Origin of the sequence: Streptomyces sp. NPDC056580 (genome assembly GCF_042793175.1) — a bacterium.
GTDB lineage: Bacteria > Actinomycetota > Actinomycetes > Streptomycetales > Streptomycetaceae > Streptomyces.
On sequence record NZ_JBHTVE010000028.1, the window covers coordinates 1 to 47,231 of the forward strand.

The 47,231-nt window shown below is 68.9% G+C and carries 39 protein-coding genes and 5 pseudogenes; 23 read left to right on the forward strand and 21 right to left on the reverse strand.

The features are described 5' to 3' along the window. Positions 1–103 precede the first annotated feature (103 nt). Genes ACFQ9Z_RS36990 through ACFQ9Z_RS37000 form a run of 3 tightly spaced genes read left to right on the forward strand, consistent with a single transcriptional unit; the run spans position 104 to position 2,292 of the window. Positions 104–235 (forward strand): hypothetical protein, encoded by a 132-nt coding sequence (locus ACFQ9Z_RS36990; protein ID WP_383030566.1) that lies wholly within the window; start codon positions 104–106, stop codon positions 233–235. Next, a complete protein-coding gene (locus tag ACFQ9Z_RS36995; RefSeq protein WP_383030569.1) occupies positions 232–1,251 on the forward strand; it encodes a 3-oxoacyl-ACP synthase III family protein in 1,020 nt (339 codons plus the stop codon). Before ACFQ9Z_RS36990 ends, ACFQ9Z_RS36995 begins: the two co-directional genes overlap by 4 nt. A gap of 3 nt (positions 1,252–1,254) precedes the next feature. Next, positions 1,255–2,292, forward strand: a complete 1,038-nt coding sequence (locus ACFQ9Z_RS37000; protein WP_383030572.1) for a histidinol-phosphate transaminase — start codon at positions 1,255–1,257, stop codon at positions 2,290–2,292. On the opposite strand, the gene ACFQ9Z_RS37005 is transcribed toward ACFQ9Z_RS37000, so the two are convergent. Both ACFQ9Z_RS37005 and ACFQ9Z_RS37010 read right to left on the reverse strand, forming a co-directional pair. Continuing rightward, positions 2,274–2,438, reverse strand: coding sequence for a hypothetical protein (locus ACFQ9Z_RS37005; protein WP_383030574.1), 165 nt, complete (start codon positions 2,436–2,438; stop codon positions 2,274–2,276). The two genes, ACFQ9Z_RS37000 and ACFQ9Z_RS37005, sit on opposite strands and share 19 nt — an antisense overlap. Positions 2,439–2,448: 10 nt before the next feature. Next, a complete protein-coding gene (locus ACFQ9Z_RS37010; RefSeq protein WP_383030577.1) occupies positions 2,449–3,678 on the reverse strand; it encodes an RNA-guided endonuclease InsQ/TnpB family protein in 1,230 nt (409 codons plus the stop codon). Between the two features lie 276 nt (positions 3,679–3,954). Here ACFQ9Z_RS37010 and ACFQ9Z_RS37015 point away from each other — a divergent pair, with 276 nt between their 5' ends. From ACFQ9Z_RS37015 to ACFQ9Z_RS37035, 5 genes and pseudogenes are all read left to right on the forward strand, one after another. After that, on the forward strand, positions 3,955–4,206 hold the full coding sequence (locus ACFQ9Z_RS37015) for a hypothetical protein (protein WP_383030579.1): 252 nt from the start codon (positions 3,955–3,957) through the stop codon (positions 4,204–4,206). Then, on the forward strand, positions 4,203–4,598 hold the full coding sequence (locus ACFQ9Z_RS37020; protein ID WP_383030582.1) for a hypothetical protein: 396 nt from the start codon (positions 4,203–4,205) through the stop codon (positions 4,596–4,598). Before ACFQ9Z_RS37015 ends, ACFQ9Z_RS37020 begins: the two co-directional genes overlap by 4 nt. 177 nt (positions 4,599–4,775) lie before the next feature. Beyond that, positions 4,776–5,252, forward strand: a pseudogene (locus tag ACFQ9Z_RS37025) (hypothetical protein); the annotation flags it as partial. Positions 5,253–5,447: 195 nt separating this feature from the next. Further along, positions 5,448–6,161 carry a VOC family protein gene (locus tag ACFQ9Z_RS37030; protein WP_383030585.1) on the forward strand — a complete coding sequence of 238 codons (714 nt, stop codon included), beginning with the start codon at positions 5,448–5,450 and terminating at the stop codon, positions 6,159–6,161. Between the two features lie 24 nt (positions 6,162–6,185). After that, positions 6,186–6,670: pseudogene (locus ACFQ9Z_RS37035) on the forward strand (TetR/AcrR family transcriptional regulator). A gap of 181 nt (positions 6,671–6,851) precedes the next feature. Here ACFQ9Z_RS37035 and ACFQ9Z_RS37040 read toward each other — a convergent pair. Both ACFQ9Z_RS37040 and ACFQ9Z_RS37045 read right to left on the reverse strand, forming a co-directional pair. Beyond that, the gene (locus tag ACFQ9Z_RS37040) at positions 6,852–7,364 is read right to left on the reverse strand and encodes a hypothetical protein (protein ID WP_383030587.1); all 513 of its coding nucleotides are present in this window, start codon (positions 7,362–7,364) and stop codon (positions 6,852–6,854) included. 63 nt (positions 7,365–7,427) lie between these two features. Next, on the reverse strand, positions 7,428–9,020 hold the full coding sequence (locus ACFQ9Z_RS37045) for an ISL3 family transposase (protein ID WP_383030656.1): 1,593 nt from the start codon (positions 9,018–9,020) through the stop codon (positions 7,428–7,430). Between the two features lie 2,773 nt (positions 9,021–11,793). Between ACFQ9Z_RS37045 and ACFQ9Z_RS37050 the strand changes: the two genes are divergently transcribed. From ACFQ9Z_RS37050 to ACFQ9Z_RS37060, 3 genes are all read left to right on the forward strand, one after another. Next, a complete protein-coding gene (locus ACFQ9Z_RS37050; protein WP_383030589.1) occupies positions 11,794–13,425 on the forward strand; it encodes a hypothetical protein in 1,632 nt (543 codons plus the stop codon). A gap of 59 nt (positions 13,426–13,484) precedes the next feature. Continuing rightward, entirely contained in the window at positions 13,485–13,646 is a 162-nt protein-coding gene (locus ACFQ9Z_RS37055; RefSeq protein WP_383030592.1) for a hypothetical protein, read from the forward strand. Positions 13,647–13,859: 213 nt separating this feature from the next. Further along, positions 13,860–14,711 carry a hypothetical protein gene (locus ACFQ9Z_RS37060; RefSeq protein WP_383030594.1) on the forward strand — a complete coding sequence of 284 codons (852 nt, stop codon included), beginning with the start codon at positions 13,860–13,862 and terminating at the stop codon, positions 14,709–14,711. 681 nt (positions 14,712–15,392) lie between these two features. Here ACFQ9Z_RS37060 and ACFQ9Z_RS37065 read toward each other — a convergent pair. The 9 genes from ACFQ9Z_RS37065 to ACFQ9Z_RS37105 all read right to left on the reverse strand — a co-directional run bounded on the left by ACFQ9Z_RS37065 (position 15,393) and on the right by ACFQ9Z_RS37105 (position 23,915). Next, complete coding sequence (locus tag ACFQ9Z_RS37065) at positions 15,393–15,758, reverse strand: hypothetical protein (RefSeq protein ID WP_383030596.1); 366 nt, start codon at positions 15,756–15,758, stop codon at positions 15,393–15,395. Positions 15,759–16,303: 545 nt separating this feature from the next. Beyond that, entirely contained in the window at positions 16,304–18,136 is a 1,833-nt protein-coding gene (locus ACFQ9Z_RS37070; RefSeq protein ID WP_383030599.1) for a hypothetical protein, read from the reverse strand. Beyond that, positions 18,129–18,590 (reverse strand): ABC-three component system middle component 2, encoded by a 462-nt coding sequence (locus ACFQ9Z_RS37075; RefSeq protein ID WP_383030601.1) that lies wholly within the window; start codon positions 18,588–18,590, stop codon positions 18,129–18,131. Before ACFQ9Z_RS37075 ends, ACFQ9Z_RS37070 begins: the two co-directional genes overlap by 8 nt. Next, positions 18,587–19,684 carry an ABC-three component system protein gene (locus tag ACFQ9Z_RS37080; RefSeq protein WP_383030604.1) on the reverse strand — a complete coding sequence of 366 codons (1,098 nt, stop codon included), beginning with the start codon at positions 19,682–19,684 and terminating at the stop codon, positions 18,587–18,589. Before ACFQ9Z_RS37080 ends, ACFQ9Z_RS37075 begins: the two co-directional genes overlap by 4 nt. 770 nt (positions 19,685–20,454) lie before the next feature. Continuing rightward, a complete protein-coding gene (locus ACFQ9Z_RS37085; protein ID WP_383030606.1) occupies positions 20,455–20,583 on the reverse strand; it encodes a hypothetical protein in 129 nt (42 codons plus the stop codon). Between the two features lie 488 nt (positions 20,584–21,071). Beyond that, on the reverse strand, positions 21,072–21,287 hold the full coding sequence (locus tag ACFQ9Z_RS37090; protein WP_383030608.1) for a hypothetical protein: 216 nt from the start codon (positions 21,285–21,287) through the stop codon (positions 21,072–21,074). Between the two features lie 394 nt (positions 21,288–21,681). After that, on the reverse strand, positions 21,682–21,984 hold the full coding sequence (locus tag ACFQ9Z_RS37095) for a hypothetical protein (RefSeq protein WP_383030610.1): 303 nt from the start codon (positions 21,982–21,984) through the stop codon (positions 21,682–21,684). Positions 21,985–22,250: 266 nt separating this feature from the next. Then, positions 22,251–22,949 carry a GNAT family N-acetyltransferase gene (locus ACFQ9Z_RS37100; RefSeq protein ID WP_383030613.1) on the reverse strand — a complete coding sequence of 233 codons (699 nt, stop codon included), beginning with the start codon at positions 22,947–22,949 and terminating at the stop codon, positions 22,251–22,253. 384 nt (positions 22,950–23,333) lie between these two features. Next, positions 23,334–23,915: a hypothetical protein gene (locus ACFQ9Z_RS37105; RefSeq protein WP_383030617.1), complete on the reverse strand. Its 582-nt coding sequence runs from the start codon at positions 23,913–23,915 to the stop codon at positions 23,334–23,336. A 433-nt stretch (positions 23,916–24,348) separates the two neighbouring features. Between ACFQ9Z_RS37105 and ACFQ9Z_RS37110 the strand changes: the two genes are divergently transcribed. Then, positions 24,349–25,551, forward strand: coding sequence for an IS110 family transposase (locus ACFQ9Z_RS37110; RefSeq protein ID WP_383030619.1), 1,203 nt, complete (start codon positions 24,349–24,351; stop codon positions 25,549–25,551). A gap of 215 nt (positions 25,552–25,766) precedes the next feature. Here ACFQ9Z_RS37110 and ACFQ9Z_RS37115 read toward each other — a convergent pair whose 3' ends face one another. Further along, on the reverse strand, positions 25,767–26,168 hold the full coding sequence (locus ACFQ9Z_RS37115; RefSeq protein WP_383030621.1) for a hypothetical protein: 402 nt from the start codon (positions 26,166–26,168) through the stop codon (positions 25,767–25,769). Between the two features lie 254 nt (positions 26,169–26,422). Beyond that, the gene (locus ACFQ9Z_RS37120) at positions 26,423–27,325 is read right to left on the reverse strand and encodes an N-6 DNA methylase (protein ID WP_383030624.1); all 903 of its coding nucleotides are present in this window, start codon (positions 27,323–27,325) and stop codon (positions 26,423–26,425) included. A 1,135-nt stretch (positions 27,326–28,460) separates the two neighbouring features. Here ACFQ9Z_RS37120 and ACFQ9Z_RS37125 point away from each other — a divergent pair. The 6 genes from ACFQ9Z_RS37125 (at position 28,461) to ACFQ9Z_RS37150 (ending at position 36,973) form a co-directional block, all read left to right on the forward strand. Next, positions 28,461–29,495, forward strand: coding sequence for a LacI family DNA-binding transcriptional regulator (locus tag ACFQ9Z_RS37125; protein WP_383030627.1), 1,035 nt, complete (start codon positions 28,461–28,463; stop codon positions 29,493–29,495). Between the two features lie 125 nt (positions 29,496–29,620). Beyond that, a complete protein-coding gene (locus ACFQ9Z_RS37130) occupies positions 29,621–30,907 on the forward strand; it encodes an extracellular solute-binding protein (protein ID WP_383030629.1) in 1,287 nt (428 codons plus the stop codon). A gap of 185 nt (positions 30,908–31,092) precedes the next feature. After that, complete coding sequence (locus ACFQ9Z_RS37135) at positions 31,093–31,932, forward strand: carbohydrate ABC transporter permease (RefSeq protein ID WP_383030632.1); 840 nt, start codon at positions 31,093–31,095, stop codon at positions 31,930–31,932. Between the two features lies 1 nt (position 31,933). Further along, on the forward strand, positions 31,934–32,845 hold the full coding sequence (locus tag ACFQ9Z_RS37140; RefSeq protein WP_383030635.1) for a carbohydrate ABC transporter permease: 912 nt from the start codon (positions 31,934–31,936) through the stop codon (positions 32,843–32,845). A 79-nt stretch (positions 32,846–32,924) separates the two neighbouring features. Then, a complete protein-coding gene (locus ACFQ9Z_RS37145; protein WP_383030637.1) occupies positions 32,925–34,466 on the forward strand; it encodes a glycoside hydrolase family 32 protein in 1,542 nt (513 codons plus the stop codon). Then, entirely contained in the window at positions 34,421–36,973 is a 2,553-nt protein-coding gene (locus ACFQ9Z_RS37150; protein ID WP_383030639.1) for a GH32 C-terminal domain-containing protein, read from the forward strand. Before ACFQ9Z_RS37145 ends, ACFQ9Z_RS37150 begins: the two co-directional genes overlap by 46 nt. A 90-nt stretch (positions 36,974–37,063) precedes the next feature. Here the strand turns inward: ACFQ9Z_RS37150 and ACFQ9Z_RS37155 are convergent, their stop codons facing one another. Further along, the gene (locus ACFQ9Z_RS37155; RefSeq protein WP_383030642.1) at positions 37,064–37,297 is read right to left on the reverse strand and encodes a hypothetical protein; all 234 of its coding nucleotides are present in this window, start codon (positions 37,295–37,297) and stop codon (positions 37,064–37,066) included. Between the two features lie 46 nt (positions 37,298–37,343). Between ACFQ9Z_RS37155 and ACFQ9Z_RS37160 the strand changes: the two genes are divergently transcribed. Together ACFQ9Z_RS37160 and ACFQ9Z_RS37165 are read left to right on the forward strand one after the other, a co-directional pair. Then, positions 37,344–38,593 (forward strand): IS3 family transposase gene (locus ACFQ9Z_RS37160; protein WP_383030657.1). Its coding sequence is split into 2 segments (ribosomal slippage): positions 37,344–37,674 and positions 37,674–38,593, totalling 1,251 coding nucleotides; the frame shifts between segments, so codons are not numbered across the junction. A gap of 19 nt (positions 38,594–38,612) precedes the next feature. Further along, positions 38,613–39,412 (forward strand): IS5 family transposase gene (locus ACFQ9Z_RS37165; protein WP_383030660.1). Its coding sequence is split into 2 segments (ribosomal slippage): positions 38,613–38,952 and positions 38,952–39,412, totalling 801 coding nucleotides; the frame shifts between segments, so codons are not numbered across the junction. 1,188 nt (positions 39,413–40,600) lie between these two features. Here ACFQ9Z_RS37165 and ACFQ9Z_RS37170 read toward each other — a convergent pair. From ACFQ9Z_RS37170 to ACFQ9Z_RS37180, 3 genes are all read right to left on the reverse strand, one after another. Then, entirely contained in the window at positions 40,601–41,164 is a 564-nt protein-coding gene (locus ACFQ9Z_RS37170) for a T6SS immunity protein Tdi1 domain-containing protein (protein WP_383030644.1), read from the reverse strand. A gap of 504 nt (positions 41,165–41,668) precedes the next feature. After that, positions 41,669–42,337, reverse strand: coding sequence for a Type 1 glutamine amidotransferase-like domain-containing protein (locus ACFQ9Z_RS37175; RefSeq protein WP_383030648.1), 669 nt, complete (start codon positions 42,335–42,337; stop codon positions 41,669–41,671). 102 nt (positions 42,338–42,439) lie between these two features. Continuing rightward, entirely contained in the window at positions 42,440–42,637 is a 198-nt protein-coding gene (locus tag ACFQ9Z_RS37180) for a hypothetical protein (RefSeq protein WP_383030652.1), read from the reverse strand. Positions 42,638–42,906: 269 nt separating this feature from the next. On the opposite strand from ACFQ9Z_RS37180, the pseudogene ACFQ9Z_RS37185 reads away from it, so the two are divergent. Beyond that, positions 42,907–44,211 (forward strand): annotated as a pseudogene (locus tag ACFQ9Z_RS37185) (NF041680 family putative transposase); the annotation flags it as partial. Positions 44,212–44,245: 34 nt separating this feature from the next. Here the strand turns inward: ACFQ9Z_RS37185 and ACFQ9Z_RS37190 are convergent. Beyond that, a complete protein-coding gene (locus tag ACFQ9Z_RS37190) occupies positions 44,246–45,676 on the reverse strand; it encodes a transposase (protein ID WP_383030655.1) in 1,431 nt (476 codons plus the stop codon). Positions 45,677–45,857: 181 nt separating this feature from the next. Between ACFQ9Z_RS37190 and ACFQ9Z_RS37195 the strand changes: the two are divergent. Then, positions 45,858–46,022: pseudogene (locus ACFQ9Z_RS37195) on the forward strand (transposase); the annotation flags it as partial. A gap of 220 nt (positions 46,023–46,242) precedes the next feature. Continuing rightward, the gene (locus ACFQ9Z_RS37200; protein WP_383030662.1) at positions 46,243–46,599 is read left to right on the forward strand and encodes a hypothetical protein; all 357 of its coding nucleotides are present in this window, start codon (positions 46,243–46,245) and stop codon (positions 46,597–46,599) included. Positions 46,600–46,726: 127 nt separating this feature from the next. Here ACFQ9Z_RS37200 and ACFQ9Z_RS37205 read toward each other — a convergent pair. Next, positions 46,727–46,963, reverse strand: a pseudogene (locus ACFQ9Z_RS37205) (YrhB domain-containing protein); the annotation flags it as partial. Between the last annotated feature and the right edge of the window lie 268 nt (positions 46,964–47,231).

Genomic DNA, 47,231 nt, shown 5'->3' on the forward strand with positions numbered 1-47,231 from the left:
GACGCTCGGCTGGGAAACCCCAGCCGAGCGTCTGTCTAAACTGCTCGCCGCCACACGTCAGTGATCACGTGTTGCGACGACCACTGGAATCCGCCGGCCCTGGGTGGGTGACTACTGGGACCTCTTCTACGCCGGGCACACGCTGGAGATGAACAACCTCAAGGCGATCCTGGAGCACCGCCACCGCGGCGGCCTGCCCGTCTGCGTGGCTCCGGCGACGGCGGTGACGCGGTGACCGCGGTCAGTCTCACCGACGTCGCGGCATACCTCCCCGGTGAGCCGGTCCCGGCCGCGTTCTACACCGAGTACCCGGGAGCGGAGGACAAGCTGCGCGGCCACCCCATGTTCAAGGTCCCGCCGTTCCGGCACCACGTGGCGCCGGACGAGACCAACGCGGACATGGTGGAGAGGGCCGTGCAGCCCCTCATCGAACGGCACGGGCGGGCCGCGATACGGGGCGTCGACGTGCTGCTGGTGCACAGTCAGCTGCCGGACCTGCCGTTCGTGGGCGCGGGCACCGAGGTGGCACGCCGGCTGGGCCTGCGGCCGGAGTGGCTCGTCGACGTGGCCAACGCGGGCTGCGCCTCCTTCGTGCACATGCTGAAGCTGGCCCGGCACCTCCTCACCACGACCGACGCGAAGACGGCGCTGATCTGCAACGCGCAGAGCGCGGCGGGCCAGTGGTTCACCCAGTCCGAGGTGCGCAGGCTCGCGCAGGCCGCGATCCCGGGCGACGGCTGCGGCGTGGGGTACGTGACGAGGTCGGCCGGCTCCCCGGTCCTCGACGTGGAGACCCGGCACGTCGGCGACTACGCCGGGGACATGCGGGTGGCGGTCGACGACGGCCGCAAGTACTGGGAGCCCGGGGAGTCCCAGTTGCGGATCGGGTTCACCGACTCGAGCGTCGCCAAGGTCCTGGCACGCGGCAACCGGCTCGTGCCGGAGGTCGTCACGGACCTGTGCGGACGGCTCGGTGTGGCAACGGGCGACATCGACGTCCTCATCACCAACCAGCCGAACCGCACCTTCCTGCGGAACTGGCGGGAGGCGCTGCGGTTGCCGGCCGAACGGCACCTGAACACTTTCGACGAGTACGGCAACCTGTTCGGAGCGGCGATGCCGGTGACCCTGGACCGCGCGATCCGTTCGGGTGAGGTGAAGGACGGTGACCTGGTGGTGCTCGGGGGCTTCGCCCACGCGGGCGACTTCGCCGGTGCCGCCGCCGTCCGCTGGCACGGCGGGCGGGGGTGACCGATGAGCGTGCCCGTGCTGCACCGGCTGGCCCTGAACGAGAGCCCGTACCCACCGCTGCCCGCCGTGCGCGAGGCGATGCGGCGGGCCGTCGCGCGAGCCCACCGGTACCCGCAGTTCTACCCGGACGACCTCACCGAGCGGATCGCCGCATGGTGCGGGGTGCCCTCCGACCACGTCGTGGTGGGCAGCGGATCGGTGGGCGTCGCCCTGCAGTCGCTCCAGGCGGTCGTCCGGGGCGGTGACGCGATGGTCTACGCCTGGCGCAGCTTCGACGCGTACCCCCTGCTGGCCGAGATGACGGGCGCCCGGCCCGTTCCCGTGCCCCTCTCACCGGACGGACGGCAGGACCTGGGCGCACTGCTCGCCGCACTCGGCCGCCGCACCCGCGTCGTGGTGCTGTGCAATCCGCACAACCCCACCGGAAGCGTGATCACCGCCGAGGCCCTGTCGGCGTTCCTGCGGCGGATCCCCCGGCACGTCACCGTGCTCCTCGACGAGGCGTACGTGGAGTTCGCGCGCGGCCCCGGGCTGCCGGACGCGCCCGCGCTCCTGGGCGCGCACCCCAACCTGCTGGTGCTGCGCACGTTCTCCAAGGCCTACGGCCTGGCCGCGCTGCGGGTCGGCTACGGGCTCGGCGCCCCGGAGCTGGTGGAGCGGATCCGCCGGCACCAGCTGCCCTTCGGGATCAACGCGGTGGCGACGGCGGCGGTGAAGGCCTCGCTACGGGCCGACGGCGAGCTGCGGCTGCGCGTGGACGCCGTCGTCGCCGAACGCGAACGGCTGCGCCACGAGCTCGAAGGCCTCGGCTGGCGCGTCCCCGCGGGCCACGCCAATTCCGTCTGGCTCGCCGCGCCCGACCGGGTGGACGAGGGCGCCCGGGCCCTCGCCCTCGCCGGCGTCCAGGTACGCCACTACCCCGGCGAGGGGCTGCGGCTCACCGTCGGCCGCCGCAAGGCCAACGACAGGGTGCTCACCGCGCTGGCGGGACTGGGCGCACCACGCCGCACGGCGGACCGCGCCTACGCGGAGCGGTCCTGAGCGCCAGGGTGCCCGCAGCGGACGGCGACGGCCGCGATGTCGTCCTCGAGCCGTCCGCCACTGTAGTGGAGCAGGTCGCGGTGCAGCCGGTCCAGCAGCTCCCGGGGAGCCGCCGGGCCGAGCTGCAGCATCCAGTCCGTTGACATCCTCGCCCACCTAAAGGAGGGCGATTCCCGTCTGCCGCACCGTTGTCGGGTGCGGCTCCGGGCGGGTTCCCGCTTCGCCGCGCGGTGCGGGGACGGGTCCCCGTCTTACCTGCGCTCCACGGGCTGTCACGGCCAGTCCGGCCGCCTTGGCGACGTTGACCGCCGCGTTGACATCTCTGTCCAGGACGGCCCCGCATGCACCGCAGGTCCACTCTCGGACGTGCAGGGGCTTGGGGCCGTCCTTGACACCGCAGGCCGAGCAGACCTGCGAGGTGGGCTCGAACCGGCCGATGCGCACGAAGGTGCGCCCGTACCGGGCGGCCTTGTACTCCAGCATGGTCACGAACGCCGACCATCCGGCGTCATGCACGGACTTGGCCAGACGCGTACGGGCAAGTCCCTTCACCGCCAGGTCCTCCACCGCGACCGCTTGGTTCTCACGGATCAGCTTCGTGGAGAGCCGGTGGTGGAACTCGCGGCGCGCGTCCGCGACACGCGCGTGCGCCCGCGCAACGCGGATCCTGGCCCTGTCCCTGTTCTGGCTGCCTTTCTCCTTGCGGGACAGGTCCCGCTGCGCCTTCTTCAAGCGCTTCTCGGCCCGGCGCAGGAACCGCGGACTGTCGATCTTCCGGCCGTCGGAGAGGACCGCGAAGTGCCCGAGCCCGAGGTCGACGCCCACCTCGGGCGTCGCCTCCGGCAGAATTTCCTCCGGGCCGGTCTCCACCACGAAGCTGGCGAAGTACCGACCCGCCGAGTCCTTGACCACGCTCACCGTGGACGGCGTCGAGGGCAGCGTCCGCGACCACCTCACCCGCACGTCTCCGATCTTCGGCAGGCGCAGCTTGCCGCCCGCCGTGATCGACCAGCGGGCGTTCGCGGTGAACCGGACGGCCTGCCGGCTGTCCCTGCGGGACTTGTACCGGGGCGCGCCCACGCGCGGGCGCTTGCCCTTCAGAGCGTCGAAGAAGTTCCGGTACGCCGCATCCAGGTCCCTCAGGGACTGCTGCAGAACGACCGCCGACACCTCGCCCAGCCACGCCCGCTCGGGCGTCCGCTTGGCGTCGGTGATGAACTGCTTCGAAAGATCCCCGGTCTTCGGGAACGCCAGCCCCTCGCTGCGGGCGGTCTCCCGAGCCCTGAGGGCGTCGTTGTAGACCACCCGCGCACACCCGAACGCCCTCGCCAACGCCATGCGCTGACCGGCACTCGGGTACAGACGGAAGCTGTACCGAAGCTGCACGCAGATCATGATAGGAGATCGGTTCATGGGGAATGATGAGAACGTTCGCACAGGTCGCCACTGCAGAACCGGCCACTCTGTGACCAGGGCTGAGGTGAACAGTGCACATCCGTGCACACAGCTGAGGTCAGAGCAGGCTAAAGATTCGCTTCACCCCCGGGCTGAAGTCCGGTGCACTGCGAATAGACCCGGTAGCGCGCGGTGCAGCGGCTCCAGCACGCACACCACGTACGCGCCTCTCCTCCCCATCGGTATACCTGATGTATTCTTGCCTCCATGGCACACACGACGATCAAGGTCGAGGACACCGTCCGGGACAGACTCGCCGCCCTCGCCGCCGAGAAGGGCACCAGCATCGCGCAGCTGGTGAGCGACTTCGCGGCGCACACCCCGACGGTGAGCGAGCGCGCCGAACGCACGGCCCGCACCCTGTCGGTGCTGCGGGAGATGTCGGGCTACACCCCGACCCCCGAGCAGGACTCGGCGGCAGACGCCGAACTGGCCCGCCGACTCGGCGACACTGCATGAGCCCTTCCCCCGCCCAGGCGGTGGACGTGGTCCTGGACGAGAGCGCCCTCCTGGCCCTGGGGGCGGGCAATGTTCTGGTCTCGCGGATCTTGCACCAGTCCGCTGCCACGGATTCCTGGCGCGTCCACGTCGCTCTGGCCGCACTCGCGGACGCCGACCGGTCCCGTGCCGGAGTGGCTGGCCACGTCGCCATGCTTGATCAGATCGCCTTCCACCCCCTCGACCTGGCAGCCGTCCTCGCGGCATCCGGAGAGTCCCGCTCCCTGGGCTGGTCCCATACCAGGCATGTGGCACAGCCCGACCTAGAGCGTCCGGAGGGCGCCCGGGTGGTCACCACCACACCCAAGGACTGGGACGGGGTAGGCGTCCGGATCCTCGACGTATCACCCTGAACCATCCCCGCCCTGTCGCCAGCTCACGGCCCGCGCTCGGCGCGGGCCGTTCTGTGACGGGGCTTTTACAGTAATGCTTTCGTTGGCCCATGAGCGTTGCAGCTAGCCGGTGCCTACCCAGCTCGGGCGCACACCGCCCCGGCTCCTGAGGTTCCTGCTGGGCGTTAGCCTCAGCGGATGATTCCTGAGCCGCCACCGAAAGTCATCACTCGTCTCCGCGACGGGCGGATCCACGCCTACATCGTGGGCGCCGGCGTCTACGGGACGTTGGAGCTCGCAGCGGTTTCCCAGCCGCGGGATGGCGAGGAGGGCGTAGCGTCGGTGGTCCGGCAGGATTTGGAGCGGGTCGTGTACACGACGCTGAACTGAGTGGTCTGCCTCACGCGCGCCGGTGACCTCATGTGGGCCTCGGACTTCGAACCGCACTCTGACGCACGCCATGGCCACCGGCCTGGCTGTGCGCTGTCTCTGCACGGCCGGACGGTGTGGGTCTACCGGCCGGACGCGATGGCGGGCCGTGGGGGCGGGGACCAGTGGGTCGTGCACGACGCCGACAGTGGGGTGGTTGTCGCCCGCCGGGAACTGGAGACGGTCGGGCACGGCGCCTTCCACCACGTGCATCCCGTGGACGGCAGCATCTACCTCGACAAGGGTGCGTCCCTCGCCTGCATGCCCGCCAGCGGCATCCGCTACCTGTGCCGTCGCCCCGATCTTCATCGGCGGCGGGTTCTGCGGCCACGGAATACTCGGCTGCAACTAAGGCTGGGCCGCCCATAGGATCCTCGTTCGAGGCGCTGGCGTGGCGCCCTGCCGACCTTGGCATTCAACGGACCGAGGATGCGTGACGCAATGAGCAGCCGACTCTTTGCAATCTCCTTCGCCGCGCACCACCGCGAACGCCTAGCGCACTTCTGGTCGGGCGTCCTGGGCTTGGAGAGAGCCGACGATTCTTACGGTGGCGTCGCCCTGCTGTCCGGGAATGATGCCGGCTACCGCCTCGGCTTCCGCCTCTCCTCGACGCAGAAGGCCGCCCAGAACCGGCTGCACTTCGACCTGACCAGCTCCTCACTGGAGGAACAGCAGGAGACCGTGGCCAGGGCGCTCGCCTTCGGTGCTCAGCACGCCGACGTCGGCCAGGGACCGGACGCATCCCATGTGGTACTCGCCGACCCTGAGGGCAACGAGTTCTGTGTCATCGAACCGGGCAACAAATTCCTCGCCGGCTGCGGCCTCATCGGTGCGCTCGCCTGCGATGGTTCGCAGACCGTGGGCTACTTCTGGAGCGAGGCTCTGGGCTGGCCGCTGGTCTGGGACCAGGACGAGGAGACCGCCATCCAGTCACCGAACGGCGGCACGAAGATCACGTGGGGTGGTCCGCCGCTCATGCCGGACCCCGGCAAGGACCTGCACTTCGACCTCGCACCGGACGACGATCAGCAAACAGAGGTCGAGCGCCTGCTCTCCCTGGGCGCGAAGCGTGTCGACTCCGCCCACGTCGGGGACGGAGCCGTGCTGCTGGCCGACCCCGACGGCAACGAGTTCCGCGTGCTCACGCGCCGGTGAGCCACGGCAGATGGTCGCTGCCGCCTGGCCGATCTGTCGCTGCGCCCGCTCGCAGAGGCGATCGGCTCCAGCACGCGCGTGCTGATGTTCCTGTTCGGGAACAAGGATGGGCTCGTGCGGGCGTTGCTGGAGCGAGCCCGCGCGGAAGAGTTGGCGCTCATGGCCGGACTCCGTCGGCCCGAGCGGCCCGTCGGTCTCGCCACCGTGACGAACACCGTCCGCTGCTGCGCCTGTGGGCCGAGGCATACGCCCGCTCCCTCGTCGATCCCGACGGCCCATGGGCCGGGTTCGCCAGGAGCACCGTGGAGGACTGGATCGACGTACTCGCCGACTGCCAGCCGCGGACCGAGCGGGACGCCGAGGAGGGCGTCGTACGCCGCACGCTGACGCTGGCCGTACTGCGCGGCGCGCTGCTCGACCTGCTGGCCACCGGCGACGAGAGCAGGGTGACCGGCGCCGTCCACCAGCAACTGGCTCTTCTGCGCGGCACTGGACGCACCGGTGATTGACCGCCGACTCCGGAAGTCGCCTGGGAAATCGCTCTTTCTGGCTCCGCCTACTGCTGCTCGATGTGGGGGGAATCGAACAAGACATGGGGCCGTTCCTCCAGAAGTCGTGAACAGCTGCTGTCGCATCTCGGGTTCTGGCTCGCTTTCCGTGAACCGGTCACGGTGGGTCATGCGACGTAGCTCAAAGGCTGTGGTTCTGGTGCGCTTCTGTGGCGAGAAAGTCTCGCGCCGCGGAGGTGACCCGGTCGCAAACGTGCTGCTGGTCCGGAGGTTGATCGTTCGGCAGGTCGAGTGCTCTCGCCAGATCAACGATGGGTTGCAGCGCGTCGGGGTAGTCGAGTTCGGCTGCGGCTTCCTCATAGATCAGCTTCGCTCCGTGCACGGGATCGAGTTGGCACGCCACGATCTGGCCGGCCCACCACTGGGCCGCGGTCCATCGCGCCTTGGCAAGATCTTCCGAGACCAGCGGCAGCAGGCCCAACTCTTCCAGCACAAGGTCGAACAGCTCGCGGGCCTGGGGATACTCACCACGCGCGAGGCCAGCCAGCAGGGGAAGCGAGGGAGCCCCGACGTCGGCCATCAGGGCGTCCAGGCCCAACTGGACCAGGTAAGCGTCCGAAGGACGCTGCCAGGGTTCCATGGCCAGGTCTGCAGCGGCCATGCGGATCAGGCTGATCGCTACTACTGCGTCCACGCTGTCGCCTTCTCATCATCTTTCGGTAGAGGGAAGTCCTATCACCGAGAGCCGGGTGGTTGATCAGGTGGCCAGCAATACGCGCTTCCGTAGCAGGCTGAAACCGGCTCGGCCGAACATCTGGCGCTTGAGCATCTTGATCCTGTTGACGTGTCCTTCGACGACGCCGGAGTTCCAGGGCAGGGTCAGGCCGGCGATGACGGCGTCGCGGTCTCGATCGATGCCGGCCGCGAGAGTATGGAGGCTGGGAAGGTCGTCCTGGCGGACGGCGTCGAGCCACTGCGGAAGCCGTTCCCCCTGCCGCTCGGTGAGCATTTCGGCGAAGGACCGGACGTGACCGGTCAAGGCGCCGAGTTCAGGGCAGTTGGCAAGGACGGCCTTGAGCCGGAGCTGTTCGATCTCGGTCAGCGTCTCGGGTCGGCTGAGGATCCATCTCGTCACCACGCGGGGTGCCGGCGGTTGCGCGGTGACCGGCCGTGGCGAGGTGCGCTTCTCTCGCAGGTAGGCGCTGACGCGGCCGTAGCTGCCTCGATAGCCCAAGGGAACGATCTCCTCCCAGAGCTTCCAGGCGTTGGTGCAGCCCTCGTCCCAGCGTTCGTCCAGGTAGGGCTTGTACTCGTCGAGGACGGAGGTCCTGTTGTGCTGCCACTGGCCGCGAAAGAGGTCTTCCGGCTTCGCGGCGTCGGCGAGGCTTTTGACGGTGCGGTGGGTCATGTGGAGCTGACGCCCGATGGAACGGCGGCTGTGGCCGGCTTCCAGCAGCGCGTGAACCGTGGCGTGCCTGGCTCGGACGCGGTTGGCGAACCGCTCGCTCCGCCATGGAGAGTCCGCCTTCTCCTCGGGCGGCGCCGGTTCATCGACCTTCCCCTCGCGATCGGGGACCAGGACGCGAAGGCACTGGCGGTGGCGGGCGACAGCCCGCTCAGCGGCCTCCCCGAGGTTGTGCCACAGATGCCAGCGGTCGGCGACCTGCGTCGCCTGGGGTGCCCCGGCTGTGGCGCCTTCCGCGAAGAACGGCGCGCGGTCCCGGCAGACAATCTCGATCCCGGGTCGCTTCGCCAGCCATGCGGCCAGGCTGGACGCCTCCCGGTCAGGCAGCATATCCACCGGCCGGCGGGTCTCGACGTCGACGAGCACCGTGCCGTAGACCCGTCCTTTGCGTGTGGCGTACTCATCAACCCCCACCACCCGCGGGGCCGGGACTGCAGGTTCGGGCAATGCATCGAGCAGCCGCAACACCGCGCTGCGGCTGATGGGCACCCCGAACGCCCGGGCCATCCGGGCGCCGGCCCGGCCGGCGAGGGCGAGACCCACCGCGGTGAGAGTCGACCGCAACCGCTCCGTCCACCTGCTGTGCCGCCGGGTCAGCCCCGGCATCTGCTCAGCGAACGTCCGCCGAGCACACGAAGACTCCGGACAGAAGAACCGCCGGACTCGCAGTTGCAGGACCACCAGACGTCCCCCACTCGGAACGTCCGCTGGAAACCGCAGGTAAGAGCTGTGCACCCGGGTCGACTGGCTCCCACAGTCCCGGCATGCCGCCCCGTCCGCCGTACTGCAGACGTCGATGCGTATTGCCTCGTGGCTCACGTCCAGCGACAGCACCGACACGTCCGCGACGGACGGTAACAGCAGGCCCTCCAGGCGGGGCACCATCTCTTCCACGACGCCGCACTGTCGACCACATCAAGATCGGCCCTGGTCATTTTCAGGCAACTTCCCGGATCTCGATCGGAGCGTCAGCCGTCACTCAGCGTGCGCGCATCACGGAAAGCGAGCCAGAACCGCATCTCGTGAACAGAGCCACCCGGGGGAAGCGCGCTGACTTCGACGACTCCGCCCCGCTCAACCTGGTCGACGCGGCCGTGTGCCGGCCGGTCCCCGCCGTGCCCGACGAGTGCGGGACCCAGGCACTGTTCGGGAAGGACCCCAAACCCCCCGCCCCCGCACGTCGGTCCCGGAGAGCACGGACACCTTGTTCTGATCCACGTCTTCGAGCACAGGCCTAGAAGACTCGTAGGAGGCGCGATTGCGCTCAACTTTGATCACTCATGAGTAGGGCGAGAAGTGGTAGATGATCAATGCTGCCACGGCGGCGGCGAACCACGGCCTCTTGATGCTCAGTCCTCGACTACGCCGGTCCAATTGCCACACAAACGTGAGCAGGGAGAACAGCAGGAGCGCACCTGCGAGCACTTCAACGACGTGGGATCTTCCTACATGGAGCATGACCGGGATGTAACTATGCGCTGCGGCCTTCCGTCCATAGGCCGTACCTGGTCAGCCCTGTGTTTGAGTCCGGGCCGGCCGCCGCTACACCACTGGCGTTCCTAGTCTGTCAAGACGGGTCGCCGCATGAGAGTTGGGCGAGCACGGTGGCTGCCTTGGTGTAGGAGGCGAGGAGCCGTCCGGCGTCGCTGTGCCCGGGGTGCAGCTCCCGCTGGGCGACAGGGGCTTCGACCGGGGCGCCTGGCGTTAGGCGGGGACGGCAGCCTGGGCGCGGTCGGACGCGGCCGGGGGACCATCCCCGCGAGCGCGGGGAGCACTTCGTCGTCGGCCGGCGGTCGCCAGGGCGGTGGGGACCATCCCCGCGGGCGCAGGGAGCACTGTTCGATCTCCTCGTCCGTCGGCGTCCGGACGGGACCATCCCCGCGGGCACGGCGAGCACAAGGCCCTCGGCATCCACTCCCCGTCCCGGGTGGGACCATCCCCACGGGCGCGGGGAGCACTCGTCCAGCTCTATGTCCTGCCAGTCCATCGGGGGACCACCCCCGCGGGCGCGGGGAGCACGCGGCGTCCCGGGCGCCGCCCTGGATTGCCTGGGGACAATCCCCGCAGGCACGGGGAGCGCAGTTCGGTGCCCAGCTGGGGAACGTTCTGGAGGGGACCATCCCCGCGGACGCGAGGAGCACTGGTAGACGCTGGTGAACGGGACCGTCGTGCCGGGACCATCCCCGCGGCATGGGGAGCACGCGATGAACGGCAGCCAGGCGAAGCCCGGTCTCGGGGCCACCCCCGCGGACGCGGGGAGCACCCGCGGGCGTTCGACCGCCAGTCCCGCTTGATGGGGCCATCCCCGCGGGTGCGGGGAGCACGAGGAGGAGGACTTCCCGCTGCCGGCGGGTCAGGGCCCTCCCCACGGGCGCGGGAACCGGGCCAGGGCCTGAAAGGCGGCGGCCCGGCCGGAGCGGGTGGCGGTGCACGGGGACGCCGCGCCGAGGACGCGATGTGGGTGGTATGCGGGCGGCCCCGTGCCGGGCGCGAGGCTGGGGCCGGCACAGGACCAGCCGGCGGTAGGCCGGCCAGGCGCGGCTGCGCGGCCGGTGGGGCGGGGGCTAGGAGAGCTGCCCGTTGGCGACGGCGCCGTGGTCGTCGCTGGTGTGACGGTTGCCGCCGACGAACGCGGCATCGGCCGCCTGGTGAACGCTGCTTGCCCTGCTGGTGGTGAAGACCAGACGCAGCGAGGGTGCCGTCGGGGGCGGGTGTCCCCGGCGACCGTGTGGCCCTGGCGGTAGCCATTGAAGTGGTCGGGGGCGGCGTTCGGGTAGGCGGGTGACGGTGTAGGTGTCGTCGGGGCCGGGCCGGCCCCTTGAGGGGGTGAGGGGTGAGGGGCGGCCCGGTGGCCGGAGGCTCGACCGCACGCGGAGGGGCGCGGGAGCGGGTTCCTCCGGCAGCACCGACGCTGCCCCGGCCGGCACCAAGCCGTGCAAGGCCCCGACGGCTGCGGGAGACGTGCTGGGTCGGCGCCCCCTCTTGCCGTCGTAACCAGCTGAGGCAAGACGCAGAACGGCAACAGGCGGGCGGGGAGGGAACTGGTGTGCGGGTCGGCGCGCCGTGGTGCCGGGGGGTGTGCGGGGGCGCCACCGGCGGCGGTCTCCTGCAGCAGCGGGCCGGGCAGGACGCGGCCCCCGGACCCCTGGCCGTCGCGGGGCGGGAGTTCGGGGGCCGGGGGTTCAGGGGTGTCCGGGCGGCATTCCCCACTCCACCCGCTGCCGGGAACGCCAAGACGGCCGCTGCTGTCCTGACCAGCGAGCCGCTCACGCTGAGCCCGGAATAGGCCAGCAGGATCGTCACCAGCCGCAATCGGCATCGGCGAGCCTGGACTTGCCGATGCCGGGGCGGCCGGTGGACGTCCCCAAGACCGGTGACGGTGGCACCGCAGTTGCGGCAGGTGCCTTCGAAGGCCAGGGCGTGGTTGAGGGTGGGGCGGGGCTCCTGCTTCCAGGTGAGGGTGTGGCTGCGGTCGGCGACCTGGGTTTTCATGTGCTGCTTGGCGAGGGTCCCCAGTGTCGCCGTGCCGACGGCCGTCCCGACGACCTGGGCCCCCCGCGAGAGCCTGCGGGGCCCGTGCGATGATCGGCCACCTGTTCGTTGGCTTGTCCGTTGACCTGTACGTTTCCGAGTCTCGACGATTCCTCTGGAGCCCCCTGTGCGTCGGCCTCTCATCGCACCGCTCTCGCTCATCGCCGCCCTGGTGAGCATCCCGGCAGCCGGCCCCGCGTTCGCCGACACCGCCGACACCGTGCTGCCCGTCGTCTCCTCGGTCGGAGGTGACCCGGACGACGCCGGCTACCTGGAGTTCCACGCGACGTCCGACACCGCGATCGACGCCGGCTCCATCACCGCGCAGCTCACCCTGCGCGTCTCCGGTGACCGGCCGGTGACGACCGTTACCGGGTTCACCCTCGTCTCCGGCACCGCGGAAGACGGCACGTGGCGCAGCTCCGACCGGATGGCCCTGGGCACCCACGGCGTCTACGACACCACCGTCGACCTCGCCGACGCGGACGGTGACCACCCGACCTACGTCGGCCGGGGCGTCGTCCGCTACGAGGACGTGCCCTTCTTCACCGACACCGCCTTGGACCGGACCACGGTGGATTTCGAGCACCAGACGGTGACCGCCACCGGGAAGGTGTCGACGTTCGACCCGGCCACCGGAGCCACCACCCCCGGCTGGACCGGGAGCGAGGTCTACCTCACCGGGACACGGTCGGCGGGATCGAGTCCCTACGAGATCGGGGCCGCCGTCCAGGCCGACGGCAGCTACCGGATCACCGCCCCCGTGCGTAACTCCGTGTACGTGTACGCGGTGCAGCAGGACGACCAGACGGTCGGCACGGACCCCGTACAGGTGTCCAGGACGATGAGCCCGACCCGGATCGTCTTCAACAAGGCCGCCGGCACCGCCGTGTACGGCGGCTCCTACACGGTCGGCGGCACCGCGCAGTACCTGAGCCCGACGACGGACACCTGGACGCCGCTGCCGGCCGCCGACCCAGACACCGAGGTGCTCCTGACCGGCCCGAACGGCGCCCACGCCTACGAGCTCGGCACCGGAGGCCGGTTCAGCGAGACGCTCGCCACGGTGACCGGTGACACCAGCTGGACGGCGGGCGTCGGAGGCTTCGCCTTCCTCCAAGGCGGCAACGCGCAGGCCACCCTGCACGCCCTCTCGCACTCCACCCTCGCCTGGTCCGACCACACCTTCACAGGCGCCGGGGCGGTCAGGGTCAAGGGCCGCCTCAGCGCCTCGGCGGGCCCTCTGCCCACCGGGCGCGTCCAGCTCCAGCAGTCGGCGGACGGCCGTACCGGCTGGACGACGGTGGCGACGGTGACCCCCGACGCGACGGGCGCCTTCGACGCCTGGCAGACGCTGCACAAGCCCACCGGCTACCTGCGCCTGTACTACCCCGGCAACGCGGACGCCACCGCCACCACGACCGGCGTCGCGCACCTGACCCGTGCGGTCACCCGCATCACCGGCTTCAACGCCTCGCCGGAGCCGGTGCGCAAGGGCCGGACCCTGACCGTGACGGGGACCCTACAGCGCCAGAACGGCTCCACGTGGACGGGCGTGTCCGGCCAGCACGTGACCATCCGCTTCCGCGTCGCCGGAGCCAAGACCAGCACCGGCATGGCGACCGTGACCACGGGCAACGACGGCAAGTTCACCCTCACCTTCACCGCGAAGCAGGACGGCACCTGGAGCGCCGCGTACACGGCGACCAGCGCGTACCTGAACAGCACGTCCGCCGGCGACTACGTCGACGTACGCTGACCGCTTCTCCCGTCCGGGAGCCGTTGCAGGGCGAACCACAATTTCATGCGGGGCTGCCCGTGCAGGGTGAGCCAGGTCCGCAGAGTGTCGAGGAGGACCGCGGCACCCTGCGGGCCGGCTCGGTCCAGGGCGAAGCGGGTGCGGGCGAGTCCGCGGGCGTCGGCCGGAGCGACGAGCGCGTGCAGGGTGAGCGGGTCGATGGTGTGGACGACGGCGGGTGACCCGGCGGCGAGGGCGCGTTCGGCCTGGGTGTCGGCGTGCTACAGCGCACCCGCGGCCGCGGGTGCGCTGTAGCCGAGGACCCAGGTCGCCTCCCGGGGCGCACATCCTGACATCGAGCGCCGGGGGAATGCGCCCTGAGTGCGCCAGGAAGTCGGTCACGATCCTGTCGACTCGCTGAGACGGCGGATGCCGCACTGTCAACATCTGCCGCCATGACGTCACTTGAAAGCCTGACCGCCTTCCGGCCTGACACCTGCAGCAGCGGCGCTGGCGGTATCGACTGGAGTGCCGTCGGCTCTGCCGGAGCCATGAGCGCCTTCTGCGGCATCATGGCCGGCTTCGTCTTCGCCGGGATCGTCGTCGTCATCGGGGAGAGAAACCCGGCCTCGGGTGACGGCCACGCCTCACGCGGACTGAGGCTCCTGCTGCCCTGTTTCGTCGGGCTGGCCACTGCCTCGTACCTGTACGCGCTCACTTCCGGCGAACTGGTCTGCAACCGCGCCATCACTGAGCAGCTCTTCTCCGGGGCGATCCTCGCGGGTGACGCAGTCGTGGTGATCGTCGCGCTCGCCTGGCTGCTGCCCGCCTACGGCCGCAACACCCACGGTACGGTCAGCTTCTTCCGCGGACTCATCCAGTTCGCCGCACAGTTCTCCATGTTGATGGTCGTCGTGTCCGCCTCCGGCTTCACCAACTCCGTCCTGCACCATCGAGCCTCCGGGTGGTCCGACGCCCTGGTGTGGGGCAGCTGGGTCGTTGTCGCCGCCGCCGTCTTCTACCTCTGGCGAAAACCTCTGCCCTCCGCGCCCTCCAGCCGGCCCGAAGAGGAGACTCCCGAGCAGTGGCGTGACGATGTCGTCCTCGACCGGCGCGTGCGCATAGCCTCCTGGACCACCCTGTACGTGGGCGGTGTGCTCGCGATCGCGGGCGGTGTCGCCGTGGGCATCCCGTACGGCCACTGGACCGTGATGCCGCCATGGCTCGTCTACGGCCTCGGCGAAGCCTCGCTCCTGCTGCCCGGCGCCATCATCGTCACCGCCGTCTGGGCGGTACCTCGCGAGTGACCTGGAGAAAGGTCCTACGGCGCTTGGCGAGGACGTGGGCGGTGTGATCCACAGGAGGCCGCAGCAGCGGCGCTGCTCGGCGGCGAAGAGCCAGCACCGAGAACAAGCGCCTCACCCAGGTCCGGGCGGATGCGCGTCCGCAGATCACCGCCACAACGACGACCTGGCCTTCCTCGACGCATCGAGGCAGCCGACCCGGTCCTGGAAGACCTGATCAGCACACACCGCAAGGAGACGAGCATCGGCGGGGTACTGCGTGCCGCCGGCCGGACGCCGGAGGACCTCGGCCTCACCCAGGACACCGTGACGTGGCTGGGCACCCAGCTCAAGGCCGTCCGATGCCCGCTGTCACCACGTGCCCCGAGTGGGGTCTGTCATCCGGGCGCGGGACCGGTCGTCAGGGCGCAGGGGCGTCAAACTTGAAGGTTGTTCCCCCTGGTACGCGCAGTGGCTTGTCCGCGGGGCCTTTGATGCGGAGGGGGATGATCTCCTCGCGGTGTTCGTGGTGGTCGAGGGCGGTGTCGTTGAGTTTGTGGTGCAGGTAGGGGTTGAGGCAGGTGCTGCGGCGGTAGGGCGGTACGGGCCAGCGGCATGACCACTGAACCGTGCGGCGGCCGTCGGACGCGGCGGCGTCGCGGGCGGCCGCTGTGGACGCCGGGCGGGAGGGGGCTGCTAGGTCGATCACCCGGACGGAGCCGTCACCGACTTTCTTGGCGCTCCCGACCTCTTTGCCTTCTGGCCTGCCTTCTTGCGAGCGGCGGGCGGCAGTGGGTGTCGCTTGGTTTCGGTGAGCTGGGATGTGCCTGTCTGCTGCATGATCTGCCAGGTGGTGTAGACGGTGGCGGCCCAGTGCTGGACGGTTCCCGGCTTGGGGTCGGCGAAGGTCTCTCCTTCGGGCAGTACGAGTTCGTTGTTCCAGGCGAGGGGCCCGTACAGGTCGGGGTCCCGTCGTTGGAAGGCTGTGTCTGCCAGAGCCGACTCAGCGGCGGTGATCAGATGGCCGTCGGGGCCGACTGCTACTGCCTGGCCGGCGTCGACACCGAGCATTTCGCTGGTGCGCGGGGCGTAGAAGTGCGGGGCCAGGTGGGTGATGCGGGGGCGGGCTCCGGGTTCCCCGCGGCTGGTAGTCGGTGGCCGGGGATGGGTGGTGCGGGGAGCGTGCTCAGCGTCCCTGCTACCGCCGCAACGCTTCGTGCCTGCCGGCCGCGCGGGCAGCCGCCGGGAGCCCGAGGTCCGGGCGCGGACCGGCGCGGGGCGGCGCAGTCGGGCGGGGGCTGGGTGTGAGGAACAGGGGCAGAGGGGTCGGCTGCGGGAGTGGTGGGCGTGACCGGCGGGGCTCGCTCCGCGCGGTGCGTGGTGCCCGGGGGTGGGGGCACGGCCCCGCGCGCGGGACGTGATGTCCGAGGTGAGAGGCCGGTCTGTGCGCGGGTGAAGTCGGTGCAGCGCTGCGCGGCTTGCTGCGCTGAACAGGCAGCGGCGAAAGGCTGGAAGGGACCTGCATACATGACCGCGCCGCCCACCGGCGCGGCCACCGCAGTAACCGCTTCACGCCCCCGAAAAGGAGATGCCAGGCTGCATGAGTTGGTTCGGTGCTAGTGAATGGGTGAGGGGAAGAAGCCCGCTCTGCCGATTGCCGTTCCGGTGAAGTGGTAGGTGACGGCTTCGGAGAGCACCTTGGTGGGCGGGTCGCCGTTTTCGACAATGATGGCCTGGCCGGGGAAGGACAGCATGTCCTTGTAGAACCGGTCCACGACGGTGGAGGTCAGTTCCACGTCGTCGATGTCGTCGGGTTCCGGGTCGCGGTAGGTTACCACGGGTGAGTCCAGGACGACGAAGCCGAGATGGTGCAGGTCCCGATCCATGCAGAAGCGGGCCAGTGCCGTGGTGAACGCCGAGTGCAGAACCGCGCGCATCCCTTGGCCGCACTCTATCCGCTTGCGGCCGCCCGCGCGGATCTCGGCGTAGTACTGGTCGTATTCGGCGTGGTCGGCGGCCGGTACCTGCCAGGCCTTGAGGGTCTGTTGGAGGATGGAGTCGAAGTCGCCCACCGTGGCGGTCGGGATGTGCTGGGTCGGGCGTGCAGTGGCTACAGCCCCTTCACCGACCAGGCGGGATTTCTTGTCGTCGAGCTCCGCAATGCGGGCCTGCAGCTCCAGTTCCCGCTCGACGACGGACCGCTCCTCGACCAGCTCTTCGACGTCGGAGCGCACCGCGGCGATGCCGCCTTCCAGGTCGGCGATGATCTGGTCCCACACGCCGATGTCGGACTGGGCCTCCACCCGGCGGTTGATCAGAGCTGTATGTTCGCCGTCCAGGTGGGCGATGGTGGGCAGCAGGTCGGCGAGCAGTGCGGTCGTCTTGGCGGCTTCTGCCTCGACGGCGGTGTGGAGCTGGGTGGTTTCCTCCACCCCGTGGTTGGGCCGCTGGTGCTCGCGTTCGGCGCCGCAGAAGGGGCAGGTGCCGACCTTGAAGTAGCCGAGGATGCTGCCCGCTTCGTTGACCATGGCCAGCCGTTCCAGGTCCGAGCGGTACTGGGCCTCCAGCAATTTGAAGCGGCCCAGCAGGTCACTGACCTCGGTTAGCCGCTCATCAAGAGCGGCCAGCTCCCGGGCGGTTTCCATGCGGGAGTCGACCGCTTCGCGGTGGGATTCGTTGACCTGGCGTAGCGGTGCGGACTGCTCGTCCAGCGCGGTGCGGATCCGGATGAGCCGGTCGCGGAGTTGGCGCTCGTTCTCCTGCGTCCTTAGTTTGGATGACAGGTCGAGGACGAGCTGGTCCAACAGCTGTATCTGGCCCTTGTGGACGCGGCGTTGCCCGGCATTGAGGCCGGTGTCCACGGCCGGGTCGCCTTCCCCGGTGAGCAGGAACCGCATGACGGACAGCTCCGCGGTCCGCGTGGTGGCGGTCCCGGTACGCAGCACCGGCGGCACGTCACCGACCATGCGGTTCTCGGTGACCAGCGACAGGTGCAGCAAATCGCTCAGCGCGAGGGGGCGGGTGCCGCCGGCCTCGTTTTTACGGATCAGTACCTCGTCCAGGCCGAGCGCGCGCAGCAGATGGATGGAGAGGCTGTTGCGGCTGCGGGCGTTGTGGACCGCGGTGACCGACGCGTCCGGCGTGTCCATCACGAATGCACGCAGATCCGCGTGGTAGAGGAAGATGCTGTTGCTGTCAGGAGCGCGCAGCAGCGTCAGCGGGCTGCCGTCCGGCATGAGCAGACCCAGAAGGATCTGTGTGTAGCCCTCGCCTTCGGGGACCATCGCCAGGTCGGCGCCGCCCAGCATGTATTCGATCGACTTCACGATGAACGACTTGCCGGTGTTGGAGGTCCCGTAGATGACGGTCAGCTCCCGGCCGAAGATGATCTGCGCTGGGGGGAGGTTGGCCCCGCAGTAGGTGAGATGGGTCAGCTGCAGTTCACTCACGGCGGCCTTCGAATGGCGTAGATGCGGACAGGGAGCCGCCCAGCAGTTCCGTGGTGGCCTGGCGTACGTCGGTGTTGGGGGCCCAGTGGTGCACGGCCCACTCGGCGCGCTCGCGCAGCCGCTCCACGTAGGGGGCCTCGAGAATGTCGATGAAAGCGGGCCCGCGTTCGGTGGCCCGGTAGACCAGTCCTGTCTCGTCGGCTTCGGCGTCGGCGAGTCCGGCACGGATGAGGACCAGCAGCGCTTGTTCCAGCACGGTGCGCTTCATGCCCAGTTCACCGGAGTGCCCCGGCAAGGAAGGGTGCAGGGAGGGCGGCCCATCAAGGTCGCCGCTGTGAAGTACGGCGTGGTCGAGGACGGCCAGCTGTGCCAGGTCGAGCGGCTGAGGGTGGGTCTCGGCCAGCAGTACCAGTGCCCGCACGCCGATCTCCAGCGGGCTGTTGAGCGGGTTCACGCGGCTCCCCCTTCCTCACACCATTTCAGTCGGCCGTCGTTCGCCAGGTGATGGCATACCCCCTTGCGGTCCAGGGGCCTCACATACAGGGTGAGAACTGTCTCCGTCAGCGCCACGGCACCAGCCGCTTCCAGGACCGCCTGCAGCCGGTCCCAGCCGAGTTCGAAGCGCTTGTCGGCCACCTCTACCGCATGGGCGTGGACGTCGTCCACGACCGCGTTGAAGTGTCCTTCGGGATAGGCGTCGCGAGCGAAGCGTTTCAACGACTCGGCGCTGTAGAACGCCTCGCGCTGCCGGCGCATGTGAGCGCCGGCCGTAGGGTGCTGCGCGATCAGTTCCAGGGTGTCGGCGTCGGCCTTCCACCGCTCGGCATAGACCCGCACGAGCTGCTGAACGTATTGGGCCTCCTCGGGATTGTGTTCGTCAGGAGGCAGCATGACGGCGGGGCGTTCGCGCGGTTCGTCGGGGAACCGGGTGGCCCAATGCGGGGTGCTTTTGTGCTGTTCGAGCATCAGGTCCATGTCGACGGGCACGAACATGGAGAAGTCCGTCTGCTCGGCCAGCTGGGCCACTTCCTGTTGCTGATCGGCCGTCAGACGAGTGATGACCTCATCATTCGTCTCGGCCAGCTCCTCAAGGAATTTCGTACGGGTCTGAGCCGGTTTCGCCAGCGCCGTGCGCAGATTACGGGCGAACGCCGGGGCGACGAAGACGTACTGGACGGGCAAGACGAAATGACCCAGCACCACCCCGACGAACATCTTGCGGATCTCACCTGCGGCTGTACTCCAGTTCAAGGCGCTCTTGTAGCGCTTGCACTGGTAGTTGTCCCACGGCCCTTCCAGACCCTGCGCACTGCGGTACGCGGCCACATCGATGCCGTGGTCTCCGCTCCCGCCTTGCCGCTCCACACGCACATACTCCGATTGCAGGGCAGGCACCCATTCCTTGACAAACTCCTCGAACTCGTCCGGGTCGTACCCGAAGACGAGCTTCTTGGGGCTCGGCATGTACGGAAACTGCATCGCCGGGCCCTTGAGCACCAGCGGCGGTTCGGCGGGATGGCCTTGTGGCGCACGCGTCTGATCCGACACGTTCCCCCCTCGTGCAGCCCGGTCGGTCGCCGTTACAACGGCTGTGACTAGGGATATCACTGATCGATCGCTCACAAAAGAGCCACCTTCGAGATACCGACGGTGACGATGCCACGTCCCGCTCACGGGCAGCCGGACGCGGACGTCCTGCACTCGGGAGTTCCGGGGGTGCAGGGCCGTACAGCGGGACGGGGCGGACGTAGGGGCCGACAGCGTCACGCACCCTCGGTAGGCAATGTCAGTTGACCGTCCGTTTCGCAGGCGTCGCGGGCGTGGTCCTGGACGGCCATGGTGTGTTCCATGGCCCTGCTGGTCCTCCAGGAGGCACGTGTACCAGTCGCATTGAGTGCATTGGGACCACATGAAGATGCGGGGTCCTTGGGCCGTGACGGCGGATAGGGGCCGATCCAGGTGCGGATGTGGCGGGTGCCGATCCGTGCGGACAGGCGTTGGCCTTCGGGGCAGCGGTGTTCGATGTCTGCGGCGACCGTGGCCGAGGCCGCGGCGGTGTGCACACGGTGCAGCTGTGCCGGTGCTCAGCGAACCGGTTGAGACCGGTTGGGGGAAGAAAGCCTTGCTGGCGGCCTTCATCTGGGTGGTTCTCGCCTCTCGACGTCGGGAAGTAAGGGGCCCCGGGCTGCGGCCATGCGCGCGCGGCCCCGGTACCGGCGGGGGCGGGTGGTGGGGGTGCCGCGCGCGGGGCTCGGGGGCGGTGCGGCGGGCTTGTCGGGGCGTCGCGGGCGGGCCGGCGTGGGGGCGGGGCGGTCTGTTCAGGTGGGGAGCCGGTCGAGGGACGCGGCGAGCGCGAGGAGCGTTAGGGTGAGGAGCCCGGCCAGCGTGGCGGCGGTCTTGATGCTGGTGATGCGGCGCTGTGTGGGCGGACGCGTGTGGGACATCATCAGCGACACCTTCGGGGTCGGTTGAGATCTAGAGCGGGCCGCGCGCGGGGCCGGGGGCCCTGCACCCGGCGCGGCCCGGCACGGCAGCACCTCGTTGTGCTCTGGTGGGACTGACACTGACCGCCTGATCTTCAGCTCATGTCAGCGGCTGGAGAATCATGTGAACTACGTGAGCGTCCATATGGCGGTCGGGGGCCGCAGCGGCAGTGGCTGAGCCGGGCTCGGTACCGGTGGCGTCGTCTCCTGTGACCAGTGCAGCGGTGTGCTCAGTCTCGTGCCGCACGGTGTGGGCGACCCGATCAGCCCACCTCCCGGTCAGTGAGAACCACACCGTCCGGCTGTCCGGGAGCGATCTACCGGCCGAGTCTGCGCAACCACTCGGTACCGCGCGGGCACAGCACGCAGGGCCCGTCCCTGAAGACCGGCAGCGTGGGGCCTCCCGGCCGGCGCGGTCGGGAGGCCCGGCGCCGGGCGGGGCGGGAGGGTGTTCACCTGGGGGTGGGGGCCGGATGGCGGCCGGTGATGGCGCGGATCGCGGCGGCGGACCGCTCGGCGAGAGCATCGAGTCCGTCGGCGGCGCTGGCGTGCTCGAGGTAGACGCCTTGGTCGTACTTGGTGACGCCTTCGGGCAGGGTCGGGCTGTCGGGGAAGCGGTCGCGGGGGTGCGCCTCGTAGACGATGCACAGGTCGCCCTCGTAGTCCACGGTGAGTTCGAACGGCCCCCTGCGTGCGCGGCGCCTCCACGACACCGGTAACGCCCCAGAACCCGGCCTCGGACATCCAGCCGGGGCCGAGGAGCCGCGCGGTGGCGCGGGCGATGTCGGAGACGCTGAACGGGTATTCCGTGCCGGGGGCGGCCGTGTAGTTGCCGTATTCGTCCCACAGGGGCGGCTCGGCCGGCGGCGTGGACATTGTGCCCGTGTCCGGGTCGGGGTTGCTGGTGAGGTTGGTGAGGGGGCCGGTGTCGGGCTTGCTGGTCATCGGGGTGCTTCTTCCGGGTCGGGGGCTGGGGTGCTGTGGCCGGGGCGGCGGCGCAGGCCGCGCGGGGCGTGCGGAGTGCGGTGCGGGGTGTTGGGGCGGGTGGCCGCTGGCGGAGGGTCAGCGGCGGCCGCGCCGGGGCCGCTGGGAGTGCTCGCCGCTGAGGGCCCTCTCCCGGTCGGACACGGTGAACTTCCCGGTGGCCAGGTCGTAGAGGACCCAGGGGGCGTAGGGGTGCGCGCTGGTGATGTAGGGCTGGTGCTGCCAGTCGTTGCGCGGCCCGTACAGGTTGTGGAAGTGCGGGAACTGTCCGGCGCTGGCGAGAGCGTTCAGCGCGTCCGTGAGGTTATGCCACAGGACGTCGGCCCCGGCGGCCGGGCCGTTGGTCTTCGGGGGCGCGGTGGTCGGGTCAGGAGTGGTCACGGCGTGGGGCCTCTCGTGTGGGTGGTGGGTGTGCCGGCGCGGGGCGCGGCGGTGCCACACGGTCCAGGGCTCGGGTGCTAGCGCGGCAAGCGGCGGCGGGTGTGGGGTGTGCGTCGGCCCTCGCCTCACGGGTCGCAGGACTGGGGGACGCGTCCGCAGCGTGGGTGGGCGGCGACGCCGGGGGCGGCGGGTGGCTGGCGATGTGGAACGGCCCGCCCCTGGCGGTGTGGTGCCGGGGGCGAGCCGTCAGATGCGCGGGCTACGGGTCAGGCGATGAGTTCGCCTTCTTCGAAGCGGGCGGTGGCGGGGATGTCCCAGCCGGGCAGCAGACCGGTCACGACCGGCCCCGGAGCGCCGGGCACCGTACGGACCTGCACGCCGGGGTGGAGGGCTTTGACGGCGGTCATGTACGCCGGAGGCTGGTTCAGTCCCAGCGCGGCGTGCGGCATCGGAATCGTCACGTGGTGCGCGCTGGTGTAGCCCAACCGCTTGTAGAAGGGGGCGAGTTCGGGTTTGTGGATCAAGGTCGCCATCCGGTAGCCGGTGCTGCGGGCCTTCTCCTCCGCCGCGGTGAGCAGCGTGCGGGCGATGCCCTGTCGGCGGCGGTGCGGGGTGACGGCCAGGCCGTAGATGAGGATCACGGTGCGGCTGATCAGCTCGGACAGGGCGGGGTTGTCACGGGTGAGGGGGTGTTCGTGGGCCCAGTCCGGGAACGACGCGAACACGGCTCCGACCGGTCGCGGGTTCGAACTGCGGCGCAGCCGGGCGGTCAGGCACAGAGCGGGCCCGTGGGTGAACGGCCGCCGGAAGGGGGGCAGAGTGATGATCTGTTCGGCTCCCGGCGGCAGGCCCTCACCGGAGGTGGTCAGGGCGAGCAGAGCGAGATAGTCGGCGTGGTCCGCCCTTTCAAGCGGCGCCACGTCTATCCGGGCGGCACGCGTCTTCGACAGAGCAGGACTGGTCATAGCGCTGGTCTCCTTCACGGAGCGAGGTGGGAGTAGGCCGCCTCAAAGCCCCTGGATCGGCGGGGCGCGGCGGGCACCGTGACCATGACCGCCCCCAGACCAAGCACCGCAACTCACCACGAACCGCAGCCGGACGAGCGGGCCGTTCAGGTCGGGCTTCATGCGGGTTCCTGTCGTTCGCGGTGGGGGCGTGCCTGCCCCGGCCACGCGCCCTCGGATGCGGGACCGGAGGGCGCTAGGCGGGGCTGGGTGTGGGTTTTAGGCGGTGGGGTGGAAGAAGACGTCACCGACCTCGCTGGAGTGGAGGGTGACGATGCCGCTGGGCAGTTCCAGGTGGACGCTCACGGTGCGGGTGTGGGCCACCTGCCAGGCGATCGACCGCAGCTAGTCTCCGCAGACCTCCTCGTCGTAGGTGAACGCGCCCTTGCGCAGGCTCAGGCAGCGCACCCGGCTGAGGTAGCGGTCGCCGGGGATCCGGCGTGTCTCGGTGGGGGTGAGCCGGCGTACCAGCGTGAACCGGCTGCCCGGCATCATCCTGGTCCGCCACCAGCCGGTCACCTCCCCATCGGTGAGGAACACACCATCCGGCTGCCCCGGGGCGATCCACCGGCCGGACCGGCGCATCCACTCGGTGCCGCGCGGGCACAACACGCAGTCCCCGTCCCTAAAGACCGGCAGCGCGGTCACCGCACGCCCCCGCCTGGCCCGGGTGAAGAAGTCCGCAGCGGCGATGCGGGGCCCTCCGTAAGGCACCACATCGACCGGCGCCATGGAAGCGGGCTCGACCACAGCGGACACCACCGGCGTCGACACGACCGGAGCGGACACCACCGGCGTCGACGCGACCGGGACGGGCGGGAGCGGGACGGGCGGGAGCGGGACGGGCGGGAGCGGGACGGGCGGGAGCGGGACGGGCGGGAGCGGGACGGGAAGCAGAGTGGCAACCACCTGGGAGGACGCGGGCATGACGACTCCTGGCTACGGGAGAGGGGCGGGACGAATGCGAGAACGAGCCAGAACCGGGCCATCGCCAGTTCGGGACCGGAAGGGCTCGACCACCCCCGGCCAGGGGCCGGTGGGGTGGGAGCCGCGTCCTCGACGCCCCGCACACTGACCTCGGACTGGCCAAGCCACGCACCCCGTTATCTTCTTCGCGGTCCTGCAAGAGGGCCGCTGGCCTCCGGGCCCGGCATGACTGTTGCCCCCTGTCGATCGGATGACCTGGGGGGTGGTGTCACCGGGCCCGAGGGGTGCCGTCACAGACGCTGATCAGAGGTCCGGCCACCGTCCGGCCCGGCGCAATGCCGGGCAGCTCGCGGGCGGCAGGTCTGCATAACGTGGATGCGCGCGAACGGCCCCACCGCCGAGGCCGGCACGGTATCGAGCATGTGGGGGCACGGTGATCGACATCGACGAGACGGGCGTCTTCCTCGGCCTGGACGTCGGCAAGAGCAACCATCACGGCCACGGACTCACCCCGGCCGGGAAGAAGGTCTTCGACAAGGCCCTGCCGAACGGCGAACCCCAGCTGCGGGCCGTCTTCGACAAGCTCAAGGCCAAGTTCGGCACCGTCCTGGTGGTCGTGGACCAGCCCGCCTCCATCGGCGCCCTGCCGCTGACCGTCGCCCGCGACGCCGGCTGCAAGGTCGCCTACCTGCCCGGACTCGCGATGCGCCGGATCGCCGACCTCTACCCAGGTGAGGCCAAGACCGACGCGCGCGACGCGGCCGTCATCGCGGACGCCGCCCGCACCATGCCCCACACCCTGCGCTCCCTCGAACTGGCCGACGAGATCACCGCCGAGCTGACCATGCTGGTCGGCTTCGACCAGGACCTGGCAGGCGAGGCCAACCGCACCTCCAACCGCATCCGCGGCCTGCTCACCCAGTTCCACCCCAGCCTCGAACGCGTCCTGGGACCCCGCCTGGACCACCCCGCCATCACCTGGCTCCTGGAGCGCTATGGATCTCCGGCCGCTCTGCGCAAAGCCGGCCGCCGCAAGCTCGTCGAGGTGATACGGCCAAAGGCCCCGCGCATGGCCCAGCGGCTCGTCGACGATGTCTTCGACGCCCTCGACGAACAGACCGTGGTCGTCCCGGGCACCAACACCTTGGACGTGATCGTGCCGTCGCTGGCCAAGTCGCTGGCCGCCGTCCACGAACAACGCCGGGCACTGGAAGCCCAGATCGAGGCCCTGCTGGAGGCCCACCCTCTTTCCCAGGTCCTGACCTCGATGCCCGGCATCGGCGTCAGGACCGCCGCAGTCCTTCTGACCACGGTCGGTGACGGCAGCTCGTTTCCGAGCGCCGCCCACCTGGCCTCCTACGCCGGCCTTGCACCGGCCACCAGATCGTCGGGGACCTCGATCCACGGCGAACATGCTCCGCGAGGCGGGAACCGCCAGCTCAAACGCGCGATGTTCCTCTCCGCGTTCGCCGCACTGCACGATCCCGCCTCCCGCACCTATTACGACCGCTGCCGAGCCCGCCGCAAAACCCACACCCAGGCCCTCCTCCGCCTCGCCCGCCACCGCATCAGCGTCCTGTTCGCCATGCTCCGCGACGGAACCTTCTACGAGCCGAGGAGCCCACGACTCGCTTGACGAAGGACATAGAGGCACCCCCCCCCGCAACGAGGCGCGGCCACCACAGGTGGCGGACGGGCGGCGTCGCCGAGGCACGGCCACCGCGACGGGGCGGCGGGCGGCCGCCCGGCCGGAGCATGCGGCAGGCGGCAGGCGGCAGGCGGCAGGCGGCAGGCGGAGCAAAGCGAAAGGCCCACCCCCCAGGGGGTGGGCCTTGGCGCGGGTAGCGGTGGTCAGCGCTCGCGGATCGCTGCGGTCTCGGCGGCGGTCAGGATGTGCGCGGGCAGCGTCGCCCGGCCTTCGATCATCGCCCGGTACATGCGGTGGACGCCGTCGATCAGCAGGATGGACGGACGGCCGTCGAACTCCATCGTGGCGATGATGACCGGCTTGTCGAGGTCCGTCTGCAGGGCGTGTTCGGCGTTGAAGGCGGAGTGGTCCGGGCCGAACACCGGGCACCAGGGTGCACCGTCGTAGTCCGGAGTGAGCTGGTGCAGGTGGTAGTGGGCGGACCAGTCGGCGACGGAAGTGGGCTCGGCGTCGCGGGGGTGCTTCTTCAGGAGGGTCTGGGCCTTGTCGATGTTGAACAGCCAGGCTCCGTAGCAGAACAGCTGGGTGGCTGGAGCAGTGGTCACGGGCGGACCTCCAAAGTCGGATGTATCGCTGGGCTCACCGCGGGCGGGGGCCGGTGGCGTGCGCCTGCGGTGGCGGACAGGTTTGCGGGTTGACGGGCAAGGCCCGCAAGACACCGGCTGGCGGGCGGGGTCGGCAGGGCCGCGTCCGGCGGACACGGCGTCTTGGACTTCGGCTGGAAGCCGGGGCGCGGATCGCAGACACCGGCACCGGCGCCCCACGGGATGGGTGCCGGGGCCAGTGGCGGGACACGGTTTCAGGCGGATGGTGCGCTCGCGATTCGGTCAACGAGCGCCATCGCTGCGTGTGTTGCCTCGACAACCGAGAGATAGCCGAGGAGCTGATCGCGCTCCTCGTACAGGGCACGCCGTTCCCGGGCGGCCTGCTCGTGCAGGTCGCCCTGCGCGAGGCTGTCGCCGCAGGCGATCACCACGTTCGGGCCCAAGCCCCAGACCACGGCGTTGACGGCTGCGCCCGCTGCCGCGATCGGTTCGAGTTCGTTCAGGGCCCACACGTAGTCGGCGGGGTCCAGATGCAGGTGGCGCAGGTGCTGGGCCAGTGCGCGGAACATGCCGCCCGTCCCGCCGGCGGGCTCGTGAAAGCGCTGGCCCTTGGGCGGCGGTTCGTTGCCGACGATCAGCGCGGCCATCATTTCGCACACCTCCGGCGGGGTGTGGTACTCGCCGAGCCCCTGGCGGGCGCCGTGGGAGCGCAGTGATGTGATCGTCCACGACATCACGTCGGTGTCGGCACGGTGGTAGGGGTCGGGGTCACCGGTCAGTTGGAGGATGCCGTACCGCAAGGCCGTCTCGGTCACCCGGCGCACCGCGTACGCCTTCTCCTCCACGCCGTCTTCGGTGAGCCAGCTCATCAGCGGGGCCATGCGAGCTCCCAGGTCGGGTCGGCGTGCCCAGGTGTGTGCGTAGACCTCGCGGTAACCCTGCAGGAGCTCGTAGTCGCTGGATTCGGTGAGGATGCGGGTGACGTCCTGGGCGTGGCCCTTGATCGGGAACAGGGCCAGGCCGCCGATGATGCTGACGGGGATGTCGATGCGGGAGCCCGCCCAGTTGGAGGCGTACCAGGTTTCGGCAACCGCCTCACCCAGGCGCCGCCCGGCATCGCGCGGGTTGCCGACCAGCCGCGGCGCGGGTCGGCGCACCGCGAAGATACGGGCCTCGGGAGTTTTCCCTGGGCGAGGCTGCGACCTGCGGAAACGTTGACTGTGGTGCGTCTGGCCTGGGAAAACTCCCCTCTGTAGTTCTCACGTGTTCGCGGGGTCTCCCGGCCTCATGTGTGCTGAATTCGTTCCGTGCGCGCATCTGCGTAGCATGTGCCGGGGTTGGTCACTCTCTCGCGTCGCCGTCGTCAACGCCCTCCCACGTCCCAGTCGCCTCGCTCGGCTCTTTTGCGTGAAGGCCAGGTGGAAGCAGTGAGTCATATCGGCCCGGAGGCCACGAGCCCGAACTGCCTCCGCCTGCTGGAGCAGTGAGAGCGTCTGGGCGACGCTCGTTGGGTCCTTGCTCACGGGGTCGCCGAACGTAATCCGGGAACGCTGCGATACGAGCCAGGTGCCCGGTAGCGCGACCTGTTGCCCCGGTGATCACGTTTTCGTTCATGGCTATGACCTCGGTCGCCGTGGCCGCGACCTGATCGCCGATCATCGACGTCTGCGCCGAGTAGCCGGTGGAGCGCGCGGTCGGCTCGGTGACCTTGCCGGCGGTGCCGTTTCCGGGCCTCCGCGAGGCACCGCCAATATGCGTGGCAAGGGAAGTGAACGCTGCGCCTGGTCAGCACCATGCGGCGTCGTGCTCCACCCCGCTCGCTGCCGGGTTCCTCCGGACCGTGCCCTGCCACTCGTGCAGCGATTGGGGGCGGCGGGGCGCTGACCTGGGGTTTCTCGATGAAATGCGCGTTGACCTGGGAAACTCCTCTCGGTAGTTCTCACGGGTCAACGCCGTTTCCCAGGCTCATGTGCCCTGGATGTGCCCTTCCGAGCGACCGCCAGGTGGGGACTCCCTCGGTGGCGCCGTGGGCGCGCGGCATCCGGCCGAAGGCGTTGTGTCGAGCTCCCGTTCAGGTAAACCCGTGCGGCCGTCACCCCCGCGGCGCCGGTGACGGCCCGTGTTCCCACTGCTGCCTTGCAGTTGGGCCGCCGCGTGTGGTGCGCGCGCCCCCGCACCCCCGCGGGACCCGTGCCATTGCTTGGCCACGAGTTCGTAACGAGCCGTTGACACGGGCGCCTGGCGGGGCGCAATCTCATCCCGCACTCACTTGCCAAAACGATTGGGCACGACATGGGCAGGCGGATCGGGATCAAGGACGTGGCGGCAGCCGCCGGTGTCTCGGCCACGACCGTCTCCCACATCCTCAACGAGGTCGAGGGCAAGCGCATCAACTCCGAGACCCGGCAGCGCGTCCTCGAAGCGGCCCAGGAGCTGGGGTATGCGCCCAACGGACTGGCGCGAGGGCTGCGGCTGAAGCGGTCGAACACGATCGGCTTCGTCAGCGACGAGATCGCCACCACTCCGCACGCCGGCCGGATCATCCTGGGAGCCCAGGAGGAGGCGGCCAAGCACGATCTGCTGCTGCTCATGCTGAACACGGGCGGCGATCCGGAGCTGGAGCGCAAGGAGATCGACCTGTTGTTGCAGCGCCAGGTCGACGGCGTGCTGTACGCGTCCATGTACCACCGGGTCGTGGAGGTGCCGGAGCGGTTGCGGTCGGTTCCCACGGTGCTGCTGGACGCGCGCTCCAACGACCCGGGCGTGTTCTCGGTCGTACCGGACGAGGTCCTGGGTGGTCACACGGCGGTGCGTGAGCTGGTCCGCCACGGCCATCGCCGGATCGGCTTCATCAACAACGTCGACGACATCCCCGCCACCCACGGACGCCTGGAGGGCTACCGGCGCGCTCTCGCCGAGGCGGACATCGCCGAGGACCCCCGGCTGGTGGTGACGGAGACCGCCGACGCCGTCGGCGGGTACCGTGCCGCCCTCCGACTGCTGCGGGCGGAGCAGCGGCCCACCGCGCTGTTCTGCTTCGCCGACCGGGTGGCGATGGGCGTCTACCGCGCCGCCGCCGAACTGGGGCTGTCGATCCCCGAAGACCTGTCGGTGATCGGGTTCGACAACCAGGAACTGATCTGTGACGGCTTGTTCCCCGGGCTGACCACCGTTGCCCTGCCGCATTACGAGATGGGAGCGCGGGCGGTCGCACAGCTGCTCGCGCTCACGGGCGCCCCGGGCCCGGAGTCGGGTCCGGCTGCTCAGGAAATGCTGCCCTGCCCGCTGGTGGCACGGGCGTCGGTTGCTTCGCCGCCCCGAATCTGACCTCGGAGCGGCGAAGCACCACCGATACAGGCGGCCGTCATCACCGGCCGCCAGGCACGGTCTGCCAGGACCGTGCCCAGTGAAATTGGAGGAACCCAGTGGAATCGAGAACCAGGCGCCTCACGGTGTCGAGCATAGCCGCCCTTGCCGCGGCGGCGCTCGTGGCCGGCTGCGGCGGCAGCGGCAGTGGCAGTGGCGGCTCGTCGGGCGCCGACGGCAACACCCTGACTCTGTGGACGCACAACGCCGGCAACGCCGCCGAGTACGGCGTCGTGAAGCAGGTCGTCAAGGACTTCAACGCCAGTCAGAGCAAGTACAAGGTCAAGATCCAGGCGTTCCCGCAGGGTTCCTACAACGACTCGGTGGTGGCCGCGGCCTCCGCCAAGAAGCTGCCGTGCCTCCTCGACGTCGACGGCCCCAACGTCCCGAACTGGGCCTGGGGCGGGTACCTCGCACCGCTTGACCTGTCCAAGGGTCAGGTCGCCGTGAAGGACCAGCTGCCCAGCACGGTCGGCACGTACCACGGCAAGACCTACGCGTCCGGCTTCTACGACGTCGCGCTGACCATGTACTCCCGCAAGTCGGTCCTGAAGAAGTACGGCATCCGCGTCCCCACCCTGGACAAGCCCTGGACCAAGGCCGAGTTCATGGACGGGCTCGCCAAGCTGAAGGCGGGCGGCAAGTTCAAGAACACGCTGGACCTCGGCACGGGTGACCCCGGCGAGTGGTGGCCGTACGCATACTCGCCGATGCTGCAGAGCTTCGGCGGCGACCTGATCGACCGCTCCACGTACAAGAGCGCCAAGGGCGCGCTCAACGGCGACAAGGCCGTCGCGTGGGGCAAGTGGTTCCGCTCGATGGTCACGAAGGGCTACGCGCCGCAGAAGTCCGGCAAGAGCCCCGGCGACGACTTCCGCAACGGCAAGACCGCCATCCAGTGGGACGGCAGCTGGTCGGCCCAGGCCAACATCGACAAGTTCGGCAGCGACCTGGCGATCCTCCCGCCGGTCGACTTCGGCAACGGACCGAAGATCGGCGGCGCGTCCTGGCAGTGGGCCATGAGCTCGACATGCTCCAACAAGGCAGGCGCGCAGGCTTACCTGAACTTCTCCCGGCAGACGAAGTACTTCGTGGACTTCGCCAAGGCCACCGGCACCATCCCCGCCACCAACGCGTCAGCGCAGCAGGTGAAGGGCTATGAGGCGGGCGGCGAGTTCAACATCTTCCTCAAGGAAGCGCAGAAGTTCGCGGTGGTCCGGCCCGTCACCCCGGGCTACCCCTACATCTCCACGGTGTTCTCCAAGACAGCCATGGACATCCTGGCCGGCGCCGATGTGAAGGGCGCCCTGGACCAGGCCGTCAGCCAGATCGACAACAACCTGTCGACCAGCAACTACTCCAGCGGCAGCTGACCGCCTCCGCCCGTCCCGGCGGACGCGGTTCCCCCCTCCGCCTCCGCCGGGGCACGTACCTGCCTGGATGTCCCATGGCCACCACAATGACCCCAATGTCCACTCGATCCGCCGCCGGTGTCCCATCGACTCGACGTGCAACGCAGGGGCGTGCACGGCGCAGGGAAAGCCTCGCCGCTCTCGGCATGGTGAGCCCCGCCGTGTTCCTCCTGTTGCTGTTCTTCGTCATCCCGGTGGTGCTGGCCTTCGCGCTGGCGTTCACCAACGCCCGCCTGGTCTCCCCGGTCCCGGCGCAGTTCACCGGCCTGCAGAACTTCCGCACGCTGCTGGACGACCCGCTGTTCTACAAGTCGCTGCGCAACACCTTCTACTTCGCCGCGGTCGTCGTCCCGCTGCAGGGCGGCCTGGCGCTGGTGCTCGCGCTGCTCGTCAACGCCAAGGTCAAAGGCGTCAACTTCTTCCGGACCGTCTACTTCATTCCGGTCGTCACCTCCATGGTGGTGGTGTCCATCCTGTGGACGTTCATGTACCAGAAGACGGGGCTGGTCAACGAGCTCATCTCCCACCTCACCCTCGGCCTCGTGCACGGGCCGGACTGGCTGAACAACCCGTCCACGTCCATGCCCGCCATCATCCTCATGTCCGTCTGGCAGGGCGTCGGCTTCCACATGATCATCTGGCTGGCCGGACTCCAGACCATCCCGCAGGACCTGTACGAGGCCGCCGATATCGACGGCGCCACCCGCTGGGTGCGCTTCCGGTACGTGACCTGGCCCGGCCTGCGCACCACCCGAACCTTCGTGCTCATCACCATCACGATCGCCGCGTTCAGTCTGTTCGCACAGGTCAGCGTGATGACGCAGGGCGGGCCCCTGGACTCGACCACCACGGTCGTCTACCAGGCCGTGCAGACCGGATACAAGCAGCAGCAGACCGGATACGCGTCCGCGATCTCCCTCGTCTTCTTCGTACTGGTGCTGGCCGTCTCCCTCGTTCAGCGATTCCTCACCCGGGAGAAGGGCTGACATGACCTCCGCATCCCCCGCCCCCGCACGCGCGGGCCGTCAGAGGTCGCTGCTGCGCTCGCTCGCCGTGCAGGCGGCGCGCATCGCGCTCGCATTGTTCTTCGCGTTCCCGATCGTGTTCATGCTGGTGTCGTCGCTCAAGCCCGACCAGCAGATCTTCGGCGACCTGGACGGCATCAGGGCGTTCCTGCCGGTCGGACACCTGTCCCTGGACAACTACAGCGGTGTCTTCGACCGGGTGCCCGCCGCCCGGTTCCTGCTCAACTCCATCGGGATCTCCGCCGTCACCGTGGTGCTGGGCATCTTCGTCAACAGCCTCGCGGCGTTCGCCCTGTCCCGGATGCGCTGGCGCGGCAAGAAGATCGTGCTCACCGCTGTGATCGCCACGCTGATCGTGCCGTTCGAGACCTTCGCCCTGCCGCTGGTGTGGTGGGTCAACCAACTGCCCTGGCTCCAGGTGAACGGCTTCCACCTCACCCTGACCGAGGGCTGGCTGGACACCTACCAGGTGCAGATCCTGCCCTTCGTCGCCAACGCCTTCTCGATCTTCCTGTTCCACCAGTACTTCCAGAGCATCCCCAAGGAGCTCGACGAAGCCGCCGTCATCGACGGGGCGAGCTGGTTCGGCATCTACCGGCGCATCGTCATGCCGCTGTCCGGACCGGCGATCGCCACGGTCGCCATCCTGACCTTCCTGCCGGCCTGGAACTCCTACCTGTGGCCCCTGATGGTCGTCCAGAGCGAGAACCTGCGCCCGGTCATGGTCGGCATCCAGTACTTCTTCCAGCTCAACCCGTCGTGGGGCCAGATCATGGCCTACTCGTCGATGATCACCGTGCCGGTGCTCGCGCTGTTCGTGGCCTTCCAGCGGGCCTTCGTCAGCAGCATCGCCTCCAGCGGCGTCAAGGGCTGACCTCCGCCAAGCCGCCGGCGCCCACCCCCACCTCTTCTGCCACCCCCCTGTGCCTCGCGCACCCTTCGAAAGGCCCCGTGTGTCCACGCCGCACGTCGACCCCCACCTGCCCGCCGTACACCTGCGCCCGCCCCGCAACTGGATCAACGACCCCAACGGGCTGGTCTTCCACGACGGCCACTACCACGTGTTCTTCCAGTACAACCCGTACGGCCCGCAGCACGCGAACATGCACTGGGGCCACTTCCGCAGCCCGGACCTGACCACCTGGGAAGAGCTCCCGGTCGCCCTGGCCCCCACCCCCGGCGGCGACGACGCCGACGGCTGCTTCTCCGGCAACGCCGTCTCCGTCGACAGCCGGATCGTGGCCTTCTACTCCGCCCACCGCAACGACCGCTGGTGGCAGCCGGTCACCACCGCCGAATCCCATGACGGCGGCCACACCTGGACCCAGCGGCCGGAGCTGCTCATCCCGCAGCCGCCCGCCGGGACCACGATGTACCGCGACCCCTACGTCTGGCAGGAGGAAGACCGCTGGCGGATGCTGGTCGGCTCCGCGCTCGCCGACGGCCGGGGCGCCGCCCAGCTGTACGAGTCGACGGACCTGGACAACTGGCAGCACCTCGGCCCTTTCGCCGCCGACGCCCGGAGGCCGTTGCCCGGCGGTACCGACACCGGCGCCGGCTGGGAGTGCCCCCAGTACGCCTTCTGGCCGACGCCCGACGGCACAGACCGGCAGGGCCTGCTGATCGTCAGCACCTGGGACACCGACGCCGGCCCCCAGGCCACTGCCGCCTACCCCGGTCGCGAGACCGCCGACGGCGCCTTCCACCCCTCCGCACCTGTCCGGCTCGACCACGGCCCGGACTTCTACGCCCCCGCACTGCTGCGCGCCCCGGACGGGCGCTGGCTGCTGTGGGCCTGGTCATGGGAAGCCCGCGAATCCACCTGGGTACGAGAGGCGGGCTGGGCCGGACTGCTCACCTTTCCCCGTGAGATCACCCTCGCGGCCGACGGCACCGTCCACCAGCAGCCCGCCCGGGAAGTCGCCGGACTGCGCGGCGAGCAACGCCTGTACGCCACCGGGCGCGCCCAGGCGGACCCCACCGCACTCGGCCAAGTCGGCGTTACGTTCGACCTCACCGCCCGGCTCGCGCCTGCGCCGGGCCAACGGGGCGGTCTCCGGCTGGTGACCTCGGCCGACGCAGGCGAACACCTGGACGTCACCGTCGACACCGACGCGGGCGAAGTGGTCGTCGACCGCTCCCACGCCTCCCGCGACCCCCGGGCCGTGGGCGGCACGTACCGCATCCCCTGCCCGGTGGCCCGTTCCGGCGCACCGGTCGAGCTGCGCATGGTGGTCGACCGCTCCGTCGTCGAACTCTTCCTCAGCACCGGGCAAGCCCTGACCCTGCGCTTCTACCCGGTCTCCGACGCTCTCTGGTCGCTGCAGGCCCGGTCCGTCGACTTCACCGTCCAGGCATGGAATCTCGCCGCCCCCGCGGAGCCCGTCCCCGGCACCGCACCCCAAGGCTCCCCCCACGCGCACCACCCGATCCCCGCACAAGGAGCGCCATGTCCAGAACCACCCGTCCCCGCCGCAGACTTCTCACGGCCCTGACCGTCCTGTCCGGACTCGGTCTGCTCGCCGCCACGCCGGCCGCCGCCGACACCCTCTACCGCGAGCAGTACCGGCCCCAGTTCCACTTCACCCCGGCCCAGAACTGGATGAACGACCCCAACGGCCTGATCTGGTACAAGGGCCAGTACCACCTGTTCTTCCAGTACAACCCGTCCGGCAACAGCTGGGGCAACATGTCCTGGGGCCACGCCGTCAGCACCGACCTCGTCCACTGGAAGCAGCTCCCGGTCGCCATCCCCCAGGACGACAACGAGATGGTCTTCTCCGGCAGTGTGGTGCTGGACAAGAACAACACCACCGGCTTCGGCACCAAGAAGGACCCGGCGCTGGTCGCCGTCTACACCAGCCTGGTGAAGTCCACCGGCGTCCAGCGGCAGTCCCTGGCCTATAGCACCGACGGCGGCACCACCTGGAAGAAGTACTCAGGCAACCCGGTCCTCGACCTTGGCTCCGCCAACTTCCGCGACCCGAAGGTCTTCTGGTACGCCCCCACCCGCAGCTGGCTGATGGCCGTCGCCCTCTCCGACCAGCACAAGATCGCCTTCTACAGGTCCACCGACCTCAAGCACTGGACCCACCAGAGCGACTTCGGGCCGGCCGGCGCGACCGGCGGGGTGTGGGAGTGCCCGGACATCTTCCCGCTGCCCGTGGACGGCAACCCGAAGAAGACCAAGTGGGTGCTGGCGGTCAACCTCAACCCCGGTTCCATCGCGGGCGGTTCCGGTGCCCAGTACTTCGTCGGCGACTTCGACGGCAAGAAGTTCACCGCCGACGACGACGGCACCTACACCCCGCCGACCGGCACCGTCATGCAGGACTTCGAGTCCGGCTCCTTCGGCGACTGGACGACCACCGGAAACGCGTTCGGCACCGCGCCGGCCACCGGGCCCCTGGACGGCCAGAGCGCGGTCATCGGCTTCGACGGCAAGGACTTCGCCAACAGCTTCCACGGCGGCGACGCCACCACCGGCACGGTGACCTCGCCCGCGTTCACCGTGACCAGCAACTACATCAACTTCAAGGTCGGCGGCGGCAACCACCCGTACCAGCCCGGCGACATCCTCGGCGACGAGCCGACACCCACCGGCGAAACACTCGCCGACTTCGAGGGCAGCACCTACTCCAGCCCCATCGGCGACTGGACCGCCACCGGCGACGCCTTCGGCACCGGACCGGCCCAGGGAACCCTCCCCAACCAGCAGCAGGTCACCGGCTACCTCGGAGGCGGGCTCGTCAACAGCTACCTCAACGGCGACGCCACCACCGGCACCCTGACCTCCCCGGCCTTCACCATCGACAAGAAGTACCTGGACTTCCTCATCGGCGGCGGCTACCACGCCGCGAGCTCCGACGCCCCCACCGCCGTCGAACTCGTCGTCGACGGCAAGGTGGTGCGCTCTACGACCGGCGCCAACGGTGAGGCCCTGAACTGGGCCTCCTGGGACCTGTCCGACCTGCAGGGCAAGCAGGCCCAGGTCAAGGTCGTGGACGCCAACACGGGCGGCTGGGGACACATCAACGTCGACCAGATCGTCCTCTCCGACACCCAGACCAAGCCTCACTCCAACGAGACCGGCGTCAACCTCCTCGTCGACGGAAAGATCGTGCAGAGCGCCACCGGCGCCAACTCCGAGAATCTGGACTGGGCCTCCTTCAACACCACCGCCTACCAGGGCAAGAAGGTCCAGCTCCAGATAGTCGACGCCAACACCGGCGGCTGGGGACACGTCCTCGCCGACCAGTTCACCGCCGCCGACAAGCCCGCCCTGTCCACCACCCAGCGCGCCCACTGGCTCGACTACGGCCAGGACTTCTACGCCGCCAACTCCTTCAACGACGCCCCTGGCGGCCGGCGCGTCATGATCGCCTGGATGAACAGCTGGAACTACGGCGGGAACATCCCCACCAGCCCCTGGCGCAGCGCCGACACCTTCCCCCGCCAGCTCGCCCTCCGGACCGTGAACGGCAAGACCCAGCTGCTCCAGCAACCGGTCGGCGAACTGAACACCCTCCGCGGCGCCGGCACAGCCCTCCCGGCCAAGACCGTCACCAACGAAACCATCCCGCTCGGCGTCCACGGCAGCACCCTGGAGCTCAAGGCCGACCTCACCCCGGGCACCGCCACCAAGTTCGGCCTCGACGTCCGCACCGGCGCCGCCGGACAGCGCACCCGGATCGGCTACGACACCACCACCGGCGAGGTCTACCTCGACCGCACCGCCTCAGGCGCGACCGACTTCGACCCCACCTTCTCAAGCACCGAACACGCCCCACTCGCACTCGACGGCAAGCCCCTGCGCCTGCACGTCCTCGTCGACACCTCATCTATCGAGGTCTACGCCGAGAACGCGCGCGGCGAACAAGTCGTCCTCACCGACCAGATCTTCCCCGATCCCTCCAGCACCGGCGTCGACGCCTTCGCCGACAACGGAACCGCCAAACTGTCCCGCCTGCAGGCATGGCGACTGGCATCCATCTGGAAGTGACCCATCCCGGGTGTGTTGCCAGGGCACGTCGCTGCTGGGCAACACACCCGGTCTATCCATGAACACAGCTATCTGATCGGGACTGTACGGTCACTGGTGTAACTCCCGAGCTGAAAGCGACAGTTGATGACTGACGTGGTGAGTGACGCCAAGGCCCAACCGTTCGGCGTACTCGTGCCCCTGCTCTTGGCGGCGCACTTTCTGCGCCATGCGCTCGTTCAGTACCACGCCGTTCGGGAGCAGCTTGACCGTCCGCGGCGTGGCTCGGCCCATGTAGACGGCATTCGTGGCTTGGGATGGAGCCTCCCCCTGAGTGGTGGACACGCTGATACTGGATCTGCTTGATCCGGAGAAAGCGAGACCACCGCCGATGGCGATGAAGGACTACTCGGACGAGTTCAAGGCCGATGCCGTGGCCCTGTACGAGTCCACACCCGGGGCGACCTACAAGAGCATCGCCGCCGACCTGGGCATCAACCGGGCCACCCTGCGCGAGTGGGTCTTGCGGGACCGCGAACGCCGCGGCGTCACCGCTGGCCCGGCGCCGGCCGGGCAGACGCCGACTCGGACCGGGGCATCACCGTCCGCCGATCCGGACGAGCGGATCCGACAGCTCGAGGCCAGGGTGGCCGAGCTCGAGGCGAGTGAGCGGAAGCTGGCTACCGAGCGGGACATACTCCGCAAGGCGGCCAAGTATTTCGCCGGGGAGACGAACTGGTGAGGGGCCGCTTCCAGTTCGTCGACGACCACCGGGACGCCTACGAGGTGAAGCGGCTCTGCGAGGTCTTGGAGGTGAACCGTTCGAGCTACTACAAGTGGCTCTCCGGCAGGAAGGCGAGGGTGTCCCGGCAGAGCGAGGACCGGCTCCTGGCCGAGCGGATCCGCGAGGTCCACGGCGAGTCCGGCGGCGCCTACGGTTCCCCGCGGGTAACCGCCGAGCTCCGCGCGAAGGGCTTGCCAGTCAATGAAAAGCGCGTCGCCCGGGTGATGCGAGCGTTCTCCATCACGGGCATCCGTCTGCGCAGACGCGTCCGCACCACCGTTTCCGATCCGGCCGCCGCGCTGGTCCCGGACCTGTTCCAGCGGGACTTCACGGCTGCAGGACCCGGCCTGAAATACATGGGCGATATCACCTACCTCCCCTTCGCCGGCGGGAAGTTCCTCTACCTCGCGACCGTCCTGGACTGCTTCAGCCGCAGGGTCGTCGGCTGGTCCATCGCCGACCACATGCGCACCAGCCTGGTGTCGGACGCCTTGCGGATGGCCACCCGGACCCGCGGCGGCCTGGACGGCTCGACGTTCCATTCCGACCACGGGGCGCAATACGGTTCCAGAGCCTTCGCCGACCTCTGCGACCAGTTCGGGGTCACCCGGTCGATGGGCGCGGTCGGCACGAGTGCGGACAACGCCGCCTGCGAAAGCTTCCACGCGTCTCTGAAACGCGAGACCCTCCAGGGCGCCCACGACTATGGCGACGCCGCCACCTGCAGAAGGACGGTCTTCGCCTGGCTGACCCGCTACAACACCCGCCGCCGGCACTCCGCCAACGGCCACCTCAGCCCCAACGAATACGAACGCCGACACCACGCGGTTAAGACGTCATCTCATTTGGCTGAGTAGGCTGTCGGCCGTGGTGGGGATCATTGAGCGGCTGGTGCCGGACGAGTTGTGGGAGCTGTTCCAGCGGGTCGTGCCGGAGGCACCGTCGCGACCTCAGGGTGGTGGCCGGCGTCGTCACGGCGACCGTGAGGTGCTGGCCGCGATCGTGTTCGTGGCGACGTCGGGCTGCACGTGGCAGCAGTTGCCGGCCGCCTCGTTCGGGCCGTCCGGCGCGACAGCCCACCGACGCTTCACGGAGTGGACGAAGGCCCGCGTGTGGGCCAAGCTGCACCGCCTGGTCCTCGACGAACTCGGCGCCCGCGGCGACCTGGACTGGTCCCGCTGCGCGATCGACTCGGTGAACATGCGGGCCCTGAAAAGGGGGACCTGACAGGTCCGAATCCTGTCGACCGGGGCAAGTACGGCTCAAAGATCCACCTGATCACCGAGCGGACCGGTCTGCCCCTGTCTGTCGGCATCTCCGGCGCCAACGTTCACGACAGCCAGGCCCTGATCCCGCTCGTGAAGGGCATACCGCCGATCCGATCCCGGCGAGGCCCCCGACGGCGCAAGCCCGAGAAACTGCACGCCGACAAGGGATACGACTACTCCCACCTGCGGCGATGGTTATCCCAGCGGGGCATCCGGCACCGCATAGCCCGAAAAGGAGTCGAGACCTCACAGCGGCTCGGCCGGCACCGGTGGACCATCGAACGCACGATGGCATGGCTCGCTGGATGCCGTCGCCTCCACCGTCGCTACGAGCGCAAAGCCGAGCACTTCCTCGCCTTCACGAGCCTCGCATGCACCCTGATCTGCTACCGCCGGCTCGCCAAATGAGATGACCTCTTATGTCATCTGGGACGGAACGACGTCGTCCAAGTCGCTCGCGGCGATCTATAGGCGCCGACTCCGTCACACCCTTCGGAGGGGCATCGAGACCTCCGGCTTGGCACAGGCTGTGCAACGCCTCGACCTATACGGCCGACCGGTTCGACTGGGACAGATCACGACTGCCGATAGGTCGTGGATCTTCATGTTGTTTCTCGACGAGGACGGCAGCACGCTGATTGCTTGTACCGGCGTCCGGCAGACCCATTCGGGCCCGGAAGGACCAGACACCTGCTGACTGCCACCACGCTTTCCGACTGTGGTGGTGGGGCGGTGGGCGTCGTTCGAGGGCGTTCACCTGGGTTCATGGGTGGTTGGCCGCCGGTGCGGGGACGGCTCCGGGTCTCGTCTGAACGGCCGTGAACGGGGCTGAATGAGACGGAAACTGAGACGGTCGTCCATGGTCCTAGAGCTGACCTCGCCACCATGGCCCGTCCAGGCTGTCAGCCGGGATGACCTTTGCCCTCGCCAGAATCTTCTTGTCAAGAGCCCACACGAGCGCACGCAACTCACGCGCGCTCTTCCTGGGCAGTGCGTGAAGCACGGTTTCGAGGTGCCCGCGGAAGTCGACGCCGTAACACCCACACTCGAGGATGCCGCAATCGGCACCTGCGAGTGGGTCTGGAAGCTGCCTGAGAGGGCCATGGGCAAGGGCCTTCCAGTGCCAGAACGCTTCTTCCGTGGCTTCGGGCCAGAAACGGGTCCGCTCTAGCCGGCGCAGGTCAGATGTACAAGATCCTGAAAGGCGATCAATGAACGGGTACCGTCGCCGCCTCAGGGAACGGACAGGGAGATCGCCCCGCAGGGCTGACGGGCGCCTACGCGGCATTGCCCCTTCGGTTGTCGGTCACGGGGGCACGGTACAGAGTGCCGCGTCAGGCGGCCACCGCATATCCAGTGGCCAGAGCCCTGAGCTTGGGAAGCTTGGGTCTTCTGGTGGCTGATGCTGCGCTGACCTGCGGCGGTGCGCCCTCGGGCAGTCCCCGCTGTTCCCCGTGGTTCCCCGCAGGATCTGGCACGCGAATGGCACGACCGGTTGGCTCCGGAGAACCTTGGCAGTGGGACGGTCGCCCGTCCGATGGGGTCTTCGAAGTCCTGGCCGCAGGGGCATTTAGCCGCAGTCGGAGCTTCCGGCGCTCAGCGAAGCTGCGTGGCTATCTGGGTGCACAGGGAGAAGTACACGTCACGGCCACTCAGTTCCAGATTCTCGACCTCGTCAGCGCCTCCCAGGAACAGCGGGTGCTTGTACCCGATGACCTGATCGAATCCGAGACCACCAGCCTCCGGATTCGCCACGCGCCACGCCATGTAGAAGCGGTACGCCAGCACGTCCTCCTCGCTGGCCACCACGTCGTGCCAAGCGGACAGCGGGAGATCGCTTTCCAGGTACTCCGCCCCACCCGGGTCTACCACGATTACAGCGCCGTCGGTCTGTCCCGCTCGTACGTCGACCGCAAGCTCTCGCCCGAGCCAGTCGAAGGCGAAGGCGTGGTACCGGCCGGCGAAGCCACGGATCAGCTCCGCACAGGCGGCATTCGCCGCAACCGCGCTGTCTGCCGTGTGAAAGCGGTAGAACCCCCGGGCCAACGTGACACCGCCCATCTTGGCCAGTACTCCGCGGACCGGCTCAGAGAGGCGAGATGCATCCCCGGCCTCACACCGGTCCGTCACGGGAAAAGCAGCGGTCAGAGCATTGAACATGGCGGCCACTCTAGCCAGCGCCTACGGGGCGTAGCGGTTGATGCCGCAACCCCGTGCCTCTTGCCCCCCATCACCGCTTTAAGGAGCGAGGTGAGGTGGTCACAAGCCTTACCTGCGGGTTCACTGCCTTGGGCAGATTCGGCGGCGTGTCCCCCCGGGGCCCCTGATTCTCTCTGAGTCCCCGCCCGTTCTGACACGAGAGTGGCACGGGGACCTGCGCTGGTGACCTTCTCGACGCGAACTGGAAGGCGCACTGCTCCGCGCAGCGGGTGCACGGCGGCCCAAGGAGGTTGCCCGAGGGCGCACGCTTCTCAACTGTGTTGGCGGGGTGGTGAGCCTCGTACAGGGTCGTTCACCTGTGTTCATGGCTAACCGGGTGCCGGGACGAGCCTCGCTCACGGCCCGGTCTACACGGCCCTGTACGGGGCTGAATGAGACGGGAACTGAGACGGCCCGGTCTGTGGCTGAGCCGTCTCGTGAGCTGTGTGACCTTCTGATCCGTAGTCACGGATGGAACCGCCACCGGCCTTCAGAAATGACATCCACCTCGTCTTCCCTGACTCGAACGGCCGTCTCGTCGTCGATGAAGTAGATCGGGAAGTCCGCCCGCGCAGCGATGCGATCAGCCCAGGCGTCGTCTCGATCGGGGAAATCCGGCGAGTACAGGTGAGGCTTGAGATACCAGTCGAAGAGGCCGAACGGCGGCTCCACGGTCGCCGCGCCGAGCACGTGGAGGTCGGTGGTGTCCCCGATGACGTCGGCAGAGTGTTCGGTGAGAGCACTGCTGAAGATCATTGATCCGGCGCTGAACCCCACATAGACCCGGCTCTCCAGAGCCTCCAGGAAGCCGTCGGCCAGGCCGTTGCCGGTGATGCTGCGCGCGAGGTGGTAATGGCTGCCGCCCCCAACATAGATGACGTCGGCGTGGAGCAGCCGGTCGAGCACCATCTGCCGGGGCAGTCCATTCAGCTCCAGGACGTCGAACTCCCGCCAGCGGAGGCCGTGCAACCGGTTCATGTCCGCGAGGAACCACCCATGATCCCCGGACTCGGCGACTGATGCCGTGGGAATGTACACGACGTTCGCCGATCCGAACGGCCTACCCAGCATGTCCCGCAGTGCATCCCGCAGCGTCTCGTTACGCAGGCCACTCGCCGTCAACAGAAAGTTCATCGGGCGAGCCAAACACGACTCACGGGGCCCGCGCAACGAACCCAGGATCCACCAACACTGTCATGGCATGGGCGCATCAGGAACAGGCACTGAACTTGTTCTTTAACCCTGGTCAGCGGATCCTTCGACGAGCTTCATGAGCGGAGCCAGGATCCGGGGCAGGTCGTTCTCCGAGGTGATCACCTGCTGGTCTTGCCAGGTGTACTCGGTCTGGGCGTCGATGAAGAGCAGTGAAGCGCTTCCCGATTCCCATACGAACAGCTTCCCCAGGCGCTCGTCCGACTCCAGAGTGAGGCTCACGGCCGTTGCCTTCGGGCGCCCTCTGGTTGCTGTGCCAGGGGCTGGCTGGTTCACCGTGGGGCTGATCCCGCGAGAGCGGAGTTCGTGTTCTTGTGCGGAGTGCCAATCCACGAGCCATTGAACGATCTCCGGCATTACGCCCCTCGCTGTCGCAGTCGAACGAGTCGTCGAACTTGATCGTACGGATGGCGTTCGCCGGACGCTGGGGCGGCCTTCGTCTGATCATGTGCTCCGACCAAGGTGCACCGATCGAGACGAAGGCCGTGAGGGTGAGTCTGCTGCCTGACGCCGGTCCCGGGGAGGCGTTCGCGAAAGCGTCACGCTTCCGGGAGGACTTATTCGACTGCCTGACCGCGCGCGGAGACGAGCTGTTCGAGCTCGTGGACGCGTTGCTGTGCGCGGACGGTCCGGTGACGTCGCCGGTGGACCTGACGCTGGTGGCCGAGCACCGGCGTGGGCACGGCGCGATGTACGAGGCATTGAACCGCGGGAGCGTGGACGTGCCCCGGTTGCGGCAGGTGCTGGCCGGTCTGCCGATGCCGCGGGCCGCCGACGGGCGTCTGGTCCTGGCGGTCGACGTCAGTAACTGGCTCCGCCCCGACGCGCCGACCAGCGCGGACCGCCTGTTCTGCCACGTCTACGGCCGCAGCGGACGGTCCTCGGATCAGTTCATCCCCGGCTGGCCGTACTCCTTCGTCGCCGCCCTTGAGTCGGGCCGGACGTCCTGGTGCCAGCTGCTGGATGCTGTCCGTCTCGGGCCCGAGGATGACGTCGCCGAGGTCACCGCCGCCCAGCTCCGCCGTGTGGTCACGGACCTGATCGAGATGGGCCGCTGGCACTTCGGCGACCGCGACATCCTCATCGTCTTCGACGCTGGCTACGACGCCCCGCGCATGGCTTATCTCCTCGACGGCCTCCCCATCGAGGTGCTGGGACGGATGCGCTCCGACCGCGTCATGCGACGGCCGACGCCCTCGCTCAAGGAGTACGCCCTGTCCTATCCCCAGGGCGGGCGACCGCCGAAGCACGGCAAGGAGCCCCGCTTCGCCAAGCCGGAGACCTGGGGCGAGCCGGACGCAGCCACGCTGCAGGTCACCGACCGGTACGGCACCGCCCGCGCGATGGCCTGGGACCGCATCCACCCCCGCCTGACCACCCGCTCCGCCTGGATCGACCACACCGGCGAACTCCCCATCATCGAGGGCACGCTGATCCGCCTCCAGGTCGATCGCCTGCCCGGCGGCGGAGACCCGCTCCCGCTCTGGCTCTGGTCGTCCGCCACGGGCCTGAGCGGCGAGGACGTCGACGTGCGCTGGCAGGCGTTCCTAAGGAGGTTCGACATCGAGCACCTCTTCAGGCTGATGAAACAGACTCTCGGGTGGACCCGTCCGAAGCTGCGAACCCCCGAGGCTGGCGAGCGCTGGACCTGGCTGATCATCGCCGCGCACACCCAGATCCGCCTTCTGCGCGAGGCCGCCGCCGACTTGCGGCGGCCGTGGGAGAAGCCCGCCGAGCCCGGCCGGCTCACCCCGGCCCGAGTCCGCCGGGGGTTTCGGAACCTCCGCCCGCACCTGCAGAGGCTGTCGCACGACCTACTCCTTTCGGGAGTCAAGGGCGTGATTTTGCGGTGCTAGCGAGGAGCTTGCTGAGGTTGTGGACGGTGCCGAGGAGCTTGATCTCGGTGTCGACGGCCCGGCGTCCGCGGTAGTTGAGGTGTCGGCCGAATCGCTGGAAGAGCTGGGCGAAGCCCGGCTCGACGAGCGCGCTGCGCTGGCGGTACTGGGCCCGGCCGGTCGGGGTCGCGAGGCGGTCGGCCATGGCCTGTTGGCCGGCGGGGGCGGTCTGGCGCTTTGCGGGGAGTCCTGCCTGGTTAGCCTCGCTGGTGACCGAGACCAGTAGAGGCAGGTCGGCGAGTTCTTCGAAGGAGGCGGCGCTGGCGTATCCGCTGTCCGCGAGCCAGAGCAGGATGTCGCCCGGAAGACCTGCCGCGTGCTGGTTCTCCTGGGTCTTCCTGACCATCGGGATCAGTGCCGTCCGGTCCGACGGGTTGTCGTGCAGGTCGACGGCCAGCAGTATCTGGCAGCGTGCGCACACGATCTGCAGGTTGTATCCCTGCAGGTAGCCGCCTCGTTTGCCCAGTTGTAGCCGTGAGTCCGGATCACTCAGGCTGGCGACGGCGGTTGGGGAGGGCACCGGCTCAGGGCTGCGTGCCCGCTCCAGGTGAGCGCGTGTCTTCGCCAGTCGGGCCCGTTGCCGGACCAGGACCGTCTTGTTCTCCATGGGCACAGGCGGTCGGCCGTTGGCGGCCCGACGGCCCGCTGCCCGGTCGTCCTCGGTCCGGGCCTGGTACTTCCTCAGTTTCTCCTGATGGGCCGCGGTTTCGGTGGCCAGCCGTTTCTCCGCGCGGGCCACGATGCGTTCAGCGGCCTCGACCTTGATTCTTATCTCGTTGGCAGACGGCAGGGCCCGCTGCTGGAGCCGGTCCCGGGCTGTGCGGGCCCGGGCGAGCAGATCACACAGGCGTGACAGCCTCGGCCAGTCGTCACGCGGCGGCTCGTCGTCAGCGTCCGTGGTGTCGCCGGTCTCGACGCGCCGGGCATGGTCGCGCGCGTCGTCCATGAGCGCGCTGATCTCGTCCTCGCACCGGACGATGACGGCTTCGAGACGTGGCAACTGCTTGTTGGAGTCACGGGAAGCGTTCGCGTCCATCGGCAAGCCGTCCAGCGCGACCGCCGACAGATCGACCAGCCCCCGGCTGCCGCACAGGGCCAGCACCTGCACGAACAGCTGGGTCAGCGCGTCGCGGTGACGCTGGACGAACCGCGCGGCGGTGGAATGGTCCACTGCGCGGTTCGCGGTGATGATCCGGCACCCCAGATCGTCCCAGCAGGCCCGCTCGATGCCCCGCGAGGAGCGTATGCCCTTGCTGTAGCAGTAGAAGATCAGTGCCACCATGGCGGCCGGTGGGTAGGCGGCGCCGCCCTGCCCATCGGCACGATAGCCGTCCTCGAACGCTGAGAGATCGAGCTCTTCGACCACCTCAAGCACTCTCCAACACAAGTGCCCCGGCGGCAGCCACTCCCGAGCACTCCTCGGCATCTCAAAATCACGTTCGCGGTCGCACAACAGGAAGTTCCGCCCCACCGGTCCAGGCTGCCAACGTCCCGCAACAACTGGGAGCGAACATCGAATCGCTCTTGACTCCCGAAAGGAGTAGGTCGTGCGACAGCCTCTGCACTGTCCGGCCCGAGCACCGAAACCCTCAACCCCAGGCCCTGGCAGGCCACTTGGCTCGAGGAACCGGCGGCCCGCCACCCGCTACGACGTGGGCAAAACCGTGAAACGACCCGAGAGCATCACCGAACGAAACCGACTCAGACCATAAAGAACAAGCTGAACAGCACCACACAGGGGTGCTGATGCCACCCGCTGATGTCACAGACCCCGCCGGAACCCACGCCCCTCTGACCCGTAGCTCTAGCCGGATCGGTCAGCGACGGTCATACCGGCCGCTACAAGGCCCCGGAGGGACGCTACCGGACGCGGGCGATTGCTGGGGTTGCGGTACCTGGCTGCTGTACCGCAGGATTCCGGCGGGGGTGACCATGGAACGGCATGTGCTGGAATCGCTGTTGACCGGTGACGATGAGGCGTCCGTGAGAGCTCTGGCCACCCTCCGCAGCGGCGCCACCTACTGGGTGACAGACCGGGCGCAACCCGCAGGGCAGCATGCCGGAGTCTTCAAGGGCCGACTTCAGCGCATGCGGATGCACGGACTCGAACCTCTTGGGCTGGAACGAGCAGTGCAGCTCGTCCGCGAACATGGCCGGCCCGTGCGCACAGGGATGATCGATTCTGCCGATCGGACGTGGACCACCCTGCTCTTCCTCACCGAGGGCGGCAGCGCACTAGTGGCCTGCGCCGGCTGGCCGCTGCCGCTTGTCAGGAAGCCACCACTTTAGGAGCGAGGTGAGGTGAGTGTCGCTCTGACCTGCGAACTGTCCACGTGGGCGAGCTGTGGGTCAGTCACCCACTGGCCACTGCGGTTCCCCGTGGCTCCCCGCTGAATCTGGCACGGGTGTGACGCGGCTATCGGACCGTATCGGTAGACGTCTGCTGGTCGTACTGGTGCTGATACTCGGCGACCGTGTCACCGAACTGCTTGCCACCGAGTTCCTCAATGTGTCCGTCACGGCGGTCCACAACAACGGGCCCGGTCCCGACCCACATGTCTCGGGGATCACCCGTCTGCGCGTACGTCGAGCTTTGATACCAAAACTCCCACCCGAAGCGGTGCTCCTGCACACCCATAAACACAGCAGTAACGCCCGGTTCCGGGGGGTAGGGCGTTGTCTGGGCAAGAAACGCGTTACCGGTAGTTCGTTAAATCCGGTGGTGGTGTGGGTTGACGTTAGCCTCGATCTTGCATGACGGTCCGCCGACGGAGTCGGTGGACCGTTTCGCTTTCTGTGGCGGATGGTGGGCATGCTGACGGCCCAAGTGTCGCGTCGGGTGGGCGCCGGGTTCCACTGCTCCGGGCTGGGCCCTCTTTTCGTAGGGACAGGTGAATCCGCTGGTCAGCCGGGGTTCGGCA

What these genes read in the sequence shown, in the direction of transcription:
- ACFQ9Z_RS37000 (WP_383030572.1), top strand. Translation starts at nt 1,255, where the DNA reads ATGAGCGTGCCCGTGCTGCACCGGCTGGCCCTGAACGAGAGCCCGTAC.
- ACFQ9Z_RS37005 (WP_383030574.1), bottom strand. Translation starts at nt 2,438, where the DNA reads ATGTCAACGGACTGGATGCTGCAGCTCGGCCCGGCGGCTCCCCGGGAG.
- ACFQ9Z_RS37015 (WP_383030579.1), top strand. Translation starts at nt 3,955, where the DNA reads ATGGCACACACGACGATCAAGGTCGAGGACACCGTCCGGGACAGACTC.
- ACFQ9Z_RS37020 (WP_383030582.1), top strand. Translation starts at nt 4,203, where the DNA reads ATGAGCCCTTCCCCCGCCCAGGCGGTGGACGTGGTCCTGGACGAGAGC.
- ACFQ9Z_RS37030 (WP_383030585.1), top strand. Translation starts at nt 5,448, where the DNA reads ATGAGCAGCCGACTCTTTGCAATCTCCTTCGCCGCGCACCACCGCGAA.
- ACFQ9Z_RS37045 (WP_383030656.1), bottom strand. Translation starts at nt 9,020, where the DNA reads ATGGTGCCCCGCCTGGAGGGCCTGCTGTTACCGTCCGTCGCGGACGTG.
- ACFQ9Z_RS37060 (WP_383030594.1), top strand. Translation starts at nt 13,860, where the DNA reads ATGACGTCACTTGAAAGCCTGACCGCCTTCCGGCCTGACACCTGCAGC.
- ACFQ9Z_RS37065 (WP_383030596.1), bottom strand. Translation starts at nt 15,758, where the DNA reads ATGCTCGGTGTCGACGCCGGCCAGGCAGTAGCAGTCGGCCCCGACGGC.
- ACFQ9Z_RS37085 (WP_383030606.1), bottom strand. Translation starts at nt 20,583, where the DNA reads ATGATGTCCCACACGCGTCCGCCCACACAGCGCCGCATCACCAGCATC.
- ACFQ9Z_RS37100 (WP_383030613.1), bottom strand. Translation starts at nt 22,949, where the DNA reads ATGACCAGTCCTGCTCTGTCGAAGACGCGTGCCGCCCGGATAGACGTG.
- ACFQ9Z_RS37105 (WP_383030617.1), bottom strand. Translation starts at nt 23,915, where the DNA reads ATGCCCGCGTCCTCCCAGGTGGTTGCCACTCTGCTTCCCGTCCCGCTC.
- ACFQ9Z_RS37125 (WP_383030627.1), top strand. Translation starts at nt 28,461, where the DNA reads ATGGGCAGGCGGATCGGGATCAAGGACGTGGCGGCAGCCGCCGGTGTC.
- ACFQ9Z_RS37135 (WP_383030632.1), top strand. Translation starts at nt 31,093, where the DNA reads ATGGTGAGCCCCGCCGTGTTCCTCCTGTTGCTGTTCTTCGTCATCCCG.
- ACFQ9Z_RS37140 (WP_383030635.1), top strand. Translation starts at nt 31,934, where the DNA reads ATGACCTCCGCATCCCCCGCCCCCGCACGCGCGGGCCGTCAGAGGTCG.
- ACFQ9Z_RS37150 (WP_383030639.1), top strand. Translation starts at nt 34,421, where the DNA reads ATGTCCAGAACCACCCGTCCCCGCCGCAGACTTCTCACGGCCCTGACC.
- ACFQ9Z_RS37170 (WP_383030644.1), bottom strand. Translation starts at nt 41,164, where the DNA reads ATGTTCAATGCTCTGACCGCTGCTTTTCCCGTGACGGACCGGTGTGAG.
- ACFQ9Z_RS37175 (WP_383030648.1), bottom strand. Translation starts at nt 42,337, where the DNA reads ATGAACTTTCTGTTGACGGCGAGTGGCCTGCGTAACGAGACGCTGCGG.
- ACFQ9Z_RS37200 (WP_383030662.1), top strand. Translation starts at nt 46,243, where the DNA reads ATGGAACGGCATGTGCTGGAATCGCTGTTGACCGGTGACGATGAGGCG.